At 67.3% G+C, this 56,355-nt stretch carries 48 protein-coding genes (1 of these 48 only partly in view); 14 read left to right on the top strand and 34 right to left on the bottom strand.

What is annotated here, in order from left to right; all coding sequences use genetic code 11:
- Window positions 1–189, bottom strand: partial view of a helix-turn-helix domain-containing protein gene (locus tag AC3WL8_RS16045; RefSeq protein WP_249221207.1) — the 5' portion only. The gene continues 93 nt to the left of window position 1, outside the view; only the first 189 of its 282 coding nucleotides appear in the window; the start codon lies at window positions 187–189; the stop codon falls past the left edge of the window.
- A gap of 240 nt (window positions 190–429) precedes the next feature.
- Between AC3WL8_RS16045 and pilB the strand changes: the two genes are divergently transcribed.
- The 6 genes from pilB (at window position 430) to AC3WL8_RS16015 (ending at window position 6,281) form a co-directional block, all read left to right on the top strand.
- Complete coding sequence (pilB, locus tag AC3WL8_RS16040) at window positions 430–2,160, top strand: type IV-A pilus assembly ATPase PilB (RefSeq protein WP_013958058.1); 1,731 nt, start codon at window positions 430–432, stop codon at window positions 2,158–2,160.
- Between the two features lie 79 nt (window positions 2,161–2,239).
- The gene (locus AC3WL8_RS16035) at window positions 2,240–3,511 is read left to right on the top strand and encodes a type II secretion system F family protein (protein ID WP_013958059.1); all 1,272 of its coding nucleotides are present in this window, start codon (window positions 2,240–2,242) and stop codon (window positions 3,509–3,511) included.
- A gap of 3 nt (window positions 3,512–3,514) precedes the next feature.
- Window positions 3,515–4,417, top strand: a complete 903-nt coding sequence (locus tag AC3WL8_RS16030) for a prepilin peptidase (protein WP_013958060.1) — start codon at window positions 3,515–3,517, stop codon at window positions 4,415–4,417.
- A 63-nt stretch (window positions 4,418–4,480) separates the two neighbouring features.
- Window positions 4,481–5,107, top strand: coding sequence for a dephospho-CoA kinase (coaE, locus tag AC3WL8_RS16025; RefSeq protein ID WP_035826779.1), 627 nt, complete (start codon window positions 4,481–4,483; stop codon window positions 5,105–5,107).
- A 209-nt stretch (window positions 5,108–5,316) separates the two neighbouring features.
- Window positions 5,317–6,075, top strand: a complete 759-nt coding sequence (gene zapD / locus AC3WL8_RS16020) for a cell division protein ZapD (protein ID WP_035826777.1) — start codon at window positions 5,317–5,319, stop codon at window positions 6,073–6,075.
- Between the two features lie 17 nt (window positions 6,076–6,092).
- Entirely contained in the window at window positions 6,093–6,281 is a 189-nt protein-coding gene (locus AC3WL8_RS16015; protein WP_013958063.1) for a DNA gyrase inhibitor YacG, read from the top strand.
- A 30-nt stretch (window positions 6,282–6,311) separates the two neighbouring features.
- On the opposite strand, the gene AC3WL8_RS16010 is transcribed toward AC3WL8_RS16015, so the two are convergent.
- The 5 genes from AC3WL8_RS16010 to secA form a co-directional block, all read right to left on the bottom strand.
- The gene (locus AC3WL8_RS16010) at window positions 6,312–8,351 is read right to left on the bottom strand and encodes an OPT family oligopeptide transporter (RefSeq protein ID WP_492378433.1); all 2,040 of its coding nucleotides are present in this window, start codon (window positions 8,349–8,351) and stop codon (window positions 6,312–6,314) included.
- A gap of 94 nt (window positions 8,352–8,445) precedes the next feature.
- Entirely contained in the window at window positions 8,446–8,892 is a 447-nt protein-coding gene (locus tag AC3WL8_RS16005; protein WP_013958064.1) for an NUDIX domain-containing protein, read from the bottom strand.
- Window positions 8,889–9,794, bottom strand: coding sequence for an ATP-binding protein (locus tag AC3WL8_RS16000; protein WP_013958065.1), 906 nt, complete (start codon window positions 9,792–9,794; stop codon window positions 8,889–8,891). The genes AC3WL8_RS16005 and AC3WL8_RS16000 overlap by 4 nt, the downstream gene beginning before the upstream one ends.
- 177 nt (window positions 9,795–9,971) lie before the next feature.
- A complete protein-coding gene (gene argJ / locus AC3WL8_RS15995; protein ID WP_153954174.1) occupies window positions 9,972–11,198 on the bottom strand; it encodes a bifunctional glutamate N-acetyltransferase/amino-acid acetyltransferase ArgJ in 1,227 nt (408 codons plus the stop codon).
- A 150-nt stretch (window positions 11,199–11,348) separates the two neighbouring features.
- Window positions 11,349–14,126, bottom strand: a complete 2,778-nt coding sequence (secA, locus tag AC3WL8_RS15990) for a preprotein translocase subunit SecA (RefSeq protein ID WP_013958067.1) — start codon at window positions 14,124–14,126, stop codon at window positions 11,349–11,351.
- Between the two features lie 294 nt (window positions 14,127–14,420).
- On the opposite strand from secA, the gene AC3WL8_RS15985 reads away from it, so the two are divergent.
- Complete coding sequence (locus AC3WL8_RS15985; protein WP_013958068.1) at window positions 14,421–14,924, top strand: hypothetical protein; 504 nt, start codon at window positions 14,421–14,423, stop codon at window positions 14,922–14,924.
- Window positions 14,925–14,988: 64 nt separating this feature from the next.
- Here AC3WL8_RS15985 and lpxC read toward each other — a convergent pair whose 3' ends face one another.
- The 18 genes from lpxC to coq7 all read right to left on the bottom strand — a co-directional run bounded on the left by lpxC (window position 14,989) and on the right by coq7 (window position 35,620).
- Window positions 14,989–15,906 (bottom strand): UDP-3-O-acyl-N-acetylglucosamine deacetylase, encoded by a 918-nt coding sequence (gene lpxC / locus AC3WL8_RS15980; protein ID WP_013958069.1) that lies wholly within the window; start codon window positions 15,904–15,906, stop codon window positions 14,989–14,991.
- Between the two features lie 153 nt (window positions 15,907–16,059).
- Entirely contained in the window at window positions 16,060–16,566 is a 507-nt protein-coding gene (locus AC3WL8_RS15975) for a peroxiredoxin (protein ID WP_013958070.1), read from the bottom strand.
- Window positions 16,567–17,016: 450 nt separating this feature from the next.
- Window positions 17,017–18,210: a cell division protein FtsZ gene (ftsZ, locus tag AC3WL8_RS15970; RefSeq protein WP_010814764.1), complete on the bottom strand. Its 1,194-nt coding sequence runs from the start codon at window positions 18,208–18,210 to the stop codon at window positions 17,017–17,019.
- A 180-nt stretch (window positions 18,211–18,390) separates the two neighbouring features.
- Window positions 18,391–19,623: a cell division protein FtsA gene (gene ftsA / locus AC3WL8_RS15965; RefSeq protein WP_010814765.1), complete on the bottom strand. Its 1,233-nt coding sequence runs from the start codon at window positions 19,621–19,623 to the stop codon at window positions 18,391–18,393.
- Entirely contained in the window at window positions 19,620–20,534 is a 915-nt protein-coding gene (locus tag AC3WL8_RS15960) for a cell division protein FtsQ/DivIB (protein ID WP_492378432.1), read from the bottom strand. Before AC3WL8_RS15960 ends, ftsA begins: the two co-directional genes overlap by 4 nt.
- 27 nt (window positions 20,535–20,561) lie before the next feature.
- Window positions 20,562–21,545 (bottom strand): D-alanine--D-alanine ligase, encoded by a 984-nt coding sequence (locus AC3WL8_RS15955; protein ID WP_013958071.1) that lies wholly within the window; start codon window positions 21,543–21,545, stop codon window positions 20,562–20,564.
- Window positions 21,542–22,975 (bottom strand): UDP-N-acetylmuramate--L-alanine ligase, encoded by a 1,434-nt coding sequence (murC, locus tag AC3WL8_RS15950; RefSeq protein WP_013958072.1) that lies wholly within the window; start codon window positions 22,973–22,975, stop codon window positions 21,542–21,544. The genes AC3WL8_RS15955 and murC overlap by 4 nt, the downstream gene beginning before the upstream one ends.
- A 22-nt stretch (window positions 22,976–22,997) precedes the next feature.
- Entirely contained in the window at window positions 22,998–24,068 is a 1,071-nt protein-coding gene (gene murG / locus AC3WL8_RS15945; RefSeq protein WP_013958073.1) for an undecaprenyldiphospho-muramoylpentapeptide beta-N-acetylglucosaminyltransferase, read from the bottom strand.
- Window positions 24,065–25,306: a putative lipid II flippase FtsW gene (gene ftsW, locus AC3WL8_RS15940; protein WP_492378431.1), complete on the bottom strand. Its 1,242-nt coding sequence runs from the start codon at window positions 25,304–25,306 to the stop codon at window positions 24,065–24,067. Before ftsW ends, murG begins: the two co-directional genes overlap by 4 nt.
- Entirely contained in the window at window positions 25,303–26,814 is a 1,512-nt protein-coding gene (gene murD, locus AC3WL8_RS15935) for a UDP-N-acetylmuramoyl-L-alanine--D-glutamate ligase (protein WP_211980323.1), read from the bottom strand. The genes ftsW and murD overlap by 4 nt, the downstream gene beginning before the upstream one ends.
- A 70-nt stretch (window positions 26,815–26,884) precedes the next feature.
- Entirely contained in the window at window positions 26,885–28,054 is a 1,170-nt protein-coding gene (gene mraY / locus AC3WL8_RS15930) for a phospho-N-acetylmuramoyl-pentapeptide-transferase (RefSeq protein ID WP_013958076.1), read from the bottom strand.
- Between the two features lie 13 nt (window positions 28,055–28,067).
- Window positions 28,068–29,468, bottom strand: a complete 1,401-nt coding sequence (locus AC3WL8_RS15925) for a UDP-N-acetylmuramoyl-tripeptide--D-alanyl-D-alanine ligase (protein WP_492378430.1) — start codon at window positions 29,466–29,468, stop codon at window positions 28,068–28,070.
- Complete coding sequence (locus AC3WL8_RS15920) at window positions 29,465–31,027, bottom strand: UDP-N-acetylmuramoyl-L-alanyl-D-glutamate--2,6-diaminopimelate ligase (protein WP_492378456.1); 1,563 nt, start codon at window positions 31,025–31,027, stop codon at window positions 29,465–29,467. Before AC3WL8_RS15920 ends, AC3WL8_RS15925 begins: the two co-directional genes overlap by 4 nt.
- Window positions 31,024–32,829, bottom strand: a complete 1,806-nt coding sequence (locus AC3WL8_RS15915; RefSeq protein WP_013958079.1) for a peptidoglycan D,D-transpeptidase FtsI family protein — start codon at window positions 32,827–32,829, stop codon at window positions 31,024–31,026. The genes AC3WL8_RS15920 and AC3WL8_RS15915 overlap by 4 nt, the downstream gene beginning before the upstream one ends.
- Window positions 32,826–33,143, bottom strand: coding sequence for a cell division protein FtsL (gene ftsL / locus AC3WL8_RS15910; protein ID WP_013958080.1), 318 nt, complete (start codon window positions 33,141–33,143; stop codon window positions 32,826–32,828). The genes AC3WL8_RS15915 and ftsL overlap by 4 nt, the downstream gene beginning before the upstream one ends.
- Window positions 33,140–34,141: a 16S rRNA (cytosine(1402)-N(4))-methyltransferase RsmH gene (gene rsmH / locus AC3WL8_RS15905; RefSeq protein WP_492378429.1), complete on the bottom strand. Its 1,002-nt coding sequence runs from the start codon at window positions 34,139–34,141 to the stop codon at window positions 33,140–33,142. The genes ftsL and rsmH overlap by 4 nt, the downstream gene beginning before the upstream one ends.
- 7 nt (window positions 34,142–34,148) lie before the next feature.
- On the bottom strand, window positions 34,149–34,577 hold the full coding sequence (mraZ, locus tag AC3WL8_RS15900) for a division/cell wall cluster transcriptional repressor MraZ (RefSeq protein ID WP_013958082.1): 429 nt from the start codon (window positions 34,575–34,577) through the stop codon (window positions 34,149–34,151).
- A 419-nt stretch (window positions 34,578–34,996) separates the two neighbouring features.
- Window positions 34,997–35,620 carry a 2-polyprenyl-3-methyl-6-methoxy-1,4-benzoquinone monooxygenase gene (gene coq7, locus AC3WL8_RS15895; RefSeq protein ID WP_211980325.1) on the bottom strand — a complete coding sequence of 208 codons (624 nt, stop codon included), beginning with the start codon at window positions 35,618–35,620 and terminating at the stop codon, window positions 34,997–34,999.
- Window positions 35,621–35,956: 336 nt separating this feature from the next.
- On the opposite strand from coq7, the gene AC3WL8_RS15890 reads away from it, so the two are divergent.
- The 4 genes from AC3WL8_RS15890 to AC3WL8_RS15875 all read left to right on the top strand — a co-directional run bounded on the left by AC3WL8_RS15890 (window position 35,957) and on the right by AC3WL8_RS15875 (window position 39,359).
- Window positions 35,957–37,096 (top strand): porin, encoded by a 1,140-nt coding sequence (locus AC3WL8_RS15890; protein ID WP_211980326.1) that lies wholly within the window; start codon window positions 35,957–35,959, stop codon window positions 37,094–37,096.
- A 184-nt stretch (window positions 37,097–37,280) separates the two neighbouring features.
- Window positions 37,281–38,282, top strand: a complete 1,002-nt coding sequence (locus AC3WL8_RS15885) for a tripartite tricarboxylate transporter substrate binding protein (protein ID WP_013958085.1) — start codon at window positions 37,281–37,283, stop codon at window positions 38,280–38,282.
- 130 nt (window positions 38,283–38,412) lie between these two features.
- Entirely contained in the window at window positions 38,413–38,916 is a 504-nt protein-coding gene (locus AC3WL8_RS15880) for a MarR family winged helix-turn-helix transcriptional regulator (protein ID WP_013958086.1), read from the top strand.
- On the top strand, window positions 38,913–39,359 hold the full coding sequence (locus AC3WL8_RS15875) for a hypothetical protein (protein ID WP_211980328.1): 447 nt from the start codon (window positions 38,913–38,915) through the stop codon (window positions 39,357–39,359). The genes AC3WL8_RS15880 and AC3WL8_RS15875 overlap by 4 nt, the downstream gene beginning before the upstream one ends.
- 72 nt (window positions 39,360–39,431) lie before the next feature.
- Here the strand turns inward: AC3WL8_RS15875 and AC3WL8_RS15870 are convergent, their stop codons facing one another.
- The 4 genes from AC3WL8_RS15870 to AC3WL8_RS15855 form a co-directional block, all read right to left on the bottom strand.
- Window positions 39,432–41,114 (bottom strand): long-chain fatty acid--CoA ligase, encoded by a 1,683-nt coding sequence (locus AC3WL8_RS15870; RefSeq protein ID WP_211980329.1) that lies wholly within the window; start codon window positions 41,112–41,114, stop codon window positions 39,432–39,434.
- A 189-nt stretch (window positions 41,115–41,303) separates the two neighbouring features.
- Window positions 41,304–41,966, bottom strand: coding sequence for a TetR/AcrR family transcriptional regulator (locus AC3WL8_RS15865; protein ID WP_492378428.1), 663 nt, complete (start codon window positions 41,964–41,966; stop codon window positions 41,304–41,306).
- 32 nt (window positions 41,967–41,998) lie between these two features.
- Window positions 41,999–43,132, bottom strand: coding sequence for an aminopeptidase (locus tag AC3WL8_RS15860; protein WP_013958090.1), 1,134 nt, complete (start codon window positions 43,130–43,132; stop codon window positions 41,999–42,001).
- Entirely contained in the window at window positions 43,129–45,237 is a 2,109-nt protein-coding gene (locus tag AC3WL8_RS15855; protein WP_211980331.1) for a molybdopterin-containing oxidoreductase family protein, read from the bottom strand. Before AC3WL8_RS15855 ends, AC3WL8_RS15860 begins: the two co-directional genes overlap by 4 nt.
- 287 nt (window positions 45,238–45,524) lie before the next feature.
- Between AC3WL8_RS15855 and AC3WL8_RS15850 the strand changes: the two genes are divergently transcribed.
- Entirely contained in the window at window positions 45,525–46,727 is a 1,203-nt protein-coding gene (locus tag AC3WL8_RS15850) for an ABC transporter substrate-binding protein (RefSeq protein ID WP_211980332.1), read from the top strand.
- Between the two features lie 47 nt (window positions 46,728–46,774).
- Here the strand turns inward: AC3WL8_RS15850 and AC3WL8_RS15845 are convergent, their stop codons facing one another.
- The 5 genes from AC3WL8_RS15845 to AC3WL8_RS15825 all read right to left on the bottom strand — a co-directional run bounded on the left by AC3WL8_RS15845 (window position 46,775) and on the right by AC3WL8_RS15825 (window position 52,498).
- A complete protein-coding gene (locus AC3WL8_RS15845) occupies window positions 46,775–47,806 on the bottom strand; it encodes an ABC transporter ATP-binding protein (protein WP_167540182.1) in 1,032 nt (343 codons plus the stop codon).
- Window positions 47,807–47,832: 26 nt separating this feature from the next.
- Window positions 47,833–48,831, bottom strand: a complete 999-nt coding sequence (locus tag AC3WL8_RS15840; RefSeq protein ID WP_013958094.1) for an ABC transporter ATP-binding protein — start codon at window positions 48,829–48,831, stop codon at window positions 47,833–47,835.
- A 13-nt stretch (window positions 48,832–48,844) separates the two neighbouring features.
- Window positions 48,845–49,777, bottom strand: coding sequence for an ABC transporter permease (locus AC3WL8_RS15835; RefSeq protein WP_013958095.1), 933 nt, complete (start codon window positions 49,775–49,777; stop codon window positions 48,845–48,847).
- A 3-nt stretch (window positions 49,778–49,780) separates the two neighbouring features.
- On the bottom strand, window positions 49,781–50,758 hold the full coding sequence (locus tag AC3WL8_RS15830; protein WP_492378427.1) for an ABC transporter permease: 978 nt from the start codon (window positions 50,756–50,758) through the stop codon (window positions 49,781–49,783).
- 153 nt (window positions 50,759–50,911) lie between these two features.
- Complete coding sequence (locus tag AC3WL8_RS15825) at window positions 50,912–52,498, bottom strand: ABC transporter substrate-binding protein (RefSeq protein WP_013958097.1); 1,587 nt, start codon at window positions 52,496–52,498, stop codon at window positions 50,912–50,914.
- A gap of 330 nt (window positions 52,499–52,828) precedes the next feature.
- Between AC3WL8_RS15825 and AC3WL8_RS15820 the strand changes: the two genes are divergently transcribed.
- Entirely contained in the window at window positions 52,829–54,022 is a 1,194-nt protein-coding gene (locus AC3WL8_RS15820) for a M20 aminoacylase family protein (RefSeq protein WP_013958098.1), read from the top strand.
- 49 nt (window positions 54,023–54,071) lie between these two features.
- Window positions 54,072–55,097: a DUF2891 domain-containing protein gene (locus tag AC3WL8_RS15815; protein ID WP_013958099.1), complete on the top strand. Its 1,026-nt coding sequence runs from the start codon at window positions 54,072–54,074 to the stop codon at window positions 55,095–55,097.
- A gap of 18 nt (window positions 55,098–55,115) precedes the next feature.
- On the opposite strand, the gene AC3WL8_RS15810 is transcribed toward AC3WL8_RS15815, so the two are convergent.
- The gene (locus AC3WL8_RS15810; RefSeq protein ID WP_492378426.1) at window positions 55,116–56,066 is read right to left on the bottom strand and encodes a DUF3047 domain-containing protein; all 951 of its coding nucleotides are present in this window, start codon (window positions 56,064–56,066) and stop codon (window positions 55,116–55,118) included.
- Window positions 56,067–56,355: the final 289 nt, after the last annotated feature.

The raw sequence follows: 56,355 nt of genomic DNA, 5'->3' as shown, positions 1-56,355 counted from the left end.
AACTTCGAGGTATTCGGCCGCCTCCGCGGCGGTGAAGTCTGCTTCAGCGAGGTGGCCAAAGACTTCCTCGTGCGAGAAGTTCTCGTCCTTGAAAGCCTGCTCGCCCGCCAGCGTGAAGAACTTGACGCGCTCCTGCGCGGGCATCTTGCTGACGGCCTTCATCAGGTCTTCTGCGGTCATGATGGTCATCTTTCTCTCCCTCTCTCAAAAGGACACCACCCCGCGCGCAAGGCAGCTGCCTGAAACGCCCCTTCTTCCCCGCGCAAGTAGGGTTGCGCCCGTGTCGCGCAAACGCCAACACCACGCCCGCATCGGCTTTACAAAAAGTGACCCCGGCGGCAAACTGCCCCGATCCGGGGACGTGGGTCCGTCCGCCCCCGCCTGCGTGGCATCCGCCACCGCCTAACCGCACCGCACAGCGCACCTGCCATGACACTCGGTCTTGCCCTGGCCCAGAGCCGGCGTATCGCGCCCGCCCTGCTTGCTCAGCTGGAGCAGGCCGCGCGTGAAAAGCAGTCGCAGCTGATCGACGAGATCGTCGGCAGCGGCACCATGAGCGCGCACGACCTGGCGCTGTTTGCCGCGGACAAGTACCAGCTGCCGCTGCTGGACCTGGCCCAGTACAACCTGACCAAGGTGCCGCCGGCGCTGGCCGGCAACCGTGAATTCCACGCGCACCGGTTGCTGCCGCTGGGCCGGCGCGAGAACCGGCTGGTGCTGGCGATGTCCGACCCGTCCAACCAGGCCGGGCTGGATGCGATCAAGGAAAAGTACAAGCTGCCGGTCGAAGCGGTGGTGGTCGAGCACGACAAGCTGATGAAGCACGTGCGCTCCGCCGGCGAGGCCCTGGGCACGCTCAAGAACATCTCGCCGGTGCAGGCCGAGCGCAAGATGATCGAATACGATCCGGTGGCCGCGGCCGGCAACCAGCGCAACCGCACCACCGCCGACAATATCGACGACGCCCCGGTGGTGCGCTTCCTGCAGAAGCTGCTGACCGAGGCCTTCCACCGCGGCGCGTCCGACCTGCACTTCGAGCCGTTCGAGACCTTCTACCGCGTCCGCTTCCGCGTGGACGGGGTGCTGCAGGAAGTTGCACGCCCGCCGCTGGATATCCGCGACAAGATCGCCACCCGCATCAAGGTGCTGTCGCGCTTGGACATTTCTGAAAAGCGCGTGCCGCAGGACGGCCGCATGAAGCTGCTGATTGCCCTGCCCAAGGACAAGGACGCCAAGGAGACGGTCGAGCGGGCAGTGGATTTCCGCGTGTCGACGCTGCCGACGCTGTTCGGCGAGAAGATCGTGATGCGGATCCTGGAATCTTCGTCCGACAAGCTCGACATCGACCAGCTCGGCTATGAGCCCGAGCAGAAGGCGCTGCTGCTAGACGTGATCAAACGCCCCTACGGCATGGTGCTGGTGACCGGCCCCACCGGCAGCGGCAAGACGGTGTCGCTGTACACCTTCCTGAACCTGCTGAACCAGGGCGACATCAATATCTCCACCGCGGAAGACCCGGCCGAAATCCAGCTGCCCGGCATCAACCAGGTCAACGTCAACGACAAGGCGGGCCTGACCTTTGCCGCGGCCCTGCGTTCGTTCCTGCGGCAGGACCCGGACATCATCATGGTCGGCGAAATCCGCGACCTGGAAACCGCCGACATCTCGATCAAGGCCGCGCAGACCGGTCACCTGGTGTTGTCGACGCTGCACACCAACGATGCGCCGACCACGCTGACGCGGTTGATGAACATGGGCGTGGCGGCCTTCAATATTGCGTCGAGCGTGCTGATGATCACCGCGCAGCGGCTGGCGCGGCGGCTGTGTACCTGCAAGCGCGAGGGCGAGGGCGAGATCCCGCGCGAGGCGCTGCTGGAGGCGGGCTTCCGCGAACAAGACCTGGACGGCAGCTGGCAGCCCTACCACCCGGTCGGCTGCGAGCGCTGCAACGGCACCGGCTACAAGGGCCGCTGCGGCATCTACCAGGTCATGCCGATCACCGAGGCCATGCAGGAGATCATCCTGACGCACGGCACGGCACTGCAGATCGCCGAGCAGGCGCGCAAGGACGGCGTGCTATCGTTGCGCGAAGCGGGGCTGCTGAAGGTGAAGCAGGGCGTCACGTCACTCGAAGAAGTGCTGGCGACAACGAATACTTAGGGAAGCAGGACAGGCGGGGCAAGACACAACGTAAATACAAGACGCAGAACAAGCGTCATTTACATCGGGGGTCAATATCATGGCGACGCGTGCACCAGCGGCGGGCGCCCGGACGGCGGCACCGTCACGGGCAAAATCAGGGAAGGGGCGCAAGGCACCCACCCAGTACATCTTTGAGTGGGAAGGCAAGGACCGCAAGGGCAAGACCTTCACCGGCGAACTGCGCGCCGAGAACCAGGCGGAGGTCACCGCCACGCTGCGCAAGCAGGGCCTGACCATCGTCAAGTTGAAGAAGCGCAAGGCCGCGCGCGGGCGCAAGATCACCGAGAAGGACATCGCCTACTTCACCCGGCAGCTGTCGACCATGCTCAAGGCCGGCATTCCGCTGCTGCAGTCGATCGACATCATCGCGCGTGGCCACGTGAACCCCAACTTCACCCAGCTGCTGTCCGACATCCGCTTCGACATCGAGGCCGGCAGCAGCATGGCCGCGGCATTCCGGCGCCATCCGAAGTACTTCGATACGCTGTACTGCAACCTGATCGATGCCGGCGAACAGGGCGGTATCCTGGACTCGCTGCTGGAGCGCCTGTCGCTCTACATGGAAAAGACCATCGCGCTGAAAGGCCAGATCAAGTCGGCGATGATCTATCCGATCGCGGTGCTGACGGTGGCCTTTGCCGTGACCGTGATCCTGATGCTGTTCGTGATCCCGGCGTTCAAGGGCGTGTTCTCCAGCTTCGGCGCCAACCTGCCGGCGCCGACGCTGCTGGTGATCGCCATCTCGGACTTCTTTGTCCAGTACTGGTACCTGGTGATCGGGGTGCCGGTGGCCGCCATCTCCTTCTACCTGCGCTCGCTGAAGAAATCGGAGAAGGTGCAGCGCGTCACCGACCGCGCGCTGCTGAAGCTGCCGATCTTCGGCAGCCTGTTCCGCAAGGCCGTGATCGCGCGCTGGACCCGCACGCTGGCCACCATGTTCGCCGCCGGCACGCCGCTGGTGGAGTCGATGGAGTCCGTGGCCGGCGCGGCCGGCAACTGGGTCTACTACGACGCCACGCGCGAGATCGAGCAATCGGTGCGCATCGGCACCAGCCTGACCAACGCGATGCAGGCCACCCATGTGTTCGACAACATGGTGCTGCAGATGACGCAGATCGGTGAGGAGTCCGGCGCGCTGGACAACATGCTGCTGAAGGTGGCGGAGTTCTACGAGCGCGAGGTCGACGATGCCGTGGCCGCGATCTCCAGCCTGATCGAGCCGCTGATCATCGTGGTGCTGGGTGTGCTGATCGGCGGCATGGTGGTGGCGATGTACCTGCCGATCTTCAAGCTGGGACAGGTGGTGTAAGCGATGTTGTCTGCGTGGTCTGCTTCTCCGTATCCGACCGGTGGCGCGCCGCTGGTGGAGGCACTGGCGGCGCTGCCGCCCGCCTTTCTGGTGGCTGCCGCGGCGCTGCTCGGGCTGGTGGTCGGCAGCTTCCTCAACGTGGTCATCCACCGGATGCCGCGCATGATGGAGCGCGACGAGGCCAACTATATCGCCGAGCTGCGCGGCGACCCGCTGCCCCACCCCGGCCGCTACAACCTGATGGTGCCGCGCTCGGCCTGCCCGCATTGCGGCCACGCGATTGCACCCTGGGAGAACGTGCCGGTGCTGAGCTACCTGTTCCTGCGCGGGCGCTGCTCGGCATGCAAGGCGCCGATCAGTGTGCGCTATCCGCTGGTCGAGCTGGCCTGTGGCGTGCTGAGCGCGCTGGTGGCGTGGCGCTTCGGCCCCGGCGGACAGGCCCTGGCCGCGCTGGTGCTGGTGTGGGCGCTGCTGGCGCTGACCATGATCGATGCCGATACGCAACTGTTGCCGGACCAGATCACCCTGCCGCTGCTGTGGCTGGGCCTGCTGCTGAACCTGGGCGGCGTCTTCGTGGCGCTGCCCGACGCCGTGATCGGCGCGGCTGCCGGCTACCTGGTGCTGTGGACGGCCTACTGGCTGTTCCGGCTCGTGCGCGGCAAGGAAGGCATGGGCTTTGGCGACTTCAAGCTGATGGCGGCGCTGGGCGCCTGGTTCGGCTGGCAGGCGCTGCCGGCGCTGGTGCTGCTGTCGTCGGTGGTCGGCGTGCTGTTCGGGCTGGCCAATATTGTGCTGCGCCGCCAGGAACGCGACACGCCCTTCCCGTTCGGACCCTTCATCGCGCTGGCCGGGGTGGTGGTGCTGCTGTTCGGCCCCGGCGTGCTGCCGCTGTTTGCATGGCCCTGACGGTGTCCGACGATATCCGCTGAAGCTGGTATCGTTGCGGCAACATCGTCAACAGAGCCTCACATGCTGGAAATCGGACTGACCGGCGGCATCGGCAGCGGCAAGACCCGCGTGGCCGACATGTTTGCCGCGCGCGGTGCCGCGATCATCGACACCGACCTGCTCGCGCACGAGATCACCGCCCCGGGCGGGCGCGCCATCCCGGCGCTGGTCGAGGCCTTCGGCCCGGCCTGCCTGCGCCCCGACGGCGCCATGGACCGCGACGCGATGCGCGCACTGGTGTTTGCCGACCCCGCAGCCAAGGCACGGCTTGAAGCCATCACCCACCCGCTGATCCGTGCGCTGACGACCGAGCGCGCCCACGCGATCCGCGATGCCGGCGAGCATCCCTACCTGATCTACGTGGTGCCGCTGCTGGTGGAATCGGGCTCATGGCGCGAGCGCGTGGGCCGCGTGCTGGTGGTGGACTGCACCGAGGCCACCCAGGTGGCGCGCGTGATGGCGCGCAACGGCTTCAGCCGCGAGCAGGTGCAGGCCATCATGGCCAGACAGGCCACCCGCGCCGCGCGCCTGGCATGTGCCGACGACGTCATCGACAACGACGGCCCGGTGGAGGCGCTGGTGGACCAGGTCGACCGGCTCGACCGCTACTATCGTGAACTGTCGGCGGCGGCCAGGGTCCATCCATAACGCGCAACCCGGCGCGCCAGCGCATGGCATCATGCACGCGACATTGTCCTCGGCCCTTGTCTCGCATAGAATGCGCTGGAATATGCGGGGAAATCACCGCATACTGCCGGTAACCGCCTGCCATATATCGCCCCTTCCGGCATTTCCCGGGCCTCATTCTGCACCGGGCCGCTCCTGAAAGCGCCCGACGCCCTGCACGGACATTGCACTTGATTCTGTACGAATACCCTTTCAACGAACGCATCAGGACACTCCTGCGCCTGGAGGACCTGTTCGATCGGCTGGAATACTTTCTCGGCCAGGATCATGCCCACCAGCATCATGTCGCGCTGACCACGCTGTTCGAGATCATCGACGTGGCCGGCCGCGCCGACCTCAAGACCGACCTGATCAAGGAACTGGAACGCCAGCGCCAGGCACTGGCGCCGCTGCGCGCCAGCCCGCAGATCGACCAGGAGGCACTGGACGCCATCATCGGCGAGATCGAGCAAGGCATCGCCATGCTCAACCAGACCGTGGGCAAGGCCGGCCAGCTGCTGGCCGACAACGAGTGGCTGACCAGCATCCGCAGCCGCGCGATCATCCCCGGCGGCACCTGCGAGTTCGACCTGCCGGCCTACTATGCTTGGCAGCACCGCCCCGCCGAAGACCGCCGCGCCGATATCCTGAAGTGGGTACGTCCGCTGCTGTCGCTGCGCATGGGCACCACCATCGTGCTGCGCCTGCTGCGCGAAGCCGGCCAGAGCGGCAAGGTGATCGCCACCGGCGGCAGCTACCAGCAGATGCTGTCCGGACGCAGCTACCAGCTGATGCAGGTCTACCTGGATGACTCGCTGCTGGCCTTCATCCCCGAGATGAGCGCCAACAAGTACATGCTGTGGGTGCGCTTTACGCAGCAGGACGGCGACCTGCGTCCGCGCTCGGTCGATGCGGATATCCCGTTCCTGCTGAAACTCTGCAATTTCTGAAGCCTGCGCTGAACGCTATGCCTGCTGTCGTCAAATGCCCCACCTGCGGCACCGAGGTGGCCTGGGTGCCCGACAACAAATTCCGCCCCTTCTGTTCCGAGCGCTGCAAGCAGATCGATCTCGGCGCCTGGGCGTCCGAGAAATACGTGATTGGCGGCAAGCCGGGCGAAACCTCCGCCGACCAGCCTGAAGACGAGGACGACTGAAGCGCCCTCGCCTTCAGCGCCCCCCCTGGTTCAGTGCGCCGCCGCCAGCACGCGGCGGTAGAAGCCCACGCACACCAGTGCGAACACCGCCAGGCCCAGCCACTGCGCGGTCGCTTCAAACCCGGCCCCGACCAGCGCCAGCGGCGCATCCTTGCCCGACAGGCCGATCACCGCGGCCAGCATCACGCCGACCAGGCTTTCCCCCACGATCAGGCCCGAGGCCAGCAGCGTGCCGCGCCGCTCGGCATGTTCCAGCGCCAGCTTGACGTCGTCGCCGCGCGCGGTGGCGCGGCGGCGTTCGCTGCGCAGCAGGAGCCACGACAGCACCGCGCCCACCACCAGCGCCGAGCTGATGGTCGGCGGCAGGTAGATGCCGATGCCCACCGCCAGCACCGGCAGCCGCGCCGCGCCGCGGCGGCGGCGCAGCATCTCGTCGATGGCGATCAGCACCACGCCCAGCCCGATGCCGATCAGGATCATGGTCCAGTTGAGCTGGTGGGTGAAGATGCCGGTGGCGATCGCGGTCATCAGCGTCGCCTGCGGCGCGGCCAGCGCCTGGTTGGGGTCCATGCCCGCACGCGGCAGCGCGCCGGCGAAGCCATAGGCGCTGTAGAGCAGTTCCAGCACCGGCGGGATCACCGCGGCGCCGACCACGCAGCCGATCAGCAGCGCCACCTGCTGACGCCACGGCGTGGCGCCGACCAGCCAGCCGGTCTTCAGGTCCTGCAGGTTGTCATTGGCGATGGATGCGACCGCCACCACCGCCGAGGTGGTAAAGATCGCCAGCGCAATCGAGAACTTGCTGCCCTCGGGCGTGGCCAGCAGCCCGTCGGCCTTGCCCGCCACCAGGATCAGCAGCGACACCAGGATCACCGCGATGATGCCGATGCCCGAGATCGGGCTGGCCGACGAGCCCACCAGCCCCGCCATATAGCCGCACGCCGCCGCCACCAGGAAGCCGAAGATAAAGGCGAATACCACCGCGTAGATCACCAGGCGCCAGCGTGCGCCGCCATCGAGCGGCGCCGGCGCGAGGAACCAGGCGAATACCGTCACCAGCACCGCCAGCAGCCCCAGCATCACCAGCCCGATCCATTTGGCCGGCATATCCTGCTGCGTGCGCGGCATCTTGCCCTGCCCCGCCGGCCCGCCCTGCAGCGCGCCGAACGAGGCGCGGATACCGTACAGCATCGGCCCGGCCAGCGACAGCAGCGTCCAGATCGCGGCGATGCCGATGGTGCCGGCGCCGATAAAGCGCGCCTGCTGGCTCCACACCATGGTGCCGAAGGCCGACAGCGTGGCGCCGTCCGGGCGCGGCGTGATGGCCGTCAGCCACGGCACCGCGACGCCCCAGGTCAGCACCAGCCCGAGCAGCATGGCCAGCCCGCCGACGATGCCGACCAGGTAGCCCGCGCCCACCAGCGCCAGCGAGAAGCCCATCGACAGCCTCACCACCGAGGCCCCGGCCGACAGCCAGAAGTTGGCGCCCTCGGCCAGCAGGCGCAGCCCGCCGGCGGCAAAGCTGAACAGCCCCGCCACCAGGCCGCCGGCCATCAGGTCGGCCAGGCCGGTCGCCTGGGGCTTCTGGCCCGGCGCGGCCTGGTCCGGCGCGGCGCTGCCCACGCGCAGGATTTCCGCCGCGGCCACGCCCTCCGGATAGGGCAGCTCGCTCTGCACCACCATCGCGTGGCGCAGCGGGATGCTGAACACCACGCCCAGCATGCCGCCGGCCGCGCAGATCGCCAGCGTCTGCCAGAACGGGAAGCCCTGCCAGTGGCCCAGCATCACCAGGCCCGGCAGGATAAAGATGATCGACGACAGGGTGCCCGCGGCCGAGGCCTGCGTCTGCACCATGTTGTTTTCCAGGATGTTGGCGCCGGGGAAGAGCCGCAGCACGGCCATCGAGATCACGGCCGCCGGGATCGCCGACGAGAAGGTCAGGCCGACCTTCAGGCCCAGGTAGATGTTGGAGGCGGTGAACACGACCGTGATCAGCGCACCGAGGATGATGCCGCGCAGGGTCAGTTCGGGCAGGGAAACGTCGTCGGCGATACGATCGACACGTAGCATGCAGGTTCCTTTCCTGTGGATCAGGGCCTGGTCAGGCCCTGGCGGCGCGCAAGCGGGCGCCGCGGCCGCTTGCCCGACAGCAGGAATGGCAGGGTCAGCCGTTGCCCGATTCCTCGGCCAGCCACTCCACCACGGGAATGGTGGCCGGCAGCAGCGGCCCCACCGTCACCGGCGTGCGCTGCCACGAGAAGGCCTGGCCTTCGCGGCCGACGGGGTCGCCCCGCCAGTCGGTGACCTTGCAGAAATACAGCCGCACATAGGCGTGCGGGTAGTCATGTTCCAGGATGTGCCAACGCTCACATTGCGTGACATCAAGACCCAGCTCTTCATGCAGCTCGCGGGCGAGTGCCGCCTCTACCGACTCGCCCGGCTCCAGCTTGCCGCCTGGGAATTCCCAGTAGCCCTCGTAGGGCTTGCCGGCCGGGCGCTGCGCCAGCAGGAAGCGTCCGTCGGGCTGCACCAGCACGCCGACCGCCACCTCGGTCACCTTGCGCGGCGGGTTGCCACCGGTCTGCGCGGGGTTCTGCGTGGCCGCGCTCATGCCTTGGCGTCTCCGGCGACATCGGCAATATAGGGCTTGCCATGCTTGCCGCCCCAGTCGCGCGCAAACTGCCAGGCCACGCGGCCCGAGCGCGAGCCGCGCTCCAGTGCCCACACCAGCGCGTCGCCGCGCGCCGCGGCGATGTCCTCGTCGGTGCAGCCGAAGTGCCTGAGCCAGTGGCCGACAATGGCCAGGTACTCATCCTGCTTGGGCGGGTAGAACGACAGCCACAGCCCGAAGCGCTCGGACAGCGAGATCTTCTCTTCCACCACTTCGCCGGGATGGATCTCGCCATCGTCGGTGTGGCGGTAGGTCTCGTTGTCCTTCATGTACTCCGGCAGCAGGTGCCGGCGGTTGGAGGTGGCGTAGATCAGCACGTTGTCCGACTGCGCCGCCACCGAGCCGTCCAGCGCCGACTTGAGCGACTTGTAGCCCGACTCGCCCTCTTCGAACGACAGGTCGTCGCAGAAGATCACGAAGCGCTCGGGGCGCTGCGCAACCAGCTCGACGATATCGCCGAGGTCGCCCAGGTCATCCTTGTCCACCTCAACCAGCCGCAGCCCGTCCTTGACGAAGGCATTGAGGCAGGCCTTGATCAGCGATGACTTGCCGGTGCCGCGCGCGCCGGTCAGCAGCACGTTGTTGGCCGGCAGCTTGCCCACGAACTGGCGCGTATTGCCGACGATGGCATCCTTCTGGCGCTCGATATTCTTCAGGTCGTCCAGGTGGATCGGCGGCAGCTGGCGCACCGGCTGCAGGTAGCCGATATTGCCGAACAGGCTCTGCCGCTTGCGCCAGCGGAACGCCACGGCCTCCTGCCAGTCGGCGTCGCTCAGTTGCGGCGGCAGCCATTGTTCGAGTCGTGCGAGGAAGTTGTCGAGGCGGGCGGCGAGGTCAGACATGGCAGGGGCGATGACAGTAGAGGGTTGGCTTATGCCAATTGTTTTGGCTCCCTCTCCCCTCAGCGGGAGAGGGTTGGGCAGAGGGGTGGTTTGGCTAGGCACCACGCATCTTGATACGCCGCCCCTCTCCCCCGGCCCCTCTCCCGCAAGCGGGAGAGGGGAGCAAACCAGCGATGCTTAGGAACGGTAGTCGGCGTTGATCGACACGTAGTCGTGCGACAGGTCGCAGGTCCAGACCGTCGCTTCGGCCTTGCCGCGGCCGAGCGCGATGCGCACGGTGATCTCGGCCTGCTTCATCACGCGCTGGCCGTCTTCCTCGCGGTAGTCGGGGTTGCGGCCGCCGTCGCGGGCCACCCAGACATCGTCCAGCCACAGGTTGACGCGGTCGACGTCGAGGTCGTTCACGCCGGCGTAGCCGACCGCGGCCAGGATGCGGCCCAGGTTGGGGTCCGACGCATAGAACGCGGTCTTGACCAGCGGCGAGTGCGCCACCGCATAGGCGATCTGGCGGCACTCGGCCACGTCCTTGCCGCCTTCGACGCGGATGGTCATCAGCTTGGTGGCGCCCTCGCCGTCGCGCACGATCATTTGCGCCAGCTCCTGCGCCAGCGCGGTCACTGCGTCGCGCAGCGCCTCGAAGGCCGGGCCTTCGGTGCGGTCGACCACGGCGCCGGACTTGCCCGTCGCGATCAGCACGAACGAGTCGTTGGTCGAGGTATCGCCGTCAATGGTGATGCTGTTGAACGAATGGTCGGCGGCGTAGGAGACCAGCGCCTGCAGCACCGGCTGGGCCACGGCGGCGTCCATGGCGATAAAGCCGAGCATGGTCGCCATGTTCGGGCGGATCATGCCGGCGCCCTTGCTGATGCCCGACAGCGTCACGGTCTTGCCGTCGATCTGCACCGTGCGCGACGCGGCCTTGGGCTGCGTGTCGGTGGTCATGATGGCTTCGGCGGCGGCCAGCCAGTTGTCCGGCTTCGCGTTGGCGATGGCGGCGGGCAGGCCGGCCACCAGGCGGTCAACCGGCAGCGGTTCCAGGATCACGCCGGTCGAGAACGGCAGCACCTGCTCGGTGGCGATGCCCAGTTGCGCGGCCAGCGCGTCGCAGCTGGCGCGGGCATTGGCCAGGCCCGGCTCGCCGGTGCCGGCATTGGCATTGCCGGTGTTGACCACCAGCGCGCGGATGCCCTTGCCAGCGGCAAGGTGCTCGCGGCAGACCTGCACCGGCGCGGCGCAGAAGCGGTTGCTGGTGAAGACGCCGGCCACGGTGCTGCCTTCGGCCACGCGCACCACCAGCACGTCCTTGCGGTTGGCCTTGCGGATGCCCGCCTCGGCCCAGCCCAGCTCCACGCCGGCGACGGATTTCAGGTTCTCTGCCTGGGGCAGCGGAAGATTGACGGGCATGTGGACTCCTCTTTCCTGCTTGCGTTATCTGCTTGCGGCTTCTGCTCGCAACTTGCTTGTCATCAGACGAACATGCCCGCTAAGGGCGGGCATGTCGTTTCCATTCGCGTCACGCCGTGCGACGGGCGCGACCTCATACCGGTGCGCGACTCAGCTGAGCCTGCCGTGGCACTGCTTGAACTTCTTGCCCGAGCCGCACGGGCACGGGTCGTTGCGGCCGACCTTGGGCATGCCCGCCAGCGCCAGCTCGGCGGCGGCCATGGCCGCACCGGTGCGCGGCGACGGCGCTTCCTCGACCGGCTCTCGCCCTTCGGCGAACTCGTCGTGCTTGTACTGCACGTTCTCCAGGTGCGACAGGCCTTCCTCGATCTCTTCCGAAGCCTGCTCCAGTTCTTCCGGCGACTGGATCTGCACGTTGAAGGTCACGCGCGTGACTTCGCTCTTGATCAGGTCCAGCAAACGCGCGAACAGCTCGAACGACTCGCGCTTGTATTCCTGCTTGGGATCCTTCTGCGCATAGCCGCGCAGGTGGATGCCCTGGCGCAGGTGGTCCAGCGCGGCCAGGTGCTCGCGCCAGTGCGTGTCGATGCTCTGCAGCATGACCGAGCGCTCGAAGCCGGCGAACGACTCGCGGCCGACCATCGCGACCTTGCTGCCGTAGCGCTCCGCGGCCGCCTTCATGATCAGGTTGAGCAGCTCTTCGTCCTCGATGCTCTGCGCGCCCTCGATGGTCTGCGCCAGCGGCACTTCCAGGCCCCAGTCCTCGCGCAGGCGCGTTTCCAGGCCGGCGATGTTCCACTGCTCTTCCATGGTGTCGGCCGGCACGTGGTCGCGGAACAGCTCAACCAGCACGCTCTCGCGCAGGTTGGTCACCATGTCGCCGACATCCTGGGCTTCCAGCACGTCGTTGCGCAGCTTGTAGATTTCCTTGCGCTGGTCGTTGGCAACGTCGTCGTACTGCAGCAGCTGCTTGCGGATGTCGAAGTTGCGGCCTTCGACTTTGCGCTGCGCCGACTCGATCGAGCGCGTGACGATGCCGGCCTCGATCGGCTCGCCCTCGGGCATCTTCAGGCGTTCCATGATGGCGCGCACGCGGTCGCCGGCGAAGATGCGCAGCAGCTGGTCGTCCAGCGACAGGTAGAAGCGCGACGAACCCGGGTCGCCCTGGCGGCCGGCACGGCCGCGCAACTGGTTGTCGATACGGCGCGATTCATGGCGCTCGGTGCCGACGATATGCAGGCCGCCGGCGGTCTTGACCTGCTCGTGCAGCGAATGCCACTCATCCTCGAGCTGCTTGATGCGCGCGGCCTTCTCGGCGTCGGACAGGTTCGGATCCGCCTCGATAAAACCGGATTGCTTCTCCACATTGCCGCCCAGCACGATGTCGGTACCGCGACCGGCCATGTTGGTGGCAATGGTGATCATCTTGGGGCGGCCGGCCTGGGCCACGATCTCGGCTTCGCGTGCGTGCTGCTTGGCGTTGAGCACCTGGTGCGGCAGTTGTTCGCGATCGAGCAGGCCCGACAGGTATTCCGAGGTCTCGATCGAGGTGGTGCCCACCAGCACCGGCTGGCCACGCTCGTAGCAGTCGCGGATATCCCGCACCACGGCGTCGTAGCGCTCCTTGCCGGTCTTGTAGATCTGGTCCTGCTGGTCCTTGCGCTGGGCCGGGCGGTTGGTCGGGATCACCACCACTTCCAGGCCGTAGATCTCCTGGAACTCATACGCTTCCGTGTCAGCCGTGCCGGTCATGCCGGCCAGCTTGCTGTACATGCGGAAGTAGTTCTGGAAGGTGATCGTCGCCAGCGTCTGGTTCTCTTGCTGGACGGTGACACCTTCCTTGGCCTCCACGGCCTGGTGCAGGCCGTCGGACCAGCGGCGGCCGGTCATCAGGCGGCCGGTGAACTCGTCGACGATCACGACTTCGTCGTTCTGCACCACGTAGTGCTGGTCGCGATGGAACAGGCTGTGTGCGCGCAGGGCCGCGTACAGGTGGTGCATCAGCGTGATGTTCTGCGGCGCGTAGAGCGATTCGCCCTCGCCGATCAGGCCCTGCTGCGACAGGATCTCTTCGGCCTTCTCGTGGCCGGCTTCGGTCAGGTAGACCTGGTGGCCCTTCTCGTCGACGTAGTAGTCGCCCGGCTTCTCCACGCCGGTGCCATCGGCCTTCTCTTCACCGATCTGGCGCTCGAGCAGCTTGGGGATGCCGTTCATGCGCTGGTACAGGTCGGTCTGGTTCTCAGCCTGGCCGGAGATGATCAGCGGGGTGCGGGCCTCGTCGATCAGGATCGAGTCCACTTCATCGACGATGGCGTAGTTGAGCGGGCGCTGCACGCGCTGCGACGGGTCGTAGACCATGTTGTCGCGCAGGTAGTCGAAGCCGAACTCGTTGTTGGTGCCGTAGGTGATGTCCGAGTTGTACGCCGCCTGCTTGGCGTCGTGCGGCATCTGCGACAGGTTCACGCCCACCGACAGGCCCAGGAAGTTGTACAGCCGGCCCATCCACTCGGCATCGCGCTGCGCCAGGTAGTCGTTGACGGTCACCACGTGCACGCCCTTGCCGGTGATGGCATTCAGGTACACGGCCAGTGTCGCGGTCAGCGTCTTGCCTTCGCCGGTGCGCATTTCGGCGATCTTGTTGTCATTCAGCACCATGCCGCCGATCAGCTGCACGTCGAAGTGGCGCATCTTCATGACACGCTTGCTGGCCTCGCGGCAGACGGCGAAGGCCTCGGGCAGCAGCGCCTCGAGCGATTCGCCGCCGGCGTGGCGCTGCCGGAAGGTCTCCGTCATGCCGCGCAGCTCGTCGTCCGAGAGCTGCTCGAACTTCGGCTCCAGCGCATTGATCTGCGCCACCGTGCGGCGATATTGTTTGATCAGCCGCTCATTGCGGCTGCCGAAGACTTTCTTGAGAAGGCCGGTGATCATCGATTGCTTTCACCTGCGCGGAACCGGGTGCACCCCAGGGATGCGGGCTGCTCCGGCGGCCGGGCGAGGAATGGATAGATTGGCGCAAAACGCCGAGTTTATCATGTGCCGGGGTCACGGCCGGAACGCGCCTGGCCCCGTCCCGCAAGGGCAGGCAAGCCCGCCGAATGTTGACCATGCGTGTCGTGCGCATGATTGCCCGCGCGCCCCGTCAGCCACAGTTTGGGGCGGCCGCCGCAGCTTCAATCCGCGGTCGGGCAAGGCGGCCCCCGCGCCCCTTGCTAGAATGCATGCATGCGCCGCTTCACCCACCACGCCCTGCAGACCCCCGCCGCCAAGCCGCTCAACGACTGGCTGGCCAAGGCCGGCCCGGTTTCGACGCTGATGCAGACCGCGCGCCAGCTGTCGGTGCTGGAGGCCGAGGTGCTGGCGCTGCTGCCCGCCGGCATGCGCGACGGCCTGGCCGTGGCCGGCGTCAAGCGTGACGCCACCGACCCGAACGCCCAGGTGCTGCTGTTGCTGGCCGCGCACGGCGCCGCCGCTGCCCGCGTGCGCCAGGTGGTGCCGACGCTGCTGGCACGGCTGCACCAGCGCGGCTCGCACATCACCGCGATCCGGGTGCGGGTGCAGCCAGAGGTGTCGCGCCACGCGGACTGGGAAGTGGAGCCCGTGCAACGTCAGCGCACCGGCGGCCGCATGACGCCCACGGGACTCGCCAACCTCGACCAACTGGCGCGCAGCCTGCCGGATTCGCCGCTGCGCGACGCGCTCAATACGCTGCTCGCCCATCACCGCTAGCCCGGTGCCGATCACGAAAAAGCCGACCCTCGGGTCGGCTTTTTTTTGCGCCAGTTCGCCAGGATCAGGCAAACGCCGGCTGCGCCTGCGGCAGGAACGCGGCCGGGGCTTCCTCGACGCGGTCGAAGGTGACCAGCTCGTAGGCTTCCTGGTCGGCCAGCAGCGCGCGCAGCAGCTGGTTGTTCAGGCCGTGGCCCGACTTGTTTGCCACATAGGCGCCGATCAGCGGATGGCCCACCACATACAGGTCGCCGATCGCATCCAGGATCTTGTGGCGCACGAACTCGTCGCCGTAGCGCAGCTCTTCATTGTTGAGCATGCGGTGCTCGTCCAGCACGATCGCGTTGTCCAGGCTGCCGCCGCGCGCCAGGCCCATCTCGCGCAGGGCTTCCACCTCGTGCGCAAAGCCGAAGGTGCGGGCGCGGGCAATCTCGCGCACGTAGCTGGTGTCGGCAAAATCGATCGAGAAGGTCTGGCCGGTCTTGTCGACCGCCGGGTGGCGGAAGTCGATGGTGAACGACAGCTTGAAGCCGAAGAACGGCTCCAGCCGCGCCAGCTTGTCGCCCTCGCGCACTTCCACCGGTTTCTTGACACGGATGAAGGTCTTCAGCGCGTTCTGCTCTTCAATGCCGGCCGACTGCAGCAGGAACACGAAGGACGCGGCGCTGCCGTCCATGATCGGGATTTCCTCGGCGTCGACATCGACATAGAGGTTGTCGATGCCCAGGCCGGCGCACGCCGACATCAGGTGCTCGACGGTCGAAACGCGCGCGCCATCCTTCTGCAGCACCGATGCCAGGCGCGTGTCGCCGATGGCCGACGCGGCCACGGGAATCTCGACGGCCTCGGGCAGGTCGACGCGGGTAAAGACGATGCCGGTGTCCGCCGACGCGGGACGCAGGGTCAACGTGACCTTGCGCCCCGAGTGCAGGCCGATGCCAACGGTCTTCACCAGGGATTTGATCGTGCGCTGTTTGAGCATGACAGCCTCAACTATTATAAAAATCTATCGTGTAGCTTTTCTGATTAAGGGATTTTACCACCACCTCAAGGGCGCTGCAGCCGGGTTTTGTTTCCGGCTGTTAACACCCCCTTAATAAGTTGCGTATTATCCACGTTTACCCGGATGACTGTGTCAGCCACGCAACGCCGCCAGCACTGCCTCGGCGCTGCTGACGCGGAATTCGCCCGGTGCCTCGACGTCGAGCCGGGTGACGACGCCGTCGTCGATCACCATCGCGTAGCGCTTGGAGCGCACGCCCATGCCGCGTGCGGTCAGGTCCTGGTCCAGGCCCAGCGCACGGGTCCACTCGGCGCTGCCGTCGGCCATCATGCGCACCGTGCCGCCCGCCTGCTGCTCACGGCCCCAGGCGCCCATCACGAAGGCGTCGTTGACCGACACGCACCAGACCTCGTCGACGCCGGCCTCGCGTAGCGCCGCGGCATGCTGCACAAAGCCCGGCACATGCTTGGCCGAGCAGGTCGGCGTGAAAGCGCCGGGCAGGCCGAACACCACGATCTTGCGGCCGCGGACCAGGTCCGCCACCTTGAAGGCATTGGGGCCAAGGGCACAGCCGTTGCCTTCGGTTTCGAAGAATTCCTGCAGCGTGGCGTCGGGGACGCGGGAACCGACAGTGATCATGGGTCGTGGTCCTCCTGGGTTTTCTGAAGAATAGTCCGGATGCCGGTGCGCAGACGCCCGCACTCAGGCAGATGGGCAATCTCAAGATCATAGGCGCCTTGCCCACATTGCCAAAGCCGGCTCACATCCGGTGACATCCGGCGCGGATCCGATACACCTTGCTACAAAGACGTCCGCGCGGCGCACCTCTTGGGTGCGCCGCGCGGACGCTGATACATCCCGACCGGGAAGGCGGGAAACCAGTCCGGGGAGGCGGCCAGCGGCACGCCCGTCCCGGCGACGGGATGCGGGTGAAGCTCAGTCCGGCGCAGGCGCGGCGCCGCCAGCGGCCCGGCGGTTCACGTCAGTCCATGCAAGGCACGCGCGGATGGGGAGCGCACGTGCATCGCGACAAGGCGACGCGTTCCGTCAGGCGGCCGGTGGAGGCACCGATGCCGCGCCAGGCAGGGCTCAGTCTGCCTGCTTGCGCAGGAAGGCCGGGATGTCGTACGTATCCACACCCTTTTCCTGCAGCGCCGCCACGTGGGCCGACGCCGACTCACGCGAGCTGCGCCACACTGCCGGCGTATCCAGGTTGCTGTAGTCCGGCGAGCTGTGCGTGGCCGCGGCGGCGGTCATGTTGGCCATCATCTGCACCGGCATGTTGTCCGTGCCGGTCTTGAGCAGGGTCATCGGCTGTTGCTTCTTGGCCGAGCGGCCCAGGCCCGTGGCCACCACCGTCACGCGCAGCGCATCGCTCATCGAATCGTCGTACACCGTACCGAAGATCACGGTCGCATCTTCCGCGGCGTAGCTGCGGATGGTGTTCATGACTTCCTTGGTTTCCGACAGTTTCAGCGAACGGCTGGCGGTGATGTTGACCAGCACGCCGCGCGCGCCGGACAGGTCCACGCCTTCCAGCAGCGGGCTGGCAACGGCCTGCTCGGCCGCCAGGCGGGCGCGGTCAACGCCCGACACGGTGGCCGTCCCCATCATGGCCTTGCCTTGCTCGCCCATCACCGTCTTCACGTCTTCGAAGTCGACGTTCACCAGGCCGTCAACGTTGATGATCTCGGCAATGCCGGCCACCGCGTTGTGCAGCACATCGTCGGCGCACTGGAAGCACTTGTCCATCTCGGCGTCGTCGCCCATCACTTCGAACAGCTTCTCGTTGAGCACCACGATCAGCGAGTCGACGCTCGATTCCAGCTCGCTGGAACCGTGTTCGGCCACCTTGGCGCGGCGCGCGCCTTCGAAGTCGAACGGCTTGCTGACCACACCCACGGTCAGGATGCCCATCTCCTTGGCCACTTGCGCGACGATCGGCGCGGCGCCCGTGCCGGTGCCGCCGCCCATGCCGGCAGTGATGAAGACCATGTGCGCGCCGCGCAGGGAATCGGCGATCTGATCACGGGCCGATTCGGCGCAGTTGCGGCCGACTTCCGGCTTGGCGCCAGCGCCCAGGCCCGTATTGCCAAGCTGCAGCACGCGTGAAGCGCTCGAACGCTTGAGCGCCTGGGCATCGGTGTTCATGCAGATGAATTCGACGCCTTGCACGCCGCGGCTGATCATGTGCTGCACGGCGTTACCGCCCGCACCGCCCACGCCGACCACCTTGATGATGGTGCCGTCCTGCACTTCCGTTTCGATCATGTCAAAGTCCATCACTGCCTCCGAGAAAAATCAGTCCCCAGACGATGCAGCCTCCCCGCCGCAACCCCTGGTTTCTGAACAAGAAACCAAAAAAAAGAAAACCAGAAAACTTCCACTCAGCACACAGGCCTGTCCGGTAGACCGCCCTGCCTGCGCGCCGCTGCATCGTCAGCGCGTCAATTTCCGCATTGATCAGAAATTGCCGACAAACCATTCCTTCATGCGCGTCCACACCTGCTTGACCGACCCGCTCTGCACCGCGACCTTGCGCCCGCGCATGCGTTGCACGCGGCCTTCCAGCAGCAGGCCCATCACCGTCGCATAGCGCGGGCTCTTCACCACCTCGTGCAGGTTGCCGCGGTACTCCGGCACGCCCACGCGCACGGGCTTGAGGAAGATGTCCTCGCCCAGCTCGACCATGCCCGGCATCATCGCGGTCCCACCGGTGATGACCACGCCTGACGACAACAGTTCTTCATAGCCGGACTCGCGCACCACCTGGTGCACTAGCGAGTACAGCTCTTCGATGCGCGGCTCGATCACCGCGGCCAGCGCCTGGCGGCTGAGCGTGCGCGTGCCGCGGTCGCCCACGCCGGGCACCTCGATCATGTCGTCCGGGTCGGCGATCGCCTGCTTGGCGATGCCGTACTGGATCTTGATGTCCTCGGCGTCGGGCGTCGGCGTGCGCAGCGCCATCGCGATGTCGTTGGTGATCTGGTCGCCGGCGATGGGGATCACGGCCGTATGGCGGATCGCGCCTTCGCTGAAGATGGCGATGTCGGTGGTGCCGCCGCCGATGTCGACCAGCACCACGCCCAACTCCTTCTCATCCTCGGTCAGCACCGCCAGGCTGGAAGCCAGCGGCTGCAGGATCAGGTCGTGCACTTCCAGGCCGCAGCGGCGCACGCACTTGACGATGTTCTGCGCGGCGCTGACCGCGCCGGTGACAATATGCACCTTCACTTCCAGGCGGATGCCGCTCATGCCGATGGGCTCGCGCACGTCTTCCTGGCCGTCGATGATGAATTCCTGCGTCAGGATGTGCAGGATCTGCTGGTCGGTCGGGATATTGACCGCCTTGGCGGTCTCGATCACGCGCGCCACGTCGGTCTGCGTGACCTCCTTGTCCTTGATCGCCACCATGCCGCTGGAGTTGAAGCTGCGGATGTGGCTGCCGGCAATGCCTGTGAAGACCTCTGAAATCTTGCAGTCGGCCATCAGCTCGGCCTCTTCCAGCGCCTTCTGGATCGACTGCACGGTGGCCTCGATATTGACCACGACCCCTTTCTTCAGACCCTTGGACTCTGACTGGCCCATCCCGATCACCTCGTAGCTGCCGTCGGGGCGCAGTTCTGCCACCACCGCCGCCACCTTCGAGGTGCCGATATCCAGACCGACCAACAGGTCCTTGTATTCCTTGCTCATCGGGTTTTCTCCGCGTTCTTGCTCTTCAGTCGCGTCGGATTGTTGTTGGAAGTACCTGAAACCGCTGCTGCCGCCGGCGCCGGCTTGGCCGCCTTCGCTGCCTTCGCCGCCTTCTCTGCCCTGACCGCCGCTGCGATCTGCGCCTCGGTCAGGAAGCGGGCATTGGCGGCGCGGATGGCAAAGCCGTTGGGATAACGCAGGTCGGCATACTCGATCTGGCTGCCCCATTGCTGGGTGACCTGCGGCCAGGCCGCGACGAAGCGCCGGACCCGCTGGTCCATCGCCACGCGATCCTCATCGTTCTGCTCGCGGCCCAGCTCGACCTCCATGCCGTTGGACAGCTTCGCGCGCCAGGCATAGCGGCCGGACAGGGCCACCGCCAGCGGCTCGGCCTTGAGCGGCTTGAACCACTGGCGCATGACCTCGAGCTTCTCGATCACGTCGCCCTCGCTGTCCGGCGGCCCGTCCAGCGCCAGCAGCTGTGCGTCTTCTTCCGCCTCGGCGGTGTTGGCGACAAAGATCTCGCCATAGGTATTGATCAGGCGCCCGCTGTCGGGCGTGCCCCAGGTGCCCAGCGCCTCGTGTTCCTCGACTTCGACCGCCAGGCCGTTGGGCCATTCGCGCCGCACGCTGGCGCGCCGCACCCAGGGCACCGACTCGAACGCCTGCCGGGCCGCGTTCAGGTCCAGCGTGAAGAAATTGCCGGTCAGCTTGCCCAGCGCGCTGGCGCGCACGCTGGGCGCGTTCACGTGGCGCAGGGCGTCGCCGTCCAGCGGGCCGATCTCCACATGGGTGATGGCGAACACCGGCCGCTGCGCCAGCCACAGCAGGCCTGCCGCGAGCGCCATCAGCACCACCAGCGCGTACAGCGCGGAGGCGATCAGGTTGAGCAGGCGTGCGTTATGCCACATGGTCCGGTGCGGTCCTGTTCGGTTGCGTTATTCGGGTTTCCAATGCTCGTTGGGATGCAGGTCCAGCGTGGCCGCGGCCACCACCTGCATCACGAAGTCCTCGTAGCTGATGCCAACCGCGCGCGCCGCCATCGGCACCAGCGAATGGCCGGTCATGCCGGGCGAGGTATTCATCTCGAGCAGGAAAGGCTTGCCGTCGGCGCGCAGCATCAGGTCGGCGCGCGCCCAGCCGCGGCATCCCAGCACGCGGTAGGACTGCACCGCCAGTGCCCGGACCTCGCGTTCGACTTCAGGGTCCAGGCCCGACGGGCACAAGTACTGGGTATCGTCAGTAAAGTATTTATTTTGATAGTCGTAGTTGGCTTCGGGCGCAACGATGCGGATCACCGGCAGCGCTTCGGCGCTGTCGCCCTCCCCCACGATCGGGCAGGTCAGCTCGGCGCCGTCGATAAAGGTCTCGGCAATGACGTCGTTGTCCAGCGCCGCGGCCTTCTCGAACGCCGCGCGCATCTGGTCGGCGGCAGTGACCTTGGTCAGGCCGATCGACGAGCCCTCGCGCGCCGGCTTGACGATCAGCGGCAGGCCCAGGTCGGCCGCCACGGCATCAAAGTCAGTGTCCGCATGCAGCATGGCAAAGCGCGGCGTGGCCAGGTCATGGGTCATCCACAGGCGCTTGGTGGCCTGCTTGTCCATGGCCATGGCCGAAGCCAGCACGCCGCTGCCGGTGTACGGCACGCCCAGTTGCTCGAGCAGGCCCTGCATGGTGCCGTCCTCGCCATAGCGGCCGTGCAGTGCGATAAAGACGCGGTCAAAGCCGGCCGCGGCCAGCTCGGCCACGCCCTGCAGGCCCGGGTCGAAGCCGTGCGCGTCCACGCCGCGCGACTGCAGCGCTGCCAGAACGCCCTTGCCCGACATCAGCGAGATCTCGCGTTCGGCCGAGCGCCCGCCCAGCAGCACGCCGACCTTGCCCAGCGACTTGGGATCGATATTGGGATGGGCGACGAAGCTCATGCCTGGCCTCCCTGCGTTGATTGCGTCGATTGCTGGTGCGACACCAGCTGCCCCGGCACGGCCCCGATCGAGCCCGCGCCCATCGTCACGACCACATCGCCCGGCCGGACGGCATCCAGGATGGCCTGCGGCATTTCTTCCATCTGCTCCACGAAAACAGGTTCGACCTTGCCGGCCACGCGCAGCGCGCGGGTCAGCGCACGACCGTCGGCAGCCACGATCGGGGCTTCGCCGGCGGCGTAGACCTCGGCCAGCAGCAGGGCATCGACGGTGCCCAGCACTTTGACGAAGTCCTCAAAGCAATCCCGCGTACGGGTAAAACGGTGCGGTTGGAACGCCAGCACCAGGCGGCGCCCCGGGAACGCGCCGCGCGCGGCGGCCAGCGTGGCCGCCATCTCCACCGGGTGGTGGCCGTAGTCGTCCACCAGGGTGAAGGTGCCGGCGCCATCGGGCGTGGCCACCTCGCCATAGCGCTGGAAGCGCCGGCCCACGCCGTGGAATTCGCGCAGCGCCTTGACGATGGCGGCATCGGGCACTTCCAGCTCGGTGGCGATGGCGATCGCCGCCAGCGCGTTCTGCACGTTGTGCAGGCCGGGCAGGTTCAGCACGATCTCCAGCGGCGGCTCAGCATGGCCGTCGAGGTGGCGCTGCACGGTGAAGTGCATCTGGCCGTCGACCGCGCGCGCGTCCACGGCGCGGATCTGGGCATCCTCGGCAAAGCCGTAGCGCACCACCGGCTTGGACACGAACGGCAGGATCTCGCGCACGTTGGGGTCATCCACGCACAGCACCGCGATGCCGTAGAACGGCAACCTCTGCGTGAATTCGATGAACGCCTGCTTGAGCCGGGCAAAGTCGTGCCCGTAGGTGTCCATGTGGTCGGCATCGATATTGGTAATGACCTCGATGACCGGGAACAGGTTCAGGAAAGATGCGTCCGACTCGTCGGCCTCGGCCACGATGAAGTCGCCGGTGCCCAGGCGCGCATTCGCGCCGGCCGAGTTCAGGCGGCCGCCGATCACGAAGGTGGGATCGAGCCCGCCCTCGGCCAGCACCGACGCCACCAGGCTGGTGGTGGTGGTCTTGCCGTGCGTGCCGGCGATGGCCACGCCCTGCTTCAGGCGCATCAGTTCGGCCAGCATCACCGCGCGCGGCACCACCGGGATGCGCTTGCTGCGGGCGGCCAGCACTTCGGGGTTGTCGCCGCTGACCGCGGTCGACACCACCACCGCGTTGGCGCCGGTCACGTTGGCTGCGTCATGCCCGTGCATGACCGTGGCGCCCAGCGAGGCCAGGCGCCGCGTGGCGGCATTGTTGCCCACGTCCGAGCCCGAGACTTTGTATCCCAGGTTCAGCAGGACCTCGGCGATGCCGCTCATGCCGGCGCCGCCGATGCCCACGAAGTGGATGTTTTTGACGATATGCTTCATTCGATTGCTGCTTAATTAGGCTTCAGTCCCTGGCCAGCTGACTGCAGATCTCGGCGACGCGCCGGGTTGCCTCAGGCTTGGCCAGTCCGCGCGCCAGGCGCGCCATGTCTTTCAGCTGCGGCCGGGTCAGGCTGGCGATGGTTTGCGCCAGCCCCTCGGCCGTCAGGTCTTTCTGCTGCACCAGCAGGGCCGCGCCCTGCTTCGACAAAAATTCCGCGTTGGTGGTCTGGTGGTCGTCCACCGCATGCGGGAACGGCACGAACATCGCCGCCACGCCTGCGGCAGCCACTTCCGAAACCGTCATCGCGCCGGCGCGGCAGATCACCAGGTCCGCATCGGCGTAAGCGCGCGCCATGTCGTCGATAAACGGCAGGGTCTGCGCGGGCACCTGCGCGGCCGCGTAGTTGGCGCGCAGCGTGTCGATCTGCTTCGCGCCCGCCTGATGCGTGACCACCGGGCGCTTGCCCTCGGGCAGCAGCGCGATGGCCTTGGGTACCACCTCGTTCAACGCCGCAGCGCCCAGGCTGCCGCCCACCACCAGGATGCGCAGCGGGCCGCTGCGCTGGTCATAGCGCGCTTCGGGCGCGTCCAGGTGCGCCAGTTCCTCGCGCACCGGGTTGCCTGTCCATTCGCCGCCGGGCAGCGTGTCCGGGAATGCGCACAGCACGCGGTCGGCCACCTTGGCCAGCACCTTGTTGGCCAGACCGGCGATCGAGTTCTGCTCGTGCAGCACCAGCGGCCGCCCCAGCAGCGACGCCATCATGCCGGCCGGGAAGGTGATATAGCCGCCCATGCCCAGCACCACGCTCGGGCGCACCCGGCGCAGCGCGACTATGCTCTGCCAGAACGCGCGCAGCAGGTTCAGCGGCAGCAGGAACTTGGTCACCAGGCCCTTGCCGCGCAGCCCGCCGAACTGGATGAACTCCATCGGGATGTCGTGCTTGGGCACCAGCGTGGCTTCCATGCCGGTGCGGTTGCCCAGCCAGACCACCTTCCAGCCTTGCTCGCGCAGCGCGTGCGCGACCGCAAGCCCCGGGAACACGTGCCCCCCGGTGCCGCCGGCCATCACGAGCAAGGTGCGCGGTGCGGTCATACCTTCCCTCCGCGCATCAATACTCGATTTTCATAATCAATGCGCAGCAGGATCGCCAGCGCCACGCAGTTCATCAAGATCCCCGACCCGCCATAGCTCACCAGCGGCAGCGTCAGCCCCTTGGTCGGCAGCAGGCCCAGGTTCACGCCCATATTGATAAAGGTCTGCCAGCCGATCCACACGCCGATGCCCTTGGCCACCAGCCCGGCAAAGGTGCGGTCCAGCTGCAGCGCGGTGCGGCCGATATTGAAGGAGCGGCGCACCAGCCAGTAGAACAGCACAATCACCACCAGCACGCCGATAAAGCCGAATTCCTCGCCGATCACCGCGAGGATGAAGTCGGTATGCGCCTCAGGCAGGTAGTGCAGTTTCTCGATGCTGCCGCCCAGGCCCACGCCGGTCCACTCGCCGCGGCCGAAGGCGATCAGCGAGTGCGTCAGCTGGTAGGCCTTGCCCAGCGCATTGCTCTCTTCCCACGGGTTCAGGTAGGCGAAGATCCGCTCGCGCCGCCAGGGCGACGCGGTGATCAGCAGCGCGAACGCGCCCACTGCCACGCCGACCAGCCCGGCGAACAGCTTGCCGTTGATGCCGCCCAGGAACAGGATGGCCATGGCCACGGCCGCGATTACCAGGAATGCGCCCATGTCCGGCTCGAGAAGCAGCAGCATGCCGACCACCACCACGGCCACGCCCATCGGCAGGAAGCCCTTGGACACGGTCTGCATCCACTCCTGCTTGCGCACCGTGTAGTTGGCGGCATACAGCACCACCGCCAGCTTCATCAGCTCCGATGGCTGGAAGTTCATCACGCCCAGCGGGATCCAGCGCCGCGCGCCGTTCACGCCCTTGCCGACGAACGGCACCAGCACGATCACCAGCAGGATCAGTGCGACGATAAAGAGCTTGGGCGCGTAGCGGTCCCACACCTTGACCGGGATCTGGAACGACGCCAGCCCGACCGACAGCCCGATCCCCAGCGCGAACGCATGGCGCATCAGGAAGTGGCTCTCGCGGTAGTTGGCGTAGCGCGGCGAGTCCGGCAGCGCGATCGAGGCCGAATAGACCATCACCAGGCCGAGCGCGAGCAGCACGATCGACACCCACAGCATGGGCTGGTCGTACTCCATCATGCGCGAGCGCGTCGGCTTGACGCCGGACACGGCGTCGCGCAGGCCACCCCAGGCATTGCCGATGGTGGCGCCGATAAAGCCGCTGCGCTTGACCTGTGCTTCGCTCATGGCAGGATCCCCCGGGACAGCGCCAGTTCTTCCACCGCGCCGCGGAACACCTCGGCGCGATGCACGTAGTTGCGGAACATGTCGAGGCTGGCGCACGCCGGCGACAGCAGCACCACGTCGCCGTTCTCGGCCAGTCCGGCAGCCTTCGTCACGGCCTCTTCCAGCGTGGCGGCGTCGACCAGGCTGGCACCGCTGCCCTGCAATGCATCGCGCAGCTCACCCGCGGCGCGGCCGATCAGCACCACCGCGCGTGCGTACTGCGCCACCGGCGCGGCCAGCGGCGAGAAATCCTGGCCCTTGCCTTCGCCACCGGCGATCAGCACCACGCGCTTGTCCAGCCCCGACAGCGCGGCCACGGTGGCGCCGACATTGGTGCCCTTGCTGTCGTCGAAATACTCGACGTCGTCGATGGTGGCAACCCACTCCACGCGGTGCGGCTCGCCGCGGTATTCGCGCAGGCCGTGCAGCAGCGCGTTCATCGGCAGGTCGATGGCACGGCACAGCGCCAGCGCGGCCATGGCGTTGGTGGCGTTGTGCATGCCGCGGATATGCAGCGCGTCGGCCGGCATCAGGCGCTTGTGGCGCGCCGGCACGGCTTCCTGGACCACCTCGGCGGCCTTGCGGCGGCGCGGCTTGCCCTCCCCTTCCGCGTCCGGGTCGGCTTCGGCCAGCACCAGCCAGGGCATGCCGCCCTCGCGCAGGATGCCGAAGCTGCCCGGCGTTTCCGGCAGGTCGGTGCCGAAAGTCAGCGGCGAGCGCCCGGGCCGCGCCATGTCCATGGTCAGGCGGTCGTTGCGGTTGAGCACCTGCACGCACTCGCTGCCAGCCGGCCCGAAGATACGCGCCTTGGATGCGGCATAGGCTTCCATCGAGCCATGCCAGTCCAGGTGGTCCTGGGTGACGTTGAGCACGGTGGCCGCGGCGGGCGCCAGCGTGTGCGTGGTTTCCAGCTGGAAGCTGGACAGCTCAAGCACCCACACTTCCGGCAGCGATGCCGAGGCGATGCAGGCCGACAGCTTGTCCAGCGCCGACGGGCTGATATTGCCCGCCACCGCCACGCTCTTGCCGGCGCGCTCCACCAGCCGGCCGGTCAGCGCGGTGGTGGTGGTCTTGCCGTTGGTGCCGGTGATCGCCAGGATCTTCGGCGCGTAGCCGGACTCGGCTTCCAGGTGGCGCAGCGCGCGCACGAACAGTTCGATCTCGCCCCACACCGGGATGCCGCGCGCCTGCGCCGCGGCCAGCAGCGCGCCGGTGCCGGCTTCCAGCGGCGACAGGCCCGGGCTGATCGCCACCAGGCCGATGCCGTCGAGCAGGCTGTCGGCGAACGGGCCGCCGACGAACTCGGCCGAAGTCAGCTCGGCCTGCAGGAAGACAAGGTTGGCGGGCGCCTCGCGCGTGTCGGCCACGCGCACCGCGCAGCCGTTCAGGCCACACCAGCGCGCCATGGCCAGGCCCGATTCACCGAGGCCCAGTACCAGCACATGAGGTTTTTGCAGCTCGCCAAACACTTCGATTTCCTGCCTTTGATTTCCTGAATCTATATAGAAGAGCGCCGTCAGTCCCTGACCCGCGCAACCGTTAACGCAACTTCAGTGTCGACAACCCGATCAGCACCAGCAGCATGGTGATGATCCAGAAGCGCACCGTGACTTGGGTTTCCTTCCAGCCGCCCAGTTCGAAATGGTGATGCAGCGGCGCCATCCTGAAGAGCCGCCTGCCTTCGCCATAGCGGCGCTTGGTGATCTTGAACCACGTGACCTGCGCCATCACCGACAGTGTTTCCACCACGAAGATGCCGCCCATCACGAACAGCACGATCTCCTGGCGCACGATCACCGCCACCGTGCCGAGCGCGCCGCCCAGCGCCAGCGCGCCCACGTCGCCCATGAACACCTGCGCCGGGTGCGCGTTGAACCAGAGGAAGGCCAGCCCCGCCCCGCTCAGCGCCGAGCAGAAGATCAGCAGCTCGCCCGCGCCCGGGATATGCGGGAACAGCAGGTACTTGCTGTAGACCGAACTGCCCATCACGTACGCAAACACACCCAGCCCGCTGCCGACCAGCACCACCGGCATGATCACCAGCCCGTCCAGGCCGTCGGTCAGGTTGACAGCGTTGCTCGAGCCCACGATCACCAGGTAGGTCAGCACGATGAAGCCGGCCACGCCCAGCGGGTAGCTGATCTCCTTGAAGAAAGGCACGATCAGGTTGGACTTGTACGGCATGTCCAGCGACAGCCCGCCCTCGACCCAGCTCAGGAACAGGTCCCACACCTTCACGTTGCTGCTTTCCGACACCGAGAACGCTAGGTAGACCGCGGCCACCAGGCCGATCAGCGTCTGCCAGAAAAATTTCTCGCGGCTCGACATGCCGCGCGGGTCGCGATACACCACCTTGCGGTAGTCGTCGACCCAGCCGATAGCGCCGTAGCCGAAGGTGACCAGCATCACCACCCAGATGAAACGGTTGCCCCAGTCGCACCACAGCAGCGTCGACACCGCGATCGAGACCAGCACCAGCACGCCGCCCATGGTCGGCGTGCCGGCCTTGACCAGGTGGGTCTGCGGGCCGATGGTGCGCACCGCCTGGCCGACCTTCAGCTCGGTCAGCTTGCGGATCACCCACGGACCGAACGCCAGCCCGATCAGAAGCGCGGTGAGGTTGGCCATCACCGCGCGGAAAGTCAGGTAGTTGACGACCCGGAGGAAGCTGTAGTCGTTTTGCAGCCACTGGGCCAGAGCCAATAACATCGTGTTGTCTTATTTAGTGTGCGGAAGAGTCTGCGACCAGCGCCGCGACCATCCGTTCCATGCGCATGAAGCGCGATCCCTTCACCAGCATGGCGCCCGCTTGCGCCACCATGCCCCTGCTGTCTTCCTCCAGTGCCTTTGCCAGTGCTTGCGCGCTGCCGAAATGCCGGCCGCCCGCGCCGAATGCCTGCACCGCATGCACGGCCAGTTCGCCGGTCGCCCACAGCGTGCCAACGCCGCGCGCCTTGGCGTAGGCGCCGATCTCTTCGTGGAACGCCGGGCCCTGGTCGCCCACTTCGCCCATGTCGCCCAGCACCAGGATGCGCGGCGCGGCAAAGCCGGCCAGCACGTCGATGGCGGCGCGCATGGAGTCGGGGTTGGCGTTGTATGTGTCGTCGATGACGACCGTCCCACCCGGCGTGTACTTGACCTGCAGCCGGCCCTTGACCGCATGAAAGCCGGCCAGGCCCGACTGGATCGCCGGCACGTGCACTCCCGCGGCCAGCGCGCAGGCGATGGCGGCCAGCGCGTTGCGCACGTTGTGCTCACCCAGCAGCGCCAGGCGCACGTCGAAGCCATGGCCGGGCGCGCGTACCTGCATCACCTGTGCGCCGTCGACCAGCGTCACGGTGGCGTGCACATCGGCGCGCTGCGAGGTGCCGAACGACAGCGCGCGGCGCGCGCCCGCGGCTTCGCGCCACACCGGCGCGTGGGCGCCGCCGCTTTCCGCGTCGAGCGGGTACACCGCCACGCCGTGGGCCGGCAGCGCCGCGATCGCGGCGGCGTGCTCGTGGGCGACGGCTTCCACGTTCACCATGAACTCCTGGTGCTCGCGCTGCGCGTTAGTGATCACCGCCACGGTGGGCTGGGCGATGCCGGCCAGGTAGACCGTCTCGCCCGGGTGGTTCATGCCGAGCTCCAGCACCGCCAGCTTGTGCGTGGCGCGCAGGCGCAGCACCGTCAGCGGCAGGCCGATATCGTTGTTCAGGTTGCCGCCGGTGGCCAGGCGCTGGTCCTCGCCCACCGCCGCGGCAAAGATGGCCGCGATCATTTCCTTGACCGTGGTCTTGCCGTTGCTGCCGGTCACCGCCACCGCCGGCAGCGTGAACTGGCGGCGCCAGCCGGCGCCCAGCTCGCCCAGCGCGAGGCGCGTGTCCGGCGCGACGATGGCCGGCACGCCGGCATCGACTTCGCGGCTGACCAGCACGGCGGCAGCGCCGCGTGCCACCACGTCGGCGATGAAGTCATGCGCGTCGAAGCGCTCACCCTTGAGGGCGACGAACAGGTCGCCCGGCTCGACGCTGCGGCTGTCGGTATGCACGCGCGAAAACTTCACGGCGGCGTCGCCGCAAACGCGCGCGCCGGCGATCCAGCCGGCGGCTTGCTGCAAGGTGGTCATTGGGGTCTGGCTCATGCCGATACTCCACGGGTGGCAAGCGCCAGTCGTACGTGTTCGCGATCGGAGAACGGGCGCTTGCGGCCCTGGATCTCCTGGGTGGCCTCATGGCCCTTGCCCGCCACCAGCACCACGTCGGCCGGTGCCGCGTGCTTGACGGCATAGAGGATGGCGGCGGCGCGGTCTTCGATCTGGCGAGCGCGCGCGCGCTCGGCCATGCCGTCGGCAATGGCGTCCAGGATGTCCTGCGGGTCTTCGCTGCGCGGGTTGTCGCTGGTCAGGATGACCTCGTCGGCCTCGCGCTCGGCCACTGCGCCCATTAGCGGGCGCTTGATCGGGTCGCGGTCGCCGCCGCACCCGAACACGCACCACAGGCGGCCGTTGCGCGCCTGCGCCACCGGGCGCAGCGCGGCCAGCGTCTGCGCCAGCGCGTCCGGGGTATGGGCGTAGTCGACCACGGCCAGTGGCGCATCCGGGCCGCCGGCGGCACCGAACAACTCCATGCGCCCTTCCACCGGCGTCAGCGCGCGCAGCGCGGCGATGGCGGCGTCCCACGCCACGCCGTTGGCGAGTGCCGCACCCAGCACCGCCAGCAGGTTGCAGACGTTGAAGGCGCCGATCATCGGCGTGGCCATCTCGGCGCTGCCGAAGCTGCCGTCGATATGGAAGGCGGTGCCGGTGGGCGTGGCGCGCACGTTGGTGGCGCGCAGCCACTCGCCGCGCGGGCGGCGCACCGTGGCCGCGTCGGGGCCGTCGATGCCGTATTCGATCACGTGCGGCGCACCGATGGCGGCGGCGTCCGCCGCAAGCAGGCGCTGGCCCATGGCGTCGTCGCGGTTGATCACAGCAGTGCGCAGGCCGTCCCAGCGGAACAGGCTCTCCTTGGCGGCCTCGTACTCAGCCATCGAGCCGTGGTAGTCGAGGTGGTCCTGGGTCAGGTTGGTCAGCACCGCCACCGAGAAATGCGTGCCGGCCACGCGCTCCTGCTCCAGGCCGTGCGAGGACACCTCCATCGCCACGGCGCGCGCGCCGGCGTCGTGCAGGGACGCCAGGCTGGCCTGCAGCTGCACCGCGTCGGGCGTGGTGAAGCCGGTGGCCTGCAGCGCGCCCGGGAAGCCGGTGCCCAGTGTGCCGATGGTCGCGCAAGGCGTGCCGGCGGCCTGCAGCACCCGTGCCAGCCACTGGCTGCACGAGGTCTTGCCGTTGGTGCCGGTAATGCCGGTCACGGCCAGGCCGCGCACCGGGTTGCCATGCCAGCCGGCGGCGATCGGGCCGGCCAGCTGGTGCAGGCGGCTCACCGCGAGGTGCGGCACGACGTCGCCGAAGGGCCAGTCGAAGCCGTCGGCCTCATAGACGATGGCCCCCGCGCCGGCGGCGATCGCCTGGGCGATATAGGGCCGGCCGTCGGTGGCCAGGCGCTCGTTGCCGAGCACGTAGGCGAAGAACACATCGCCGCGCGCCAGGCGCCGGGTATCGCCGGTCAGCTGCGCGGCGGCGGCCACGTTGGTACGCAGCCAGGCCAGCGCGTTGCTGGCCTGGGCGGTGACCTCGAGCGGGAGCAGTGGCTTGGCCGTCATTGGGTCGAGCTCCACGGTTCGCTCTCCTGCACCTTGTCGCTGACCACCAGCTGGCGGATCGGCGAGTCGGGCTGCACATTCAGTGCGCGCAGCGTGCCGCCGGTGATGGCCGCGAACGCCGGGCCGGCCACCAAGCCGCCGTAGTGGCTGCCGGCCGTGGGCTCGTCCACGCTGACGGCCACGATGATGCGCGGATTCGACATCGGCGCCAGGCCGATGAACGAGGCGCGGTACTTGCTGCGGTTGTAGCCGCGGCCTTCATGCTTGTAGGCGGTGCCGGTCTTGCCGCCGACGCGGTAGCCCATCACCTGCGCCTCGGGGGCGGTGCCGCCGGGCGCGGTCACGGTTTCCAGCATGGCGCGCACATCGCGCGCCACCTGGGGCGACAGGATGCGTTCGCCGGCGACAGGACCGTTGGTGCGGAACATCGACACCGGGATCAGCTCGCCGTCATGCGCGAAGATGGTGTAGGCATGCGCCATCTGGAACAGCGACACCGACAGGCCGTAGCCGTACGACATGGTGGCCTGCTCGATCGGGCGCCAGCTCTTGAACGGGCGCACGCGGCCGGCCACGGCGCCGGGGAAGCCGATCTTGGGCGCCTGGCCAAGGCCGACGCTGGTGAACATGTCCCACATTTCCTGCGGCTTCATCATCATCGCGATCTTGGTCGTGCCGATGTTGCTCGACTTCTGGATCACGCCGCTCACCGTCAGCGCCCCATAGTTGTGGGTATCGCTGATGGTGGCGCCTTCGAAGTTGTACTTGCCGGTGGTGGTGATCACCGTGGACGGCGTCACGCGCTTGAGCTGCAGCGCCAGGCCGACCGTGATCGGCTTCATCATCGAGCCCGGCTCGAAGGTATCGGTCAGCACGCGGTTGCGCAGCTGCTCGCCGGACAGCCGGGTACGGTCGTTGGGGTTGTAGGTGGGCCAGTTGGCCAGCGCCAGCACTTCGCCGGTCTGGGCGTCGAGCACCACCGCGCTGGCGGCCTTGGCCTTGTGCTTTTCGACCACGGCCTTGAGTTCGTTATAGGCCAGGTACTGGATCTTGGCGTCGATCGACAGCTGGATGTCCTCGCCGTCACGCGGGGTCTTCAGCACGCCGACGTCCTCGACCACGCGGCCCAGGCGGTCCTTGATCACCTGGCGCGCGCCGGCACGGCCGGCCAGGCCGGGCTCGCGCGCCAGCTCCACGCCTTCCTGGCCGCGGTCTTCCACGTTGGTGAAGCCGACGATGTGGGCCATCGCCTCGCCTTCCGGGTAGAAGCGCTTGTATTCGCGGGTCTGGTGGATGCCTTCGATCTTCAGCGCGGCGATCTTGTCGGCGACGTCAGGCAGCACCTGGCGCTTCAGGTAGACGAAGCCCTTGTCCTCGGACAGCTTCTTGCCCAGGTCTTTCTCGGACATGCCGAGCAACTTGGCCAGCTGGCGGATCTTGGCGGCATCGACCTGGTTGGGCACGTCCTCGGGCACCGCCCAGATGGCCTTGACCGGCAGGCTGGTGGCCAGCACCAGGCCGTTGCGGTCCAGGATCTTGCCGCGCGTGGCCGGCAGCTCCAGCGTGCGCTGGAAGCGCTTCTTGCCCTCGGCCTCGTAGAACTGGTTGCCGGGGCCCTGGATCCAGGCCGCGCGCACGGCCAGCGCGCCGAAGGCCGCGAACATCATGAACACCACCAGCTTGGAGCGCCACATCGGCAGGCGCAGGCCCAGCACCGGGCTGGCCGAGAACTGGCCGCTGCGCGGGCGCGACGCGGTGCCGTTGCGGTCACGGCGGGGCGGGTTGGGACGGGCCATGCTCATCGGCGCGCCTCCGCGGCACTGGCCGGCGCCGCCTCGGCGGGCGCCGGCAGCACGATGCCGGACAGGTACTGGGTCTTGCCGGGGTTGACCGGCGCCATCTTCAGCTGCGCGCGCGCCGTGTCGGCGATGCGCGCGCTCTTGCCCAGCGCGCTCTGCTGGTACTGCAGGCGCGACCAGTCGATATCGAGCTGCTTCTCTTCAGCCTGGGCCCGCTCCAGTGCGACGAACAGCGTGCGCGCCTGGTGCTGCGCGCTCACCAGCGACAGCGCGCACAGGATCAGCGCGGCGAGCAGGAAGAAGGTCAGGCGGTTCATGCGCGTGCGCCTCCGCCCGCAGGAGTCGCGGCAGGGGCCAGCTTCTCGGCCACGCGCATCACGGCCGAGCGCGCGCGCGGGTTGGCGGCCACCTCCTCAGTGCCCGGCTTGTAGCGGCCGAGCAGGCGCAGCGTCGGTTGCGGCAGGTCGGCCGCGCGCAGCGGCGCACGGCGCAGCGCCGGGTCGGCATCCTGCTGGGGACGGGCGTGCGCCGCCATGAACCGCTTGACGATGCGGTCCTCCAGCGAGTGGAAGCTGATCACCACCAGGCGCCCTCCGACCTGCAGCAGTTCATACGCCGCCTTCAGCCCTCTTTCGAGGTCCTCAAGCTCTTGATTGACGTGAATCCGTAGAGCCTGAAAGGTGCGGGTCGCAGGGTCCTGACCCTTCTCGCGTGTCTTGACGGCTTTCGCCACGAGCGCGGCAAGGTCGGCAGTAGTGGCGATGAGTCCGCCATCGCCGGGTTCGCTCCGGCGAGCAACAATCGCCTTTGCAATCTGTACAGCAAACCGTTCTTCCCCATAGTCTCGTATCACCCTGGCAATGTCCTGCTCATCCGCCTGCGCCAGCCACTGCGCGGCAGTGATGCCGCGCGTGGTGTCCATGCGCATGTCCAGCGGGCCCTCGAAACGAAAGGAAAACCCCCTCGCCGCCTCGTCGATCTGGGGCGAGCTGATCCCCAGGTCGAGCAGCACGCCAGCGACGTGGCCGCGCCCCGACAGGCGCTCGGCCATGGCCGCAAAGCTCGCGTGCTCAATGGAGAAGCGGGCATCCTTGATGGTGCCCGCTTCTGCGATTGCTGCTGGGTCCTTGTCGAACGCAACCAGGGCCCCGTCTGGCCCCAGCCGGGCCAGCACCGCCCGGCTGTGCCCTCCCCTGCCGAAGGTGCCGTCGACGTAGACCCCGTCGGGCCGCCAGACCAAGGCGTCGACGGCCTCGTCCAGCAGCACGGTGCGATGGCGCAGGGCGGGGGTTGCCGGCGTTCCGGTAGGACTCATGACCTCGTCAGAAAGAGAAATTCTTCAATGCTTCGGGCATGCCCTGCGCCATCGCCTGCTGTTCCTTGGCGGCGTAGGTCGCGGCATCCCACACTTCGAAATGGCTGCCCATGCCGAGCAGCATGACTTCCTTGTCGAGCAAGGCGGCACTGCGCAGTTCCGGGGCGATCAGCACCCGGCCCGCGCCGTCCATTTCCACGTCGGCGGCGTTGCCCAGGAAGATGCGCTTCCACCAGTGCGCATCCATCGGCAGCGCTGCAATGCGCGTGCGGAAGGTTTCCCACTCGGGCCGGGGAAACAGCAACAGGCAGCCATCCGGGTGCTTGGTCAGCGTCACCCGGCCTTCGGCCTGCTGTTGCAGCGCCTCGCGGTGCCGGGACGGAATGGACATCCGCCCCTTGGCATCCAGCGAGAGTGCCGATGCTCCCTGAAACAAGCTTGCTCCCGGTCCATGCCGGCCGGTTGTCGGCCAGCATGCGCGTGAATCCCTTCTGTTCCGACTATGGCGACATCATCCCACGGCCGGGGCCCAATTTCACACAAAAATACACTTCCTCACACTATTTCCCACTTTAGAGGAAGCGATATGGCGGGTCAAGGCTGGTTGCAGGGCAGCAAACGAGTTTTTTTGAATCAGAACAATGACTTAGCGCGCACACTTCACGCACCGAAAAAGTGAATCCTTAATGAAATGAAGATCTTAGGGAGGAAAGCCGAGAAACCACCTGAGAACCACTTGCGGAGGAACTGCCGGCGGCACGGGAGAGACCTGCCCCGTCGCGCGAAGAAAGGATACAACAATTGCCCGCCAGCCCCGCCGGAACCAGGGCCAGCGAGGGGCAAGCAGGGGCCGGCTCAGATCCGGTAGGCGGCGGTGGTCATCACGCGCGAGGCGCCGCGCATCAGTGCCCGCACCGGGGCGGGCAACGGGATCCCGCCGGCATCGCGCGCGGCATCGCCGTGGCGGATCTCGTCGTCGCGCATCTGCTCGAGGATGGCGCGCGAGCGGCCGTCGGCCTCGGGCAGGCGGTCCAGGTGCCCGCCCAAGTGGTGCTCGACCTGGCGCTCGGTCTCGGCGACGAAGCCCAGGCTGACACGATCGCCGGCGCGGCCGGCCACCCAGCCGATGGCGAAGGCGCCGGCGTACCACAGCGGGTTGAGCAGGCTCGGGCGCGAGCCCAGTTCGCGCAGGCGCTCGGCGCACCAGGCCAGGTGGTCTTCCTCTTCGCGCGCGGCGGCATCCATCTGCGCGCGCACCGCGCCGTTGCGGGCGGTGAGCTTCTGGGCCTGGTACAGGGCCTGCGCGCAGACCTCGCCGACATGGTTGACGCGCATCAGCCCGGCCACGTGGCGGCGTTCATCGGCGCTCATCTGTTCGGTGTCCGGTGCCAGCCGGTCAGCCGGGTTGGTGCGCGCGGTGCGCGTGGCGCCGGCAATGGCGCGCAATGCCACGTCGAATTCTTTGATCAGGGTGTCCATGTCGCAGAGGCAGTTGGTCTTCGTTCCCGGCAGCCCCTGCCATCATGGGGTGCGCGGCCGCGGCGCGGCACGCGCAGGGGCCATCGGGATTACCCGCATTGTAGCTTGCCTCTAATCGGCGCCAACCCGCATCCCGCCTTGCATTGATGCGCCTGGCTACTCAGAAACCCTGAGTTGTTAAAAGAAGACAAGGGGGATTGGCCTGACTAGTGAATTAAGGGTTGTTTGTTACAGTACTTCGCAACTTCCAAGGAAGTTTGACGCACGGGGGATGGAGACCAACAGGAGGTTCGCCCGGGCCGTCACCAATAATTCTTACAGTGGAGATCAACGAGCATGAAGAAATCGCTTCTGGCGCTGGCAGCGCTTGGCGCATTTGCTGGGGCGGCGCAGGCCCAATCGAGCGTGACCCTGTACGGCGTGGCCGATGCGAACCTCGAATACGTCAGCAATATGTCGACGACGAACCCGACCAACGCCAGCCCCACCAACCCGTTCCCGGGCGCAGCGCACAACCTGTTCCGGATGTCCTCCGGCGGCCTGTCCGGCTCGCGCTGGGGCCTGCGTGGCGTCGAGGACCTGGGCAGCGGCCTGAAGGCGCTCTTTGTGCTTGAAAGCGGTTTTGGGCTGGATGACGGGAAATCGCAGCAAGGTGGCCGCCTGTTCGGTCGTCAAGCCTACGTCGGCCTGGAAAGCGACCAGGTCGGCCGCGTGACCTTCGGTCGCCAGTACACCTCGCTGTTTGACATGATGGCCAACTTTTCGCCGGCCGGCTATGCCACCCAGTACGAGCCGGTGGTCGCTCAACTGGGCCTGAACTTCCGCTCGGACAACACTGCCAAGTACACCGGCAAGTTCGGCCCGGTGACCGCGGTCGCGCACTGGTCGTTCGGTAACGGCGTTGCCGGCGGCGGCGAAGTCCCCGGCCAGTTCCGCCGCGACACCGGCTACGGTGCCGGCCTGGCGTGGGCCGCCGGCCCGTTCGGCATTACCGCCGCCTATGACCAGTACAACCCGACCCTGAACGCCGCCGGTGGCACCGGTGACTTCAAGAAGGCCGCGGTTGCCGCCAGCTATGCCTTCGGCCCGGCCAAGCTGATGGCCGGCTATCGCTGGGGCATGAACAAGGCACCGAATGACAATACGATCCTGAAGGACAACTACTACTGGGTCGGTGCCAACTACCAGGTCACGACGGCGCTGGGCCTGACGCTGGCTTACTACTACGACGACGTCAAGAACCTGAACCTGGCCGCCACCGGCGCCACCAACAATATCAAGAACCCCTGGCAGATTTCGTTCATCGCCGACTACAACCTGTCCAAGCGCACCGACCTCTACCTGACCACCGCCTATTCGAAGAACGCCGGCCTGAACTTCGACACCTCGGCCATCAGCTTCGCCAACGGCTACTTCCTGGGTGCCGGCAAGGACAACATGGTCGGCGTCGCCCTGGGCATCCGCCACAAGTTCTGATCGCCTGTCGATCCCGGTCGCAAGGCCGGTCTGCAAAGGCACCTCCGGGTGCCTTTTTTCATTGGCGCGCCCCCCACTCCCATAGGGCATCACCTCATCGGCGCCACCCCGGCAGCGGACTAGAATGCACTTACCGTAGCCGCCCCACCGACCTCACGAGCGGACAACACCAGGAGACTCACGCATGCAACCCAATCGCCGGCGCGCCGTCGCGCTGCTGCTGTCCGCCAGCCTTGCCGCGCTCGCCAGCCAGTCGGTGCTGGCCGCCGACCCGTACCCGGCCAAGCCGATCCGGCTGGTGGTGCCCTTTGCCGCCGGCGGCACCACCGACATCCTGGCCCGCGCCGTGGCCGCGGAGCTGGCCAGGCTGCCGGGCTGGAACGTGGTGGTCGACAACAAGCCCGGCGCCGGCGGCAATATCGGCGCGGACCTCGTCGCCAAGGCCGCGCCGGATGGCTACACGCTGCTGATGGGCACCGTGGGCACCCATGGCATCAACCAGTCGCTGTACGGCAAGCTGCCGTTCGACCCGATCAAGGACTTCGCTCCGATCACCGAGGTGGCGGCCGTGCCCAACGTGCTGGTGCTGAATCCGGCGTTTGCGCAGCAAAACAAGATCGACAGCGTCAAGGACCTGATCGCCTACGCGCGCGCCAACCCCGGCAAGATCAACATGGCCTCCAGCGGCAACGGCACCTCGATCCACCTGGCCGGGGAGCTGTTCAAGACGCAGACCCGGACCTTCATGGTCCACTTCCCCTACAAGGGCAGCGGGCCGGCGCTGACAGACCTGGCCGGGGGCACCGTGCAGGTGATGTTCGACAACCTGCCTTCGTCGATGGCGCTGATCAAGAGCGGCAAGCTCAAGGCGCTGGCGGTGACCAGCGCCAGGCCGTCGCCGGCGCTGCCGGGCGTGCCGACCATAGCCCAGGCCGCGGGCCTGCCGCAGTATGAAGCCAGCTCCTGGTTCGGCATGCTGGCGCCGGCCGGCACGCCGCCGGATGTCATCCACCGCATCCAGCAGGAAGTGGCCAAGGCGCTGAATGCCCCGGCCGTGCGCGAACGCCTGCAGGCGCAGGGCGCCGAGCCTGTCGGCAACACCCCGGAGCAGTTCGCCGCGTTCATCCGCGCCGAAACCGCCAAGTGGGCCAAGGTGGTCAAGGATTCCGGCGCCAAGGTGGATTGACGCCGATTTGATCGCCGGCAGGGCGGCGGCCCGTATCGCGCATATACTTGAGGCATCAAATGTCGGCTGCCCGCCCCGTGGGCGGCCCCTGGCGGCTGCGGCCGCACCCCTGCGCACCGATGCACTGAAGATGCCAAACCCGTCCCCTGCCGCCGGCGCCGAAAGCGCGCCGGTCGACCTTGAAACCCGCGCCGACCAGACCGAGCACGAAGCCCTGCGGCTGTGGTTGCGGCTGTTGACCTGCACCACCCTGATCGAGGGCGATATCCGTTCGCGGCTGCGCCAGGATTTTGCCTGCACCCTGCCGCGCTTCGACCTGATGGCACAGCTCGACCGCCACCCTGAAGGCCTGAAGATGGGCGAGCTGTCGCGCCGCATGATGGTGACAGGTGGCAACGTCACCGGCATCACCGACCAGCTGCAGCAGGAAGGCCTGGTCTCGCGCGAGGCCCTGCCCACTGACCGCCGTGCCTACCTGATCCGCCTGACCCCGGCCGGGCGCGCCGCGTTCTCGCGCATGGCGCGCGCGCATGAGGACTGGATCGAGCAACTGTTCTCCGGCCTGGCCGAGACCGACCGGCGCGCCCTGTTCCGACTGCTTGGCCGGCTCAAGACCGGCCTGATCTCGCCATGAAGACCCTGCTCTACCTTGTCCTGTGCGGCCTGCTGCCGGCGCTGGCCGCCTGCAGCAGCACGCCGCCGCCGCCGCAGGTCACGCCGGTGAACGCCACCATCAAGCTTGGCCGCGTCACCGAGAAGACGTTCCTGACCCGCCTGGACGTGGCCCAGGTGCCCCCGTACTACGGCGGCGGCACCAGCGTCGGCGTGGGCGCCGCGGGTGGCGGCGGGGGTGGCGGGGTGGGCGTGGGCTTTGCCTTCGACCTGAGCCGGCTGTTCAGCAAGCCCGCACCGGTGCAGCAGGTCGACCTGTTCCAGTACAAGGTGCGAACTATGGACGGCGCGATCGTATCGGCCAACGCGCCGGCGGCGCCGGGGCTGGAGCCTGGCGCGTGCGTGCGGGTGATCTACCCCGACGGCAGCCAGGAAGCCCGCCTGGCGCCATCGAACGAGTGCTGAGCCGCCGCAACGCGGCCTGAAAGCACAACGGCCTCCACTCGGGAGGCCGTTGTCGTTTGCAGCGGCTGCCGCTCAGGCGGCCTTGCGGCTGTCGCGCAGTTCGCGGCGCAGGATCTTGCCGACGTTGGTCTTGGGCAGCTCGGTGCGGAACTCGACGTACTTGGGCCGCTTGTAGCCGGTCAGGCGTTCCTTGCAGAACTCGATCACATCGGCCTCGGTCAGCCCCGGATCCTTCTTCACCACGAACAGCTTGACCACCTCGCCCGAGTGCGTGTCGGGGACGCCCACGGCCGCCACTTCCAGCACGCCCGGGCACTCGGCGACCACGCCTTCGACCTCGTTCGGATACACGTTGAAGCCCGACACCAGGATCATGTCCTTCTTGCGGTCGACGATCTTGGTGTAGCCGCGCTCGTCCATCACCCCGATGTCGCCGGTCTTGAAGAAGCCGTCCGGGGTCATGACCTTGGCGGTCTCGTCCGGGCGGTTCCAGTAGCCGGCCATCACCTGCGGGCCGCGGATGCAGATCTCGCCCGGCTGGCCGAGCGGCACGTCCTTGCCGTCGTCGTCGCGGATCACCACTTCGGTCGAGGGCAGCGGCATGCCGATGGTGCCGGAGAACACGTTGGTGTCGGTCGGGTTGCAGGTGGCCGAGGGCGAGGTCTCGGACAGGCCGTAGCCTTCGATGATCGGGCAGCCGGTCTTGGCCAGCCACTGCTTGGCCACCGCCTCCTGCACCGCCATGCCGCCGCCGTTGGCCACGCGCAGGCCGGAGAAATCGACCTTGCTGATTTCCGGGTTGTTGAGCAGCGCGTTGTACAGCGTGTTGACCGCTGGGAACATGTTGAACCTGTACTTCTGCAGTTCCTTGATGAAGCCCGGGATGTCGCGCGGATTCGGGATCAGCACGCTGGTGCCGCCGCTGCGCATGCCCAGCAGGCAGCAGACCGTCAGCGCGAAGATGTGGTACAGCGGCAGCGCGGTGATGGTGATGGGCTGGTCGATATGGGCGCCCTTGTCCAGCGCCGGCTGCATCCACGCCTCGGACTGCAGCACGTTGGCCACCACGTTACGGTGCAGCAGCACCGCGCCCTTGGATACACCGGTGGTGCCGCCCGTGTACTGCAGGAAGGCAACGTCCTCCGGCCCCGTGGTGGCCGGCTGCAGCGTCAGCTTGCGCCCTTCGGCCAGCACGCTGTTGAAGCGCACGCAGTTGGGCAGCTCCCACGCCGGCACCATCTTCTTGACGTTGCGCACCACGAAATTGACGATCGCGCCCTTCAGGCCGCCGAGCATGTCACCCATGCTGGCCACCACCACATGCTTGACCGGGGTCTTGGCCAGCACCTGCTGCAGCGTCGAGGCAAAGTTCTCCAGGATCACGATGGCCTCGGCGCCGCTGTCCTTGAGCTGGTGCTCGAGTTCGCGCGGAGTGTAGAGCGGGTTGACGTTGACCACCACGAAACCCGCGCGCAGCACCGCCGCCAGCACCACCGGGTACTGCAGCACGTTCGGCATCATGATCGCCACGCGTGCGCCGGGGCGCAGCCCGCGCGACTGCAGCCACGCGGCAAAGTGGGCCGAGAGCTGGTCCAGTTCGCCGTAGGTGATGGCCTTGTCCATGCAGATGAAGGCCTTGCGGTCGGCATAGGTGCGGAAAGACGCCTCGAGCAGCGCGGCAAGCGAGCGGAACTGGCTGGCATCGATCTCGGCGGGAACGCCGGCCGGGTAGTGTTTCAGCCAAATTCTTTCCATAGCACCGTCTCCTGAATTTCTGAATGGTCGTTCGATTTTGCCGAGATGCTAAACGTGCGCCCCGGTTAAAACAACAACTTAGACGAAGTCCTCGGGGTCACCGGACAGCCCTTGGTGCCCCTGACGGGCATTATGCGCCACCGATCGGGCGCAAGTAGCGGGATAACCCCTAGTGAGGCAAATCCGCACTCACCCGCCGCTGGGCAGCGCCAGCTTCATCATGCTGGCGGCAAGCTCCTGCGCCAGTGTCTCCGGGTCCATGCGCCCGGGTTCATGCCAGGTGTACAGGAAGCCCACCACGCTGCCGATCGCATGCGCCGTCACGCGCGCGTCGCCGAAGGCGAACACGCCATCGCGCCTGCCCTCTTCCAGCAGCGCATAGAGGTCGCGATAGAAGTCCCGCGCCATGCTGTCGAGCCACGCCACGGTGTCGGGGCGCAGGTACTGGTTGTCGCGAAAGCTCAGCGTGGCCGGCACATGGCAGGCAACGCAGCGCCGCGCCATCTCGAGCAGGCAGGCCTGCAGGCGCTCGCGCACCGGCAGCGCCGGGTCCGCGGTCTCGCGGATCACGGGCAGGCAGGTCTGGGCCGACTCGCGGCACAGGATGTCGAAGATCTCGTACTTGTCAGCAAAGTAGTAGTAGACCGCCGGCTTGGTCACGCCCAGCGCGCGGCACAGGTCGTTCATGGTCATGCCGGGATAGCCCTTGCTGTAGAAGAGCTGCGCGGCGGTATCCAGGATCTGGCGGCGGCGGGCCTCCTGGCGCTCGGCGATATGCGGGCGGGCCGGCTGCGGCTCTGGCGGTGCGCTCAACGGCGGCTTCAGCGGTGCGGATCTGGGTGCAATCGACATGATGCAATTCTCGCACGGCGGGACGCGGCAGCTTAGTTGGCCGCCGTCTTGCCGCCCGCGGTCAGCGTGCCGGTGCGCGTGGCCGGCGGCGCCAGCCGCTGCAGCGCGGCCTCGCGCTCGGCGGCGGGCAGCGCGCCGATACGGGCGGCCTCGTCATAGAACCGCTGCCAGTCGCCGTTGCACCGCGCCAGCAACGCGGTGAAGGCCGGCACCCACTGCTGGTAGGTGGCCACCGCGGCCAGATGGGCGTTGGTCAGCGGCTGGTCGAACCAGCGGTCATAGCCGCTGAAGCCGCCCCACTCCGTGCGCAGCCGCGCGTACTCGGTGCGCAGGTCGGCGAAGATTCTGGCCTTGCCCTCGCGCTTGGCGTCATCATCGAGCGGGGTCTGGTACAGCGCCACCAGCCGGTCGCGCGTGCCCAGCAACAGCGCGCGGAACTGCTGGCGCCGGGCATCGTACTGCCGATAGCTGGCGCGCGCGTCCTCCGACGCATCCTCGGACAGCCAGCGCTCCACGCCCGCGGCTTCCACTGCGGTGGCGAAGGACTCGTTGAAGGCGGTGTCGTTGCGCACGTACACCACCTGGTGCGCCAACTCGTGGAAGATCAGCCGCGCCAGTTCGCCCTCGGGCAGGTAGACGAAGGTATTGAGCAGCGGGTCGTCGAAATAGCCCAGCGTCGAATAGGCGGGGATGCCGGCCACGTACGTCTCCAGCCCGTCGCGGCGCAATCCCTGCGCATACTGCTCGGCATCGGACTGGGCGTAGTAGCCGCGGTAGCTGATGCAGCCGACGATGGGGAAGCACCACTTGCGCAGCTCCATCGACAGCTCGGGCGTGGCGAACACGCTCCACACCACATAGGGCCGGTGCAGGTTGGCGTAGCGGCGGTAGCTCCCGTTCTCGGGCAGCTTCAGTTCGCGCGAGGCAAAGTCGCGCATGCGGCCGGCCAGCGCCAGCCGCTGCGCCAGGCGCGCATCGTTGGCGTCGCGCGCGCTGGCGATGGCGTCGGTCAGCGGCTGTGCCTGGGCCATCACGCCCAGGTGGCCGCCGATCGACTGCGCGTAGTAGCCGACGGCCTCGCACCCGGCCGTCACCAGGACCACCGCGGTGAGGCCGGTCGCCGCCAGGAGTGCCGCCCAGCGCCGGCGGCCAGGCTGCGGCGTCATGCAGGCAGGACTGCCCCTTGCGTGCAGGCCTCGACCTGCACCAGGCAGTCATAGAACACCGGCGCGCGGCCCAGGTCGGTCAGGCGCTGGCTGGTCAGCTCGTTGGCGTTCTTGCCGTCCGAAGCCAGCTTCTTCCACCAGATCGACAGGCCCACCACCAGCCCGCGCCGGGCGCGGTCGGTGACGCGGGCGCGCGCCACCATGCTGCCGCGGTCGTTGAAGACGCGCACCATGGCGCCGTGCACGATGCCGCGCTCGGCGGCGTCGGCCGGGTGGATGTCCAGGTGCGGCTCGCCCTCGGTGGCGCGCAGGCTGTCGACGTTGACGAAGGAGCTGTTGAGGAAGTTGCGCGCCGGCGGCGAGATCATCGCCAGCGGATAGCGCGCCGCCAGCTCGGGCGCGGTCAGCGGCGCCTCGTACTGCGGCACGTAGTCAGGCAGCGGGTCGAAGCCATCGCGCGCCATCGGCTCCGAATAGAACTGGCACTTGCCCGATGCGGTCGGGAAGCCACCCTCGGCGAACGGCGCCGCCGGCAGCGCCAGCTTCTGCCAGCCCTGCTCCTTCAATGATTCCCAGCTGATGCCGGCCGCGCGCGCATCGCCCGGAATGATGGCCTGCGCGGCGATGGCCTCGTCGCTGTCGGCAAAGCATGCCTCGGTGAAGCCCAGGCGCTGCGCCAGCCGGCGGAAGATCTCGGTATTGGGCAGGGCCTCGCCCATCGGCGCGATGGCGGCGTTGTTGGCCAGGAAATAGGTATGGCCGTAGGCCTTGTGCACGTCGGTGTGCTCAAGCTGCGTGGTCGCCGGCAGCAGGATGTCGGCATAGTCGGCGGTGTCGGTGCGGAAATGCTCCAGCACCACCGTGAACAGGTCCTCGCGCGCAAAGCCCGCGGCGACCTTGCCGGATTCCGGCGCCACCGCGACCGGGTTGCTGTTGTAGACCACCACGGCCTCGATGCGCGGCGCGCCGGGTGCCGGCTCGGCCAGCAGCGCGTCGCCGATGGTGCTCATGTTGACGATGCGCGGCAGCGTCTGCGGCCAGCCAGGCAGCAGGTCGGGGCGCTGCAGCGCGGCTTCGTCGATCGGGAAGAAGCCCGAGGTCGACAGCTGCAGCCCGCCCGCGGGCTGGCGCCAGGCGCCCACCAGCGACGGCAGGCACGCCACCGCGCGCACCGCCTGGCCGCCGCCGTGCACGCGCTGCATGCCGTAGTTCAGGCGGATTGCCACCGGCTGGCGCTCGCGCACCGCCAGCTGGCCGTAGAGGCCGGCCAGCCATTCGATGTCCTCGGCCGGGATGCCGCAGATTTCGGCCGCGCGTGCCGGAGTGTAGGCCTGCGCGCGCTCGCGCAGCGCCTCGAAGCCGACGGTGTGGCGTTCGATGTAGTCGTGGTCGAGCAGGTCGTCGCGGATCAGCACATGGATCAGCGCCAGCGCCAGCGCGCCGTCGGTGCCGGGCATCGGGGCGATGTGGCGGTGGCACTTCTCGGCGCTCAGCGAGCGGTACGGATCGATCGCCACCAGCGTGGCGCCGCGCCGCTTGGCTTCCTGCGCGCGGGTCCAGAAATGCAGGTTGGAAGCAATCGGGTTGCCGCCCCAGATGATCACCAGCCTGGCATCGACCACGTGCTCCATGTCCATGCCCACGCTGGCGCCGTAGGTGTAGCGCAGCGCGGTGGCGCCGGCGCTGGCGCAGATGGTGCGGTCCAGCCGCGACGCGCCCAGCTTGTTGAAGAAGCGCGCGGCCATGCTCTCGCCCTGCACCAGCCCCATGGTGCCGGCATAGCTGTACGGCACGATCGCCTGCGGATCGCGCGCCGCAATCGCCTGCAGGCGCGTGGCGATGGTGTCCAGCGCCTCCTCCCAGGAGATCGGCGCGAACTTGCCTTCGCCCTTCCTGCCGATGCGCTTCATCGGCGTCAGCAGCCGGTCCGGGTGGTAGGTGCGCTCGGTGTAGCGCGACACCTTGGTGCACAGCACGCCCTGCGTGCCGGGATGGTCGGGATCGCCCGCTACCTTGACGGCACGGCCGTCCTCGACGGTAACGAGCAAGGCACAAGTGTCGGGGCAGTCATGCGGACAGGCGGCGCGGACGATGCGGGAAGCCATGGGGTCTCCGGGCGGGGTGTGTTGTTTTCGTTCGGTCGTACGGAACTGGAGATGCCGGCGCAGGCGGCGGGTTGCGGCGCCCGAGCCGCGCCGGCGGGCGGCGCTTTCCCGGCCGTGCGGGGTGATGGCGGGGAGTATCTCGATCCGATTGTATTCGATTATGATGTGCCGGCGCGCTGCCGGCACAGACCAGTACGCGCACCATGCCGCACGACGTGAGCAATTCGCCGGCGAGAGACCGGCTGACGCGGCCAACGGGTAACCGAACCACATTTCGCGGGGGGTTTATGTCTTTCCGATCGGGGGTCAATGGCCGGCTTGCCGGCCTGCTGGTGGCGTGCGCCATCGGCACGGGTGGCGCATCCTGCGCTGCCTTCGCAGCCAACACGGCGGGCACCGCCGACACATCCGAAAACGGCGTCACTGCCGACACCATCCTGCTGGGCCAGTCCGCCGCCCTGACCGGCCCGACCGCCGTGCTCGGCAAGCAGATGAACTCGGGCGCGCGGCTGTATTTCGACCACATCAACCAGCAGGGCGGCATCTACGGCCGCAAGATCCGGCTGGAGGCGCTGGACGACTACTACGAGCCCGAGCCCGCCGCCAGGAACACAAAGAAGCTGATCGAGGAAGACCGCGTCTTCGCCCTCTTCGGCTATGTCGGCACGCCCACCAGCCAGGCCGCGCTGCCGCTGGCAACCCAGGCCAAGGTGCCGTTCTTCGGCCCGTACACCGGGGCGCAGTCGCTGCGCGAGCCGCGCAGCCGCTACGTCTTCCACGTGCGCGCCGGCTACAACGAGGAAACCGCGGCCATCCTGCGCCAGATCCAGACCACCGGCCTCAGGCGCGTGGCCGTGGTCTACAACGAGGACGCCTACGGCAAGGCCGGACTGGAAGGTCTGGAGCGCGCGCTCAAGGCCGCGCCCGACAGCGGCGTACAGATCGTCGCGCGCGAGCCCGTGATCCGCAATACCACGGAAATCGGCGACGCCATACAGGGCTCGATGAAGACCAGGCCCGACGCCGTGGTGATGATCAGCGCCTACCGCACCGCCGGCGCCTTCGTGAAGGAAGCGCTGCGCCGCGGCTACAACGGCCAGTTCTACAACGTCTCCTTCGTCGGCACGCAGGCGCTGGCCAACGAGGTCGGCGCGCAGGGCAGCGGCGTGATCATCTCGCAGGTGATGCCGCACCCGGGCAACGCCACGCTGCCGATCGTGCGGGAGTACCTGCGCATGCTGCAGGCCGCCGGCAAGCCCAGCGAATTCGACTACGCCAGCATCGAAGGCTTTATCGCCGCCAAGGCCTTCACCGAAGGCCTGCGCCGCGCCGGCAAGGACCTGACGCGCGAGAAGCTGGTGACCGCGCTGGAGTCAATGCGCAGCTATGACCTCGGCGGGTTTATCGTCAACTTCACGCCGGAGAACCACGTGGGCTCGAAATTCGTGGAGATGACGATCATCAATTCGAAGGGCCAGGTGATCCGCTGAGACTCCGGGTTTTCTCCTCCCTGCGCGAGGGAGGAGAAAACCAGGCCCTACTCCATGTCGTTCAGGTGACACGCCGAGAATCGCATCGGCGCAATCTCCTTCAGCAGCGGCTGCTCTTCCCGGCAACGCGGCATCGCATGCGGGCAGCGCGGGTGGAAATGGCAGCCCGGCGGCGGGTTCAGCGGCGACGGGATCTCGCCGCGGATCGCGACATAGGTCTTGCGGGCCACCTCCAGCTTGGGCGCCTCGGCCAGCAGTGCCTGGGTATAGGGATGGTTGGGCGCGGCGAACACGTCTTCGGTCGGCGCGGATTCGACCACCCGCCCCAGGTACATGATCACCACGCGGTCGCTGATGTGCTTGACCACGCCCAGGTCGTGGCTGATGAACAGGTAGGTCAGGTTCAGGTCTTCGCGCAGGCGCATGAACAGGTTCAGCACCTGGGCCTGGATCGACACGTCCAGCGCCGCCACCGACTCGTCGCACACCAGGAACTCGGGCTTCACCGCCAGCGCCCGGGCAATGCCGATGCGCGCGCGCTGCCCTCCGGAGAACTGGTGCGGAAAGCGCCGCAGCACGGTCGGGTCCATGCCCACGCGCACCAGCATGTCTTCCACATAGCCCTTCTGCGCGCCGCGCTCGACCATGCCGTGCACCACCGGCGCCTCGCCGACGATATCCAGCACGCGCAGCCGCGGATTGAGCGAGGCATACGGGTCCTGGAAGATCATCTGGATCGCCAGCTGCTTCTCGCGGCGCTTGTCGGGCGGCAGGTGGTCGAGGTTGGTGCCGCGCCAGAAACGCTCGCCCTCGGTCAGTGAGTGCAGGCCTACAGCCATGCGGCCCAGCGTGGACTTGCCGCAGCCGGACTCGCCCACCAGGCCCACCACCTCACCGGCACGGATGCTCAGGTCGACGCGGTCGACCGCGTGCACCACCTCGTCATGCGCATGGGCGCCGAACAGGTTGGCGATGCGCGCCGCGGCGTCGAGCGACTTGACGAAGCGCTTGGACACGCCGCGCAGCTCCAAGATCGGCGCGCTCGGCGTGGCCCCCTCTTCAGCGGCAGGATTCGTCATCGGTCGGGATTGCAGTTCAGTTGCGCTCATGCCGCCTCCTGGTTGGCCAGCACCGGATGGAAGCAGCGCAGGCGGCGGCCGTCGGCGGCGGTCTCCAGCGGCGGCTCGGTCTTGCAGGCAGCGGTGGCGTAGGGGCAGCGCTCACGGAAGGCACAGCCGCCCGGCAGGTTCAGCAGCGACGGCGTCATGCCCGGGATCTGCCGCAGCGGCGCGCCGCGCGGATTGCGCGACGGCGCCGAGCTGATCAGCCCGTGGGTGTACGGGTGCTCAGGGTGCTCCAGCACCTGGCGCACGTCGCCGGCCTCGACGATCTTGCCGGCGTACATCACGCACACGGTATCGGCCAGCCCCGCCACCACCGACAGGTCGTGCGTGATCCAGATCAGCGCCGTGCCCGATTCGCGGCACAGGGTCTGCATCTCGTACAGGATCTGGCCCTGGATGGTGACGTCCAGCGCGGTGGTCGGTTCGTCGGCAATGATCAGGTCGGGCTTGTTCAGCAGCGCGATCGCGATCGCCACGCGCTGGCGCATGCCGCCCGAGAACTGGTGCGGATAGGCCTGCAGGCGCTCGTCCGGCGACGGGATGCCGACCCGCGCCAGCGCATTGCGCGCGCGTTCGCGCGCCACCGCCTTGCCCACCTTCTCATGGGCCAGCACCGCCTCGATCATCTGCGTGTCGATGCGCAGGACCGGGTTCAGCGTCATCATCGGGTCCTGGAAGATCATCGCGATGCGGTTGCCGCGCACGTCGCGCTGCTGCGCCGGCGTGAGCGCGCGCAGGTCGCGGGTGATGCCGTCGCGGCTGGTCAGCGCGATGCGGCCGTCGACGATCTTCCCGGGCGGGTCGATCAGGCCCATGATCGAATACCCGGTCATGGACTTGCCCGAGCCGGACTCGCCCACCAGCCCCATGATCTCGCCGCGGCCCACGGTGAAGGACACGTCGTCGACGGCCTTGGCGATGCCGCCGCGCGTGTGGAATTGCGTCTTCAGGTGTTCAACCACCAACGTCGGTTGTGCCATGTTCCGCTCCTGGTTATTGCGTCTGCAGGCGCGGGTTGAGGACATCGCGCAGCTGGTCGGCCACCAGGTTCATCGCCACGATGGTGACCACCAGCGCGATGCCCGGGAAGAAGCTGATCCAGTACTTGCCCGACAGCATGTACTGCTGGCCGTTGGAGATCAGCGAGCCCAGCGAGGGCTCGGTGACCGGCACGCCCAGCCCGAGGAAGGACAGCGTCGCTTCCAGCGTGATGGCCGAAGCCACCTGCAGCGCCGCGATCACGATCAGCGGCGGCAGGCAGTTGGGCAGCAGGTGGCGGAACATGATGCGCATCGGCGGCAGGCCCAGGCAGGTGGCGGCCTCGATATATTCCTTGCGCCGCTCCACCAGCGCGGCGCTGCGCGTGGTGCGGGCGTAGTAGGCCCACTGCACCGCCACCAGCGCAATCACGATATTGCCCAGGCCCGGGCGCAGGAAAGCCAGCAGGATCAGCGCCAGCAGGATCGGCGGGAACGACAGCTGCAGGTCGGCCACGCGCATGATGACGGCCTCGGTGCGCCCGCCCAGGAAGCCGGCCAGCAGGCCGAGCGTGGCCCCCAGCAGCAGCGCGATCACGGTGCTGACCACGCCTACGCCGATGCTGATGCGCAGACCGTACATCACCGCCGACAGGATGTCGCGGCCCTGCTCGTCCGAACCCAGCAGGAAGGTCATGCCGTTGCCGGCCTGCTCGCCCGGCGCCAGGCGCGCGTCGAGCACGTCCAGCGTCGCCAGGTCATAGGGGTTCTGCGGCGCCAGCCACGGCGCGAAGATGGCGATCAGGATGATGATGACCAGCGTGGCCAGTCCGGCCACGGCAATCTTGCTGGAGAAGAACTCCGCGGCAAAGCGCCGCCACGGCGATTGTTCGCGCGCCGCGGCGGGCGGCGGCGTCTTGTCCTCTTGTTCGGCAGATACGGCACTCATGGCTCAGCCCTTGTTGTCGGCAATGCGCACGCGCGGATCGAGCATGCTGTAGATGATGTCCACCACCAGGTTGATCAGGATAAACAGCGTCACGATCACCATCAGGTAGGCGACGATCACCGGCCGGTCCAGCAACTGGATCGAGTCGATGATGAGCTTGCCCATGCCGGGCCAAGCGAAGATGGTCTCGGTCACGATCGCAAAGGCGATGATCGAGCCGAACTGCAGCGCGATCACCGTGACAATCGGGATCAGGATGTTCTTCAGCACATGCACGCCGACGATGCGCGTGTTCGACAGGCCCTTGGCGCGCGCGAACTTGACGTAGTCCTGCATCATCGCCTCCTGCGTGCCGGCGCGCGTGAGCCGGATCACCATGGCGATATTCAAGAGCGACAGCGTCACCGCCGGCAAGATCAGGTGGCGGATGCCGTCGGCGGTCAGGAAGCTGAGCGGGATGCCGAGCACGCGCACGGTCTCGCCGCGTCCGTTGGAGGGCAGCCAGCCGAGCTGCACCGCGAACACCATGATCAGCATCAGCCCGACCCAGAAGGTGGGCAGCGAGAAGCCCAGGATCGATACCGCCATGATCGACTTGCCGGCGATGCCCTTGGGCCGCAGCCCGGCCCACAGGCCCAGCGGGATGCCAAGCACGATCGCCAGCAGGATCGCGCAGACGGCCAGCTCCATGGTGGCGGGCATGCGCTCGAAGATCAGCTTGAGCGCTGGCGTGCCGTGCGCGAACGAGGTGCCCAGGTTACCTTGCAGCGCATTCTGCAGGAACACCCAGTACTGCTCCCACAGCGGCTTGTCCAGGCCCAGCGCCGCGATGGTGCGCTTGATGTCCTCCTGGTCGGCCTGCGGGTTGATCAGGATGTCGACGGGATTGCCGATGGCAAAGACGCCGAGGAAAACCAGCAGCGACATGACGAAGAGCACGACCACGCTCTGCATCAGGCGCCGGATGATAAAGACCAGCATAATCGAACCACTATCCTTTCGCGCGCGAATGCACGCCACGCCCGGGCCGCGCCGTGGCGCTTCCCGGGTGTGGCGCGGCAGCCATGCGCGGCACCGCAAACTCGGCCAGCAGACAATCCGCGGGCCGAGGCTCCTGTCTGAGCTGACCGGAGCTTACTGGGGCTTGAAGTTGTGCGCGTAGGTGCGCTCGTCGGTACGCGGCACGTAGACGATGCCCTTTTGCGTGGCCCAGGTGGTCACCTGCTGGTGGATCGGGACGATACCGCCATCGTTGATCGCGATTGCGGTGGCCTCCTGCAGCAGCTTGGAGCGCTCCTTGTCATCCACGGTGGACAGCGCCTTCTCCAGCACCACGTCCATCTTGGGGTTGCAGTACTCGCCCCAGTTGGTGGTGCCGAAACCCTTCTTGCTGTCCTCGCACGCCAGCAGCGCGCGCAGCGGCGAGCTGACCTCGCCGGTCTGCGCGCCCCAGCCCAGCAGCCCGAACGACCACTCGTGCTTGATGCCCTTGGACGAGTACGTCGCCATCGGCATGCCTTCGACCTTGGTGGCGATGCCGATGCGGGTCAGGTTCTGCGCAATCGTCTGCGCGATCTTCTCGTCGTTGACGTAGCGGTTGTTGGGCGTATGCAGCGTCACGCCGAAGCCGTTCGGGAAGCCGGCATCGGCCAGCAGCTTCTTGGCGGCCTCGGGATCGTACTTGACCGTCTTCAGGTTGGGGTTGTAGCCGAACAGCGTCGGCGGCACCAGGTTGTTGGTCGGCTCGGACAGGCCTTCCATCAGGCGGTCCTTGATGCCCTGCCGGTTGATCGCCATGCTGATGGCATTGCGCACGCGCGCGTCCTTCAGCGGGTTCTTGTCCAGCGGTGCGCCTTCCTTGGTGGTGACGTAGGGCGACTTGTCGCGCTTGGCATCGAAATACAGGTAGATCACGCGGTGCGAGATCTTGGAGAAGAACGACAGCTTGGGATCCTGGCGCACCTTCGGCAGGTCAGGCGTGGGCACGTTCTCGATGGCCTGCACGTCGCCCGACAGTAGCGCCGCCAGGCGCGTCGCCGGATTGGGGATGAAGCGCAGGGTGACCTTGTCCCAGGCCGGCTTGGCGCCCCAGTAGTCGTTGTTGCGCACCAGCTCGACCCGGTCGTCGCGGGCGTAGCTGACGAACTTGAACGGCCCGGTGCCGACCATGCCCTTGCCCTGCGCGAAGTCATCCGAGCTCAGCCCCTGCGTGGCCTTCTTCTGCACGATGAAGATCGACGTGAGGTCGTTCAGCATCAGCGGATAGGGCTGGTTGGTGGTCAGCTGGATGGTGTATTTGTCGATGATCTTCTTGTTGACGATCGCCTTGGTGTAGACATCGAACTTGCCCGGGCTGTTCTGGATGGTGGCCGGGCGGTCCAGCGACCAGATCACGTCTTCCGCGGTCAGCTCGGAGCCGTCGTGGAACTTCACGCCCTTGCGGATCTTGAATTCCCAGGTGAGGTTGTTGACCAGCTTCCACGACTCGGCGAGGCCCGGGATGATGCGGCTGTCCGGGTCCATCTTGGTCAGCGAGTCAAAGATATGCTCGGAAACATTGATGTTGGAGAACAGGTTGTAGAAGTGCGGATCCATCGAGGTTGGCGGCGAACTCATGGCCAGTTTGAGGTCCGCGGCCTGGGCGGTGCCGGCAAGCGCCAGGCCAAGGGCCCCGGCTACCGCCACCACACCAATTGCCTTCTTGAAAGTGCGAAGGGACATCGCGCAATTCTCCCTGTAGGAAGTGAAGCAGACGTTTTAGGATCGGCAATGCGCCGCGGGTCACGCGGCGGCGCTGCGTTTTGGTGCGGTTTGGGGTGCGCTTGCGCATCACAAAGCGACGAAATTGCCGGCCGGGCACTTCAAGCATGAACTGTTCCAGCAGTGCGCATGTCGCGGCAATGCGGGGAAACCCACCCGCGCTGGCATATTGCACTGCGCCAACCGGGCAAGCGCGCAGGAAATCGCCGCATTTTGGCGCTTTGCGGAGAGGCATCGTATGATCGGGGTATCCAACGCTAACGCCCCTAACGTCCAGGGCAGCCAGGCATCATGAAGCTCATTCCCGAAATCCTGCAGGCACAAGCCGAAATCCGTGCGATCCGGCGCGACATCCACGCCCACCCGGAACTCTGCTTCGAAGAACAGCGCACCGCCGACGTGGTCGCGCAGAATCTGGAATCGTGGGGCATCGAAGTTCATCGCGGCCTGGGCACCACCGGCCTGGTGGGCGTGATCCGCAACGGCAACAGCCCGCGCACCATCGGGCTGCGCGCCGACATGGACGCGCTGCCGCTGCAGGAAGCGAACACCTTTGATCACCGCTCGCAGCACTCCGGCAAGATGCACGCCTGCGGCCACGACGGCCACACCGCCATGCTGCTCGGCGCGGCGCGCTACCTGGCGCAGCACAAGCCCTTCGACGGCTCCGTGCACCTGATCTTCCAGCCGGCCGAGGAAGGCGGCGGCGGCGCCCGTGAAATGATCAAGGACGGCCTGTTCGAGCGCTTTCCGTGCGACGCGGTGTTCGGCGTGCACAACTGGCCGGGCATGCCGGTCGGCACGTTCGGCACGCGCGCAGGCCCGCTGATGGCATCGAGCAACGAGTTCCGCATCGTGGTGCGCGGCAAGGGTGCGCATGCGGCCATGCCCAACAATGGCAACGACCCGGTCTTCACCGCGGCGCAGATCGTGTCGGCGCTGCAGGGCATCATCACGCGCAACAAGCGCCCGATCGATACCGCGGTGATCTCGGTCACGCAGTTCCACGCCGGCGACGCCACAAATATCGTGCCGGACCAGGCCTGGATCGGCGGCACGGTGCGCACGTTCACGGTGCCGGTGCTGGACCTGATCGAACGGCGCATGGAAGAAGTGGCGCGCGCGGTGGCGGCGGCGTTCGACTGCACCATCGAGTACGAATTCCACCGCAACTATCCGCCGACCGTCAACAGCGAGGCTGAGACCGGCTTTGCCACCGAGGTCGCCGCCGAACTGGTCGGGCCGGACAACGTCGACAGCAATGTCGAGCCCACCATGGGCGCCGAGGATTTCTCGTTCATGCTGCAGCACAAGCCCGGCTGCTACCTGTTCCTGGGCAACGGCGACGGCGGCCATCGCGACGCTGGCCATGGCATCGGGCCCTGCATGCTGCACAACCCGAGCTACGATTTCAACGACGAACTGCTGCCGGTCGGCTCGACGTTCTTCGTGCGGCTGGTGGAAAAGTGGCTGGCGCCTGCGTGACGTTACGTACCTGAGCACAGCACAACGATAACAAGAGGGGAGCATCCGGATGGGCCGCCTGGCGCTGGATCGCGAAACAGCGCGCAGCTTCGCGCGCGTGGCGCTGGACAATATCCTGCGCCGCTATCCATACAAGCTGGACCACATGATGGCCAGCGCCGGTGACCTGGCCGAACCGGCGGCCTGGCATCCGGTCTTCTGCGGCAGCTACGACTGGCACTCCAGCGTGCACATGCACTGGTTGCTGGTGCGGCTGCTGGCGCTGTCGCCGGACTTGGAGGAGGCGCCGCGCATCCGCGCAACGCTGGATGCCCAGCTGCGCCCAGAGCACATCGCGGTCGAACTGGCCTACTTCCAGCGGCCCCATTCGCGCACCTTCGAGCGCCCCTATGGCTGGGGCTGGATGCTGAAACTGCAGGCGGAGTTGCTGGTGCTGGCGCGGCAGGACGCCCAGGCAGCCACCTGGGCCGAGGCGTGCGCGCCGCTGGCATCGCACCTGTCACGGCAACTGGCGGATTTCCTGGATGCAGCGGTTTTCCCGGTGCGCACCGGCACCCATTACAACAGCGCCTTCGCCCTGGTGATGGCCATGGCCTATGCACGCACGCACCAGGACCTCACCTTGCGGCGCGCCATCGTGCGGCGGGCCCACCGCTGGTTCGGACATGATCAGAAATACCCGGCGCGGTATGAGCCCGGCGGCGATGAATTCCTGTCCGGCGGGCTGACCGAAGCCGTGCTGATGCACGCCGTGATGGACGGCTGCGCGTTTTCAGAATGGTGGGAGTTGTTCGTGCCGGGGCAGGTGGAACTGGCCAACTGGCTGACGCCGGTCGAAGTGACCAATCGCAGCGATCCCAAGACCTCGCACCTGGACGGACTCAATCTGTCTCGCGCCTGGTGCTGGCGCATGCTGGAGCCCGCCCTGCCCGACCCGCTGCGGCCGCTGGCCATCCGGGCCTGGTCGGACCATCTCGAAGCGTCGCTGCCGCAGGCGGTCGAGGGCGAGTATGTGTCGACGCACTGGCTGGCCTCGTTCGCGGTGCTCGCGCTGGCCGAGCCGATCGGCGGCTGACGGCGCCGTCAGCGTCCTTCAGTCCAGCGCGATGTCGCCGTACCAGGACTCGGCCTTGCTCTTGGTGTTGTCGGTATCGGTCATGATGCCCACGGCGATGACCCGGCCGGGGTCTGTCCCGAAGGCCTTGCGGTAGTCGGCGCGCAGGTCGCGCTCATGGCAACGCCACTCATTGGCGTGCTTCATGCCGCTATCCACCACGATCATGCGCACCCTGTCAGTGTGCGGATTTTTCACCACTGAGCCTTCCGCGCGCCGTCCGCCCCAGATATACATCAGCGTGGCGTAGGGCATTTCGCGGCCGGTGGTCAGCCGCGCCATCTCGTACATCAGCTGGTCTTTCAAGGACAATACACCCTTGTCGCCGTCGAAGGCGACAAACAGGCGCAACGGCGAATCCTCGCGCGGGCCGTGGCTGTTGTCAGCGTTGCGGATAATGCCGCTGGTCTTCCAGGTCCAGCGCAGCATGCCGGCATCGCGATCGCGCAGCGGGACATACAGGCCGGAGGCTGAGCTCTCGGCCTGCGCATGGACGACCACGCGCTGGTCGACCTCTACCATCGAATAACGGGTGGGCGTCTTGTTGCGGTTGATGGTCCACGGCTGCCAGCCGACCGGCAACTGGCCGCGATGCGGTGAGACCGAGAACAACGGCAGCGTGGCCAGGGTCGGCGGCGGCGCGGCATCGGCGACTTCGCCGTCGTCACCCGCCTCGGCTTCCGCCGCACTGGTGTTGGCGGCAGCCAGCGGGTCGGGCGACGACACCGCAGGCAGCGCCGGGTCCGTCTGCGCTGCCACGTACGCGGTCATGCGCCTGGCGAACGTCTGGCAATCGATCGCGGAAGTGCCTGCCGTATTGGCCGTGTCATCCGAATGAACCGCGGAAACAGGGGGAGTGGATGCGCATCCTGCCAGCAGCAGCGCGCCGGCGGCGCCAGTCAAAACCAGCCGAAACACCTTGGCCGTCATGTAACCCCTCGAAACCCGAATCCGGACCTGCTCTGTTGGCAAGGGTCCGGCTATTGCCCACTACTTGCTGCAAACACATGTTGCAACCGCCTTCGTGCCGCATGTGGGCACTTGGGTGTCGACCATAGCAGAAGGCGCGCAGTCCCGGAATGCTCGGCGACCCGCGTTGCGGCATGAAAACAACGAGGACGCGCATGCCTGCGCCGGCCACGGCATTTTCGCCGCGCCAAAGCAAAAACCCCCAGCCTTTTGGGGCTGGGGGTTCTGCGGTATAAGAGCCTGGCGATGA

The sequence above is a fragment of the Cupriavidus sp. FW305-F7 genome, assembly GCF_058782875.1.
This window is presented reverse-complemented; position numbering and strand designations above follow the sequence as displayed.

Excerpts from the sequence above, each read along its gene's own strand:
- AC3WL8_RS15815 (WP_013958099.1), top strand. The coding sequence starts at position 54,072 with ATGGGCCGCCTGGCGCTGGATCGCGAAACAGCGCGCAGCTTCGCGCGC.
- AC3WL8_RS16005 (WP_013958064.1), bottom strand. The coding sequence starts at position 8,892 with ATGAGCGCGGCCACGCAGAACCCCGCGCAGACCGGTGGCAACCCGCCG.
- AC3WL8_RS15810 (WP_492378426.1), bottom strand. The coding sequence starts at position 56,066 with ATGACGGCCAAGGTGTTTCGGCTGGTTTTGACTGGCGCCGCCGGCGCG.
- secA (WP_013958067.1), bottom strand. The coding sequence starts at position 14,126 with ATGATCACCGGCCTTCTCAAGAAAGTCTTCGGCAGCCGCAATGAGCGG.
- AC3WL8_RS15850 (WP_211980332.1), top strand. The coding sequence starts at position 45,525 with ATGTCTTTCCGATCGGGGGTCAATGGCCGGCTTGCCGGCCTGCTGGTG.
- ftsL (WP_013958080.1), bottom strand. The coding sequence starts at position 33,143 with ATGAACCGCCTGACCTTCTTCCTGCTCGCCGCGCTGATCCTGTGCGCG.
- argJ (WP_153954174.1), bottom strand. The coding sequence starts at position 11,198 with ATGCCCGTCAATCTTCCGCTGCCCCAGGCAGAGAACCTGAAATCCGTC.
- murC (WP_013958072.1), bottom strand. The coding sequence starts at position 22,975 with ATGAAGCATATCGTCAAAAACATCCACTTCGTGGGCATCGGCGGCGCC.
- AC3WL8_RS15915 (WP_013958079.1), bottom strand. The coding sequence starts at position 32,829 with ATGAGCATGGCCCGTCCCAACCCGCCCCGCCGTGACCGCAACGGCACC.
- AC3WL8_RS15875 (WP_211980328.1), top strand. The coding sequence starts at position 38,913 with ATGAAGACCCTGCTCTACCTTGTCCTGTGCGGCCTGCTGCCGGCGCTG.
- AC3WL8_RS16015 (WP_013958063.1), top strand. The coding sequence starts at position 6,093 with ATGCCTGCTGTCGTCAAATGCCCCACCTGCGGCACCGAGGTGGCCTGG.
- AC3WL8_RS15955 (WP_013958071.1), bottom strand. The coding sequence starts at position 21,545 with ATGAGCTTCGTCGCCCATCCCAATATCGATCCCAAGTCGCTGGGCAAG.
- AC3WL8_RS15840 (WP_013958094.1), bottom strand. The coding sequence starts at position 48,831 with ATGGCACAACCGACGTTGGTGGTTGAACACCTGAAGACGCAATTCCAC.
- pilB (WP_013958058.1), top strand. The coding sequence starts at position 430 with ATGACACTCGGTCTTGCCCTGGCCCAGAGCCGGCGTATCGCGCCCGCC.
- AC3WL8_RS15925 (WP_492378430.1), bottom strand. The coding sequence starts at position 29,468 with ATGAGCCAGACCCCAATGACCACCTTGCAGCAAGCCGCCGGCTGGATC.
- AC3WL8_RS15845 (WP_167540182.1), bottom strand. The coding sequence starts at position 47,806 with ATGACGAATCCTGCCGCTGAAGAGGGGGCCACGCCGAGCGCGCCGATC.
- coq7 (WP_211980325.1), bottom strand. The coding sequence starts at position 35,620 with ATGGACACCCTGATCAAAGAATTCGACGTGGCATTGCGCGCCATTGCC.
- ftsZ (WP_010814764.1), bottom strand. The coding sequence starts at position 18,210 with ATGGACTTTGACATGATCGAAACGGAAGTGCAGGACGGCACCATCATC.
- AC3WL8_RS16000 (WP_013958065.1), bottom strand. The coding sequence starts at position 9,794 with ATGTCTGACCTCGCCGCCCGCCTCGACAACTTCCTCGCACGACTCGAA.
- AC3WL8_RS15960 (WP_492378432.1), bottom strand. The coding sequence starts at position 20,534 with ATGTGGCATAACGCACGCCTGCTCAACCTGATCGCCTCCGCGCTGTAC.
- AC3WL8_RS15985 (WP_013958068.1), top strand. The coding sequence starts at position 14,421 with ATGCGCCGCTTCACCCACCACGCCCTGCAGACCCCCGCCGCCAAGCCG.
- AC3WL8_RS15975 (WP_013958070.1), bottom strand. The coding sequence starts at position 16,566 with ATGATCACTGTCGGTTCCCGCGTCCCCGACGCCACGCTGCAGGAATTC.
- AC3WL8_RS15885 (WP_013958085.1), top strand. The coding sequence starts at position 37,281 with ATGCAACCCAATCGCCGGCGCGCCGTCGCGCTGCTGCTGTCCGCCAGC.
- ftsW (WP_492378431.1), bottom strand. The coding sequence starts at position 25,306 with ATGAGCGAAGCACAGGTCAAGCGCAGCGGCTTTATCGGCGCCACCATC.
- AC3WL8_RS15830 (WP_492378427.1), bottom strand. The coding sequence starts at position 50,758 with ATGCTGGTCTTTATCATCCGGCGCCTGATGCAGAGCGTGGTCGTGCTC.
- AC3WL8_RS15835 (WP_013958095.1), bottom strand. The coding sequence starts at position 49,777 with ATGAGTGCCGTATCTGCCGAACAAGAGGACAAGACGCCGCCGCCCGCC.
- coaE (WP_035826779.1), top strand. The coding sequence starts at position 4,481 with ATGCTGGAAATCGGACTGACCGGCGGCATCGGCAGCGGCAAGACCCGC.
- murG (WP_013958073.1), bottom strand. The coding sequence starts at position 24,068 with ATGACCGCACCGCGCACCTTGCTCGTGATGGCCGGCGGCACCGGGGGG.
- AC3WL8_RS15820 (WP_013958098.1), top strand. The coding sequence starts at position 52,829 with ATGAAGCTCATTCCCGAAATCCTGCAGGCACAAGCCGAAATCCGTGCG.
- AC3WL8_RS15860 (WP_013958090.1), bottom strand. The coding sequence starts at position 43,132 with ATGACGCCGCAGCCTGGCCGCCGGCGCTGGGCGGCACTCCTGGCGGCG.
- rsmH (WP_492378429.1), bottom strand. The coding sequence starts at position 34,141 with ATGAGTCCTACCGGAACGCCGGCAACCCCCGCCCTGCGCCATCGCACC.
- AC3WL8_RS15920 (WP_492378456.1), bottom strand. The coding sequence starts at position 31,027 with ATGACGGCCAAGCCACTGCTCCCGCTCGAGGTCACCGCCCAGGCCAGC.
- AC3WL8_RS15865 (WP_492378428.1), bottom strand. The coding sequence starts at position 41,966 with ATGTCGATTGCACCCAGATCCGCACCGCTGAAGCCGCCGTTGAGCGCA.
- AC3WL8_RS15870 (WP_211980329.1), bottom strand. The coding sequence starts at position 41,114 with ATGGAAAGAATTTGGCTGAAACACTACCCGGCCGGCGTTCCCGCCGAG.
- AC3WL8_RS16030 (WP_013958060.1), top strand. The coding sequence starts at position 3,515 with ATGTTGTCTGCGTGGTCTGCTTCTCCGTATCCGACCGGTGGCGCGCCG.
- AC3WL8_RS15880 (WP_013958086.1), top strand. The coding sequence starts at position 38,413 with ATGCCAAACCCGTCCCCTGCCGCCGGCGCCGAAAGCGCGCCGGTCGAC.
- AC3WL8_RS15890 (WP_211980326.1), top strand. The coding sequence starts at position 35,957 with ATGAAGAAATCGCTTCTGGCGCTGGCAGCGCTTGGCGCATTTGCTGGG.
- AC3WL8_RS16035 (WP_013958059.1), top strand. The coding sequence starts at position 2,240 with ATGGCGACGCGTGCACCAGCGGCGGGCGCCCGGACGGCGGCACCGTCA.
- AC3WL8_RS16010 (WP_492378433.1), bottom strand. The coding sequence starts at position 8,351 with ATGCTACGTGTCGATCGTATCGCCGACGACGTTTCCCTGCCCGAACTG.
- AC3WL8_RS15825 (WP_013958097.1), bottom strand. The coding sequence starts at position 52,498 with ATGTCCCTTCGCACTTTCAAGAAGGCAATTGGTGTGGTGGCGGTAGCC.
- mraY (WP_013958076.1), bottom strand. The coding sequence starts at position 28,054 with ATGTTATTGGCTCTGGCCCAGTGGCTGCAAAACGACTACAGCTTCCTC.
- AC3WL8_RS15855 (WP_211980331.1), bottom strand. The coding sequence starts at position 45,237 with ATGGCTTCCCGCATCGTCCGCGCCGCCTGTCCGCATGACTGCCCCGAC.
- ftsA (WP_010814765.1), bottom strand. The coding sequence starts at position 19,623 with ATGAGCAAGGAATACAAGGACCTGTTGGTCGGTCTGGATATCGGCACC.
- lpxC (WP_013958069.1), bottom strand. The coding sequence starts at position 15,906 with ATGCTCAAACAGCGCACGATCAAATCCCTGGTGAAGACCGTTGGCATC.